Source organism: Microbispora sp. ZYX-F-249, from assembly GCF_039649665.1.
GTDB lineage: Bacteria > Actinomycetota > Actinomycetes > Streptosporangiales > Streptosporangiaceae > Microbispora > Microbispora maris.
On sequence record NZ_JBDJAW010000033.1, the window covers coordinates 1 to 56,993 of the forward strand.

General features: G+C 72.6%; 47 protein-coding genes and 2 pseudogenes. 27 read left to right on the top strand and 22 right to left on the bottom strand.

Annotated elements, in window-relative coordinates; translation table 11 throughout:
* Nucleotides 1-428 (top strand): hypothetical protein (locus AAH991_RS30085; RefSeq protein ID WP_428834051.1); only part of this gene is annotated, 428 nt, incomplete at its 5' end.
* Nucleotides 429-629: 201 nt separating this feature from the next.
* Here AAH991_RS30085 and AAH991_RS30090 read toward each other — a convergent pair.
* Nucleotides 630-1,793 (bottom strand): ROK family protein, encoded by a 1,164-nt coding sequence (locus AAH991_RS30090; protein WP_428834054.1) that lies wholly within the window; start codon nucleotides 1,791-1,793, stop codon nucleotides 630-632.
* Nucleotides 1,794-2,111: 318 nt separating this feature from the next.
* Between AAH991_RS30090 and AAH991_RS30095 the strand changes: the two genes are divergently transcribed.
* The 7 genes and pseudogenes from AAH991_RS30095 to AAH991_RS30125 all read left to right on the top strand — a co-directional run.
* Complete coding sequence (locus tag AAH991_RS30095; RefSeq protein WP_346229295.1) at nucleotides 2,112-3,557, top strand: sugar ABC transporter ATP-binding protein; 1,446 nt, start codon at nucleotides 2,112-2,114, stop codon at nucleotides 3,555-3,557.
* Nucleotides 3,554-4,552 carry an ABC transporter permease gene (locus AAH991_RS30100; RefSeq protein ID WP_346229296.1) on the top strand — a complete coding sequence of 333 codons (999 nt, stop codon included), beginning with the start codon at nucleotides 3,554-3,556 and terminating at the stop codon, nucleotides 4,550-4,552. The genes AAH991_RS30095 and AAH991_RS30100 overlap by 4 nt, the downstream gene beginning before the upstream one ends.
* Nucleotides 4,549-5,519 (top strand): annotated as a pseudogene (locus tag AAH991_RS30105) (ABC transporter permease). Before AAH991_RS30100 ends, AAH991_RS30105 begins: the two are co-directional and overlap by 4 nt.
* A complete protein-coding gene (locus AAH991_RS30110; protein WP_346229298.1) occupies nucleotides 5,477-6,709 on the top strand; it encodes an ABC transporter substrate-binding protein in 1,233 nt (410 codons plus the stop codon). Before AAH991_RS30105 ends, AAH991_RS30110 begins: the two are co-directional and overlap by 43 nt.
* The gene (locus tag AAH991_RS30115) at nucleotides 6,706-7,545 is read left to right on the top strand and encodes a sugar phosphate isomerase/epimerase family protein (protein ID WP_346229299.1); all 840 of its coding nucleotides are present in this window, start codon (nucleotides 6,706-6,708) and stop codon (nucleotides 7,543-7,545) included. The genes AAH991_RS30110 and AAH991_RS30115 overlap by 4 nt, the downstream gene beginning before the upstream one ends.
* 498 nt (nucleotides 7,546-8,043) lie before the next feature.
* Nucleotides 8,044-10,719 (top strand): glycoside hydrolase family 3 N-terminal domain-containing protein, encoded by a 2,676-nt coding sequence (locus AAH991_RS30120; protein WP_346229300.1) that lies wholly within the window; start codon nucleotides 8,044-8,046, stop codon nucleotides 10,717-10,719.
* A gap of 114 nt (nucleotides 10,720-10,833) precedes the next feature.
* Nucleotides 10,834-12,042, top strand: a pseudogene (locus tag AAH991_RS30125) (acyltransferase family protein); the annotation flags it as partial.
* Between the two features lie 54 nt (nucleotides 12,043-12,096).
* On the opposite strand, the gene AAH991_RS30130 reads toward AAH991_RS30125, so the two are convergent.
* Both AAH991_RS30130 and AAH991_RS30135 read right to left on the bottom strand, forming a co-directional pair.
* Entirely contained in the window at nucleotides 12,097-13,284 is a 1,188-nt protein-coding gene (locus AAH991_RS30130) for an MFS transporter (protein ID WP_428834052.1), read from the bottom strand.
* Nucleotides 13,285-13,304: 20 nt separating this feature from the next.
* The gene (locus AAH991_RS30135; RefSeq protein WP_346229302.1) at nucleotides 13,305-14,492 is read right to left on the bottom strand and encodes a monooxygenase; all 1,188 of its coding nucleotides are present in this window, start codon (nucleotides 14,490-14,492) and stop codon (nucleotides 13,305-13,307) included.
* Between the two features lie 245 nt (nucleotides 14,493-14,737).
* Here AAH991_RS30135 and AAH991_RS30140 point away from each other — a divergent pair, with 245 nt between their 5' ends.
* A complete protein-coding gene (locus AAH991_RS30140) occupies nucleotides 14,738-16,456 on the top strand; it encodes a DEAD/DEAH box helicase (protein WP_346229303.1) in 1,719 nt (572 codons plus the stop codon).
* A 105-nt stretch (nucleotides 16,457-16,561) separates the two neighbouring features.
* Here AAH991_RS30140 and AAH991_RS30145 read toward each other — a convergent pair whose 3' ends face one another.
* On the bottom strand, nucleotides 16,562-18,199 hold the full coding sequence (locus AAH991_RS30145; protein WP_346229304.1) for a GH39 family glycosyl hydrolase: 1,638 nt from the start codon (nucleotides 18,197-18,199) through the stop codon (nucleotides 16,562-16,564).
* Between the two features lie 220 nt (nucleotides 18,200-18,419).
* On the opposite strand from AAH991_RS30145, the gene AAH991_RS30150 reads away from it, so the two are divergent.
* The gene (locus tag AAH991_RS30150) at nucleotides 18,420-19,430 is read left to right on the top strand and encodes a LacI family DNA-binding transcriptional regulator (RefSeq protein ID WP_346229305.1); all 1,011 of its coding nucleotides are present in this window, start codon (nucleotides 18,420-18,422) and stop codon (nucleotides 19,428-19,430) included.
* Here the strand turns inward: AAH991_RS30150 and AAH991_RS30155 are convergent.
* Entirely contained in the window at nucleotides 19,390-21,291 is a 1,902-nt protein-coding gene (locus AAH991_RS30155) for a bifunctional copper resistance protein CopD/cytochrome c oxidase assembly protein (RefSeq protein ID WP_346229306.1), read from the bottom strand. The two genes, AAH991_RS30150 and AAH991_RS30155, sit on opposite strands and share 41 nt — an antisense overlap.
* An 858-nt stretch (nucleotides 21,292-22,149) precedes the next feature.
* On the opposite strand from AAH991_RS30155, the gene AAH991_RS30160 reads away from it, so the two are divergent.
* The 3 genes from AAH991_RS30160 to AAH991_RS30170 all read left to right on the top strand — a co-directional run bounded on the left by AAH991_RS30160 (nucleotide 22,150) and on the right by AAH991_RS30170 (nucleotide 25,509).
* Nucleotides 22,150-23,910, top strand: coding sequence for a glycoside hydrolase family 27 protein (locus tag AAH991_RS30160; protein ID WP_346229307.1), 1,761 nt, complete (start codon nucleotides 22,150-22,152; stop codon nucleotides 23,908-23,910).
* 168 nt (nucleotides 23,911-24,078) lie between these two features.
* The gene (locus AAH991_RS30165; RefSeq protein ID WP_346229308.1) at nucleotides 24,079-24,672 is read left to right on the top strand and encodes an MFS transporter; all 594 of its coding nucleotides are present in this window, start codon (nucleotides 24,079-24,081) and stop codon (nucleotides 24,670-24,672) included.
* A 102-nt stretch (nucleotides 24,673-24,774) separates the two neighbouring features.
* Nucleotides 24,775-25,509 carry a YcnI family copper-binding membrane protein gene (locus tag AAH991_RS30170; protein ID WP_346229309.1) on the top strand — a complete coding sequence of 245 codons (735 nt, stop codon included), beginning with the start codon at nucleotides 24,775-24,777 and terminating at the stop codon, nucleotides 25,507-25,509.
* 271 nt (nucleotides 25,510-25,780) lie between these two features.
* On the opposite strand, the gene AAH991_RS30175 is transcribed toward AAH991_RS30170, so the two are convergent.
* The 4 genes from AAH991_RS30175 to AAH991_RS30190 form a co-directional block, all read right to left on the bottom strand.
* Nucleotides 25,781-26,983: a Dyp-type peroxidase gene (locus AAH991_RS30175; RefSeq protein WP_346229310.1), complete on the bottom strand. Its 1,203-nt coding sequence runs from the start codon at nucleotides 26,981-26,983 to the stop codon at nucleotides 25,781-25,783.
* Complete coding sequence (locus AAH991_RS30180; protein ID WP_346229311.1) at nucleotides 26,976-27,515, bottom strand: copper chaperone PCu(A)C; 540 nt, start codon at nucleotides 27,513-27,515, stop codon at nucleotides 26,976-26,978. Before AAH991_RS30180 ends, AAH991_RS30175 begins: the two co-directional genes overlap by 8 nt.
* Before the next feature lie 165 nt (nucleotides 27,516-27,680).
* Nucleotides 27,681-28,238: an MFS transporter gene (locus AAH991_RS30185; protein ID WP_346229312.1), complete on the bottom strand. Its 558-nt coding sequence runs from the start codon at nucleotides 28,236-28,238 to the stop codon at nucleotides 27,681-27,683.
* A gap of 111 nt (nucleotides 28,239-28,349) precedes the next feature.
* Nucleotides 28,350-29,306, bottom strand: coding sequence for an AraC family transcriptional regulator (locus AAH991_RS30190; RefSeq protein WP_346229313.1), 957 nt, complete (start codon nucleotides 29,304-29,306; stop codon nucleotides 28,350-28,352).
* A gap of 100 nt (nucleotides 29,307-29,406) precedes the next feature.
* Here AAH991_RS30190 and AAH991_RS30195 point away from each other — a divergent pair, with 100 nt between their 5' ends.
* The 10 genes from AAH991_RS30195 to AAH991_RS30240 all read left to right on the top strand — a co-directional run bounded on the left by AAH991_RS30195 (nucleotide 29,407) and on the right by AAH991_RS30240 (nucleotide 40,371).
* A complete protein-coding gene (locus tag AAH991_RS30195; protein ID WP_346229314.1) occupies nucleotides 29,407-30,399 on the top strand; it encodes an SDR family NAD(P)-dependent oxidoreductase in 993 nt (330 codons plus the stop codon).
* A 97-nt stretch (nucleotides 30,400-30,496) separates the two neighbouring features.
* Entirely contained in the window at nucleotides 30,497-30,721 is a 225-nt protein-coding gene (locus tag AAH991_RS30200) for a hypothetical protein (protein WP_346229315.1), read from the top strand.
* Between the two features lie 85 nt (nucleotides 30,722-30,806).
* Nucleotides 30,807-31,811 (top strand): N-acetylglucosamine kinase, encoded by a 1,005-nt coding sequence (locus tag AAH991_RS30205; protein WP_346229316.1) that lies wholly within the window; start codon nucleotides 30,807-30,809, stop codon nucleotides 31,809-31,811.
* Between the two features lie 222 nt (nucleotides 31,812-32,033).
* A complete protein-coding gene (locus tag AAH991_RS30210; RefSeq protein WP_346229317.1) occupies nucleotides 32,034-33,503 on the top strand; it encodes a glycoside hydrolase family 3 N-terminal domain-containing protein in 1,470 nt (489 codons plus the stop codon).
* A 149-nt stretch (nucleotides 33,504-33,652) separates the two neighbouring features.
* Entirely contained in the window at nucleotides 33,653-35,473 is a 1,821-nt protein-coding gene (locus AAH991_RS30215) for an ABC transporter substrate-binding protein (protein WP_346229318.1), read from the top strand.
* A complete protein-coding gene (locus AAH991_RS30220; RefSeq protein WP_169988355.1) occupies nucleotides 35,470-36,504 on the top strand; it encodes an ABC transporter permease in 1,035 nt (344 codons plus the stop codon). The genes AAH991_RS30215 and AAH991_RS30220 overlap by 4 nt, the downstream gene beginning before the upstream one ends.
* Nucleotides 36,501-37,433, top strand: coding sequence for an ABC transporter permease (locus tag AAH991_RS30225; RefSeq protein ID WP_346229319.1), 933 nt, complete (start codon nucleotides 36,501-36,503; stop codon nucleotides 37,431-37,433). Before AAH991_RS30220 ends, AAH991_RS30225 begins: the two co-directional genes overlap by 4 nt.
* A gap of 6 nt (nucleotides 37,434-37,439) precedes the next feature.
* Nucleotides 37,440-38,468 carry an ABC transporter ATP-binding protein gene (locus AAH991_RS30230; RefSeq protein ID WP_346229320.1) on the top strand — a complete coding sequence of 343 codons (1,029 nt, stop codon included), beginning with the start codon at nucleotides 37,440-37,442 and terminating at the stop codon, nucleotides 38,466-38,468.
* Entirely contained in the window at nucleotides 38,465-39,484 is a 1,020-nt protein-coding gene (locus tag AAH991_RS30235) for an ABC transporter ATP-binding protein (protein WP_346229321.1), read from the top strand. The genes AAH991_RS30230 and AAH991_RS30235 overlap by 4 nt, the downstream gene beginning before the upstream one ends.
* Nucleotides 39,481-40,371, top strand: coding sequence for a GNAT family N-acetyltransferase (locus AAH991_RS30240; RefSeq protein ID WP_346229322.1), 891 nt, complete (start codon nucleotides 39,481-39,483; stop codon nucleotides 40,369-40,371). Before AAH991_RS30235 ends, AAH991_RS30240 begins: the two co-directional genes overlap by 4 nt.
* A 2-nt stretch (nucleotides 40,372-40,373) precedes the next feature.
* On the opposite strand, the gene AAH991_RS30245 is transcribed toward AAH991_RS30240, so the two are convergent.
* Nucleotides 40,374-41,480 carry an exo-beta-N-acetylmuramidase NamZ family protein gene (locus AAH991_RS30245; RefSeq protein WP_346229323.1) on the bottom strand — a complete coding sequence of 369 codons (1,107 nt, stop codon included), beginning with the start codon at nucleotides 41,478-41,480 and terminating at the stop codon, nucleotides 40,374-40,376.
* A 29-nt stretch (nucleotides 41,481-41,509) separates the two neighbouring features.
* Between AAH991_RS30245 and murQ the strand changes: the two genes are divergently transcribed.
* The 3 genes from murQ (at nucleotide 41,510) to AAH991_RS30260 (ending at nucleotide 44,400) form a co-directional block, all read left to right on the top strand.
* Nucleotides 41,510-42,412, top strand: coding sequence for an N-acetylmuramic acid 6-phosphate etherase (gene murQ, locus AAH991_RS30250; protein ID WP_346229324.1), 903 nt, complete (start codon nucleotides 41,510-41,512; stop codon nucleotides 42,410-42,412).
* 74 nt (nucleotides 42,413-42,486) lie between these two features.
* A complete protein-coding gene (locus AAH991_RS30255) occupies nucleotides 42,487-43,506 on the top strand; it encodes a serine hydrolase domain-containing protein (RefSeq protein WP_346229325.1) in 1,020 nt (339 codons plus the stop codon).
* A gap of 81 nt (nucleotides 43,507-43,587) precedes the next feature.
* Nucleotides 43,588-44,400: a DUF1206 domain-containing protein gene (locus AAH991_RS30260; protein WP_346229326.1), complete on the top strand. Its 813-nt coding sequence runs from the start codon at nucleotides 43,588-43,590 to the stop codon at nucleotides 44,398-44,400.
* 22 nt (nucleotides 44,401-44,422) lie between these two features.
* Here the strand turns inward: AAH991_RS30260 and AAH991_RS30265 are convergent, their stop codons facing one another.
* Nucleotides 44,423-45,010, bottom strand: coding sequence for a TetR/AcrR family transcriptional regulator (locus AAH991_RS30265; RefSeq protein ID WP_346229327.1), 588 nt, complete (start codon nucleotides 45,008-45,010; stop codon nucleotides 44,423-44,425).
* A gap of 144 nt (nucleotides 45,011-45,154) precedes the next feature.
* Here AAH991_RS30265 and AAH991_RS30270 point away from each other — a divergent pair, with 144 nt between their 5' ends.
* Nucleotides 45,155-46,099 carry an SDR family NAD(P)-dependent oxidoreductase gene (locus AAH991_RS30270; protein WP_346229328.1) on the top strand — a complete coding sequence of 315 codons (945 nt, stop codon included), beginning with the start codon at nucleotides 45,155-45,157 and terminating at the stop codon, nucleotides 46,097-46,099.
* Between the two features lie 114 nt (nucleotides 46,100-46,213).
* On the opposite strand, the gene AAH991_RS30275 is transcribed toward AAH991_RS30270, so the two are convergent.
* From AAH991_RS30275 to AAH991_RS30325, 11 genes are read right to left on the bottom strand one after another with little or no spacing between them, the layout of a single operon-like run.
* A complete protein-coding gene (locus AAH991_RS30275; protein ID WP_346229329.1) occupies nucleotides 46,214-47,662 on the bottom strand; it encodes an ABC transporter ATP-binding protein in 1,449 nt (482 codons plus the stop codon).
* The gene (locus AAH991_RS30280) at nucleotides 47,659-48,405 is read right to left on the bottom strand and encodes an ABC transporter permease (protein WP_346229330.1); all 747 of its coding nucleotides are present in this window, start codon (nucleotides 48,403-48,405) and stop codon (nucleotides 47,659-47,661) included. Before AAH991_RS30280 ends, AAH991_RS30275 begins: the two co-directional genes overlap by 4 nt.
* Complete coding sequence (locus tag AAH991_RS30285; protein WP_346229331.1) at nucleotides 48,402-49,313, bottom strand: ABC transporter permease; 912 nt, start codon at nucleotides 49,311-49,313, stop codon at nucleotides 48,402-48,404. Before AAH991_RS30285 ends, AAH991_RS30280 begins: the two co-directional genes overlap by 4 nt.
* Nucleotides 49,310-50,839: an ABC transporter substrate-binding protein gene (locus AAH991_RS30290; RefSeq protein ID WP_346229332.1), complete on the bottom strand. Its 1,530-nt coding sequence runs from the start codon at nucleotides 50,837-50,839 to the stop codon at nucleotides 49,310-49,312. Before AAH991_RS30290 ends, AAH991_RS30285 begins: the two co-directional genes overlap by 4 nt.
* Nucleotides 50,832-51,593 (bottom strand): class I SAM-dependent methyltransferase, encoded by a 762-nt coding sequence (locus tag AAH991_RS30295; RefSeq protein ID WP_346229333.1) that lies wholly within the window; start codon nucleotides 51,591-51,593, stop codon nucleotides 50,832-50,834. Before AAH991_RS30295 ends, AAH991_RS30290 begins: the two co-directional genes overlap by 8 nt.
* Nucleotides 51,590-52,732, bottom strand: a complete 1,143-nt coding sequence (locus AAH991_RS30300; protein ID WP_346229334.1) for an MFS transporter — start codon at nucleotides 52,730-52,732, stop codon at nucleotides 51,590-51,592. Before AAH991_RS30300 ends, AAH991_RS30295 begins: the two co-directional genes overlap by 4 nt.
* On the bottom strand, nucleotides 52,729-53,724 hold the full coding sequence (locus tag AAH991_RS30305; protein ID WP_346229335.1) for a dipeptide epimerase: 996 nt from the start codon (nucleotides 53,722-53,724) through the stop codon (nucleotides 52,729-52,731). Before AAH991_RS30305 ends, AAH991_RS30300 begins: the two co-directional genes overlap by 4 nt.
* Nucleotides 53,721-53,993, bottom strand: coding sequence for a hypothetical protein (locus tag AAH991_RS30310; RefSeq protein WP_346229336.1), 273 nt, complete (start codon nucleotides 53,991-53,993; stop codon nucleotides 53,721-53,723). Before AAH991_RS30310 ends, AAH991_RS30305 begins: the two co-directional genes overlap by 4 nt.
* Complete coding sequence (locus AAH991_RS30315) at nucleotides 53,993-54,763, bottom strand: PLP-dependent cysteine synthase family protein (RefSeq protein ID WP_346229337.1); 771 nt, start codon at nucleotides 54,761-54,763, stop codon at nucleotides 53,993-53,995. The genes AAH991_RS30310 and AAH991_RS30315 overlap by 1 nt, the downstream gene beginning before the upstream one ends.
* On the bottom strand, nucleotides 54,760-55,545 hold the full coding sequence (locus tag AAH991_RS30320; RefSeq protein ID WP_346229338.1) for a Rossmann-like domain-containing protein: 786 nt from the start codon (nucleotides 55,543-55,545) through the stop codon (nucleotides 54,760-54,762). Before AAH991_RS30320 ends, AAH991_RS30315 begins: the two co-directional genes overlap by 4 nt.
* Nucleotides 55,542-56,795, bottom strand: a complete 1,254-nt coding sequence (locus AAH991_RS30325; RefSeq protein ID WP_346229339.1) for an ATP-grasp domain-containing protein — start codon at nucleotides 56,793-56,795, stop codon at nucleotides 55,542-55,544. The genes AAH991_RS30320 and AAH991_RS30325 overlap by 4 nt, the downstream gene beginning before the upstream one ends.
* Between the last annotated feature and the right edge of the window lie 198 nt (nucleotides 56,796-56,993).

Genomic DNA, 56,993 nt, shown 5'->3' on the forward strand with positions numbered 1-56,993 from the left:
CGGACGCGGCCGCCCGTCAGTTCACCGGCACCCTGCCGACGGTCACGGTGACCGACACCCGCACGCCGGAGGAGATCCCCGCCGGCGAGTACTGGGCGGTCGTGGGCCAGGCCGGCCGGTTCGTCGCGGCCGACGACCCGGGCAAGACCATCGGCCCGGAGTTCCTGGGCTGGAAGCCGCGTCTGCTGAGCGACTCCTCCACCGGCGCGGTGTCGGCCGGTGAGCCGGTCTCCAGTGTCATCTCCGACGGCTCCGGAGCCCCCGAGGTGGGTCTGGAGGGCCAGGAGCTGCTGGTCTCGACCGCCGACTCCGCCGACGAGATCGGCACCTCGCAGGTCAACGCCGATCTGGCCCTGCGCACTCCGGTCGACGTCGCCGCCGGCGAATACCACTCCACCCTGACGCTTTCGCTGTTCAACCAGTCCTGAACCGGCGGCGGGATCAGAAAGGAAACGGGCCCCCCTTCGCCGAAGGGGTGGCCCGCCAACCGACTGGAGAGCTTTTCGGGGTGCGACATTTTCGAGGCACGCGTCGTGCTTGTAAAGGGCCTGAATAGAAGAACCTGCTTGAGAGGCTAGGAGCAGGTTCTGCGACGACCGGCGGATAGATATGCCGTGATTCGACAGAACTTACGCGGAAACTGACCGATCGATGGTCTCGGGAGCCAGGATGCGCTCGATGACCATGACAGCGGCGCCGGTGACGCCCGCCCGGTCACCGAGCTCGCTGGCACGGATGCCGAGACTCTGGGTGGCCAGTGGCAACGAGCGGCCGTAGATCATTTCGCGGACGCCTGCCAGAAGGTGATCGCCCGCTTCGACCAGGTCGCCGCCGATCACGATCAGCGTCGGGTTGAAGAAGTTGACGATCGAGGCGAGCGCGCTGCCGACCTCTCTGCCGCCCTGCCGGACAAGGCGGATGGCCAGGGGATTGCCTTCCCTGGTCAGGCGGACGACGTCCCGGCCATCGGCGACGTCGAGCCCCACGTCGCGGAGGCGGGCGACCAGAGCCGCGCCGCCGGCCACGGCCTCCAGGCAGCCGACGTAGCCGCAGCGGCATTGCACCTGGTCGATGGTGGGTATGCGAATGTGGCCGATATCCCCTGCGGCGCCCCGGGCGCCGCGATGCAGCCGGCGTCCGGCGATGATGCCACAGCCGATGCCGGTGCCCGCCTTGACGAAGATCAGATGCTCGACCTCGGGGCAGACGGCCCAGTGCTCGCCCAGCGTCATGATGTTCACGTCGTTGTCGACGAGCACCGGAGCGCCGAGCCGCTCGCCGAGCCAGTCGGGTACGGGGAAGCCGTCCCAGCCCGGCATGATCGGAGGGTTGACCGCCGTGCCGCTTTCGTGGTCCACAGGGCCGGGGAGGCCGACGCCGGCTCCGCATACGTCCGACGCAGTGTGACCGCACTCGGCGAGCAACTCGCGGAAGGTGTCGAGAACCCAGCTCAGCGTCGGCTCGGGTCCGCGGTCGATGGGCAGGTCGGCGGCACGTTCCGCCAGGACCGCGCCACCGAGGTCGCTGACGGCGATCCTGGCGTGGGTGACGCCGAGGTCGGCGGCGAGCACCACGCGGGCCTCACGGTTGAAGGAGAAGGCGGTGGCGGGCCTGCCGCCCGACGGAGTCGTCTCCTCGGCGGGCAGGATCAGGCGCTGGTGCAGCAGAGCGTCGATCCGCTGGGACACCGCGCTCCGTGACAGACCGGTGAGCTGGACCAGCTCGGCGCGGGTACGCGCCCGCCCGTCGCGCAGGATCGAGAGTAGTGCTCCCGCTCCGGTCCCACCGGGCATGCCCTGAGCCACTGGCACTCCTTCTGCTCGACGTTTCCTTATGTCTTACACTACGCCGCCTTTTGCTTGACCGAAGTCATAAGTCGTGTATACGCTCACGGCGATATGTAGCGGCACACCTAAAGTTCCGACAGCAGACCGGGTGCCGGTCGGGAGCGAGTTTATGAATTGTGTCAACGGCGTGCCCGAGCCGAGAATCCAGAGAGCCCAGCAGTACGGCATTGGCCGGGCACTTACTTACTTCGCCCCTATGGGTGACCGTGCCACGCGAATCCGCGCGGCCTTTCTCTCTTCCGTTCCCGCGGCGGAGTAGACCCGATGCTGACCATGACGGGCATCGGCAAGAGCTTCTTCGGCGTGCGGGTGTTATCCGGCGTGGACCTCGCGGTCGCGGCGGGCGAGGTCCACGCGATCGTGGGGGAGAACGGAGCGGGCAAGTCCACGCTCATGAAGATCCTCGCCGGAGTGCACGCGCACGACGAGGGAACGATCGAGATCGACGGCCGGCGCGTAGCGTTCGGCCATCCGCTGGACGCCCAGCGCGCCGGCGTGGCGATCATCTACCAGGAGTTCAACCTGCTGCCCGAGCGGACCGTGTCCGAGAACGTCTTCCTCGGCAGGGAACCGATACGGCGCGGCCTGGTCGACCGGACCGCGATGGACACCGCGACCGCCCGGCTGCTCGCCGAACTGGGTGAGGACTCCTTCGGCCCCCGACAGCTGGTCAAGCGCCTGTCGGTCGCTCAGCAGCAGGTCGTGGAGATCGTCAAGGCGCTGTCGCTCAATGCCCGGATCGTCGTGATGGACGAACCCACCGCCGCGCTCGCCGAGCACGAGGTCGAGCTGCTCTACCGGCTGGTGCGGCGATTGCAGGAGCGAGGCATCGCCGTGCTCTACATCTCTCACCGGCTGCGCGAGGTGTTCGACCTCAGCGATCACGTGACGGTCATCAAGGACGGCAAGCTGGTCACCACGGTCGCCACCGAGGACGTCACCTCCGAGGATCTGGTCCGCCTCATGGTCGGGCGCGATCTGAGCGGTTACTTCCCGCCACGCTCCACCTCGATCGGGGAGACGCGGCTCCAGGTCACCGGCGGCGGCAACGACCGGCTGCACGACATCGACCTGAAGCTGAACGCGGGAGAGATCGTCGGCGTCGCCGGGCTGCAGGGGTCCGGCCGGTCGGAGCTGGCCAAGGCCCTGTTCGGCGCCGAGCCGTTCACCCGGGGCGAGATGACGCCGGTGCGCCCGCACTCGGTCCGTGCGGGCATCCGGGCCGGAGTCGGCCTGGTGACCGAGGACCGCAAGAGCGAGGGCCTGGCCCTGCGCCAGTCGGTGCGCGACAACGCCCTTCTCGTGACCCGCGCGATGGGCCGCGGTGCTCGCCGCAGCGGGGTGCGGGAAATGCTGGAACGTGTACGGCTCAAGCCGCCCCGGGAGGAGCAGGAGGTTCGCTATCTGTCCGGCGGCAACCAGCAGAAGGTCGTGCTCGCCAAGTGGATGACCGTCGCACCGAAAGTGCTCCTGTTCGACGAGCCCACCCGTGGGGTCGACGTGGGCGCCAAGGCGGCCATCCACGACCTGATGCGCGAGCTGGCCGAAGACGGCGTCGCGATCATGATGATCTCCTCCGAGCTGCCCGAGCTGATCGGCATGAGCGACCGCATCGTCGTGCTCCGGGAGGGCCGCATCGTGGGCACCCTTCCCGCGGGCTCCTCAGAGGAGGCCATCATGAGCCTGGCCGCGGGCGAGGTGTCCCCATGACCCAAAACGTGCTTGCCGATCGCAGGGCCAGGTTCGCCGCGTTGGTGAACCCGACGAGTGTCGTCTTCCTGGCACTGGCCGCCGTGATCCTCGTGGGCTGGACGCTGGTCGCCGTGGACGGTGGTCAGTTCCTCACCATGGAGACCGTCGTCGGGGTGCAGCAGCGCTCGGCGGCGCTCGGGATCGTCGCGGTAGGGCAGACGCTGGCCATCCTGGCGGGATCCCTCGACCTGTCGGTCGCCTATCTGATCAGCCTCACCTCGCTGGTCGCGGCGGTGACCATGGCGGGCCAGGACTCCAACATCGTGCTCGCGGTCGGCGCCGTCGTGGGAGTGAGCGCACTGGTCGGGCTGGTCAACGGCTTGATGATCAGCAAGTTGCGCGTGCACGCGTTCATCGCCACGCTCGGCATCGCACTGGTCATCAAGGGCATCCTGAGCGACCTCTACGACGGCCCGGCCGGCCGGGTGCCGGAGTCCTTCCAGCACCTCGGCTACGACCGGTTGGGCCCCGTGCCCGTCTCGGCGTTGCTCTGGGCCGCGGTCGCACTCGTCGCCTGGTTCCTGCTCAGACGGACCAAATACGGCTATCGGGTGTACGCCGTCGGGGGTGACATCGAGGTCGCCAGGTTGTCCGGGATCCGCACCGACCGGGTGATCATCATCACGCACGTGCTGTGCTCGCTCTGCGCCGGCATCGCGGGACTGCTGCTGGCCAGCAGGCTCGGCGCCGGAGCCCCGACCGTGGGCACCGACGGTGGATACGACCTCGAGTCCATCGCCGCCGTCGTCCTCGGCGGCACCGCGCTGGCCGGGGGGAGAGGCGGAGTCGCGGGCACCGTGGGCGGCGTGCTGTTGCTCGCCGTCCTGGACAGCGTGTTCAACCAGCTGGAAGTGAACTCCTTCTTCAAGGACGTCGTGCGGGGCGTGGTGATCGTCGTCGCCGTTGCCGTCTACGCCCGGCGTACGGGCCTGGCCGGAAGGAGGCGGACGTGAAACGCGCGCTGCCGATTCTCGCGGTGCTGGCGGTGCTGCTGGCCGCCATCGCGATCGTCAACCCGTTCTTCCTCGAGCCCGCCGGGTTCCTGTCCTTCGTCAGGCGCGCCGCGCCCCTGGTCATCCTCGCCGCAGGGCAGTATCTGGTGATCGTCTCCGGCGAGTTCGACCTGTCGGTCGGATCGCTGGTCACCGTCGAGGTGGTCGTCGCCGCCCGCTTGATCGACGGGGACGACGCGGCGACCTGGCCGGTGCTGGCCCTGCTGATCGTTCTCGGCCTGTTCGTCGGCCTGGTCAACGGTGCGGTGACGACCCTCCTCCGCGTGCCGTCGTTCATCACCACGCTCGGCATGATGCTCGTGCTGTCCGGCGCGGTCTTCCTGTGGACGGGGGGCGCACCGCGCGGCGCGCTCTCCCAAGCCTTCCGCATGTTCGGCAGGCAGACCGGGTGGGCCGTGATTATCCTCGTGGTCGTCGCCGTCGCGGCCGTGCTGCTGATGCGGGCGAACTTCGGCAGGACACTCATCGCCGTCGGGGACAACGAGCGCGCGGCCGCCCTGTCCGGCGTACGGGTCACCAGGGTGAGGATCATCGCCTTCGCCCTGTCCGGCGTGTCCGCCGCAGTGGCCGGAATCCTGCTCGGCGGGTTCGCCGGAGTGTCCGCCCAGGTCGGCCAGGGACTGGAGTTCCAAGCGATCACCGCGGTCGTCCTGGGCGGCGTCGTCCTCGGCGGCGGTCGCGGCACGGTCGTCGCCGCGATGGCCGGAGCGTTCACCCTGGAGGCCTTGTTCGCCCTGCTCAACCTGTACGGCGTGTCCGGGGCGCTGAAGTTCACTGTGCAGGGCGTCGTCCTCATCGCGGCCGTAGCGGCCGGAGCCATCCGTCTTCCCTTCCTCGATGCCCTGAAAGTAAAAGGAGACGCCCATGCCGCCTCATAGACCGCTCATCCTCGCCGTTGCGGCTCTGACGGTGCTCGCCGTCGGCGGCTGCACCAGCGACAAGCCCAGCACCACCACGGCCGCCGACACTGCCGCCGACACGGCGCCGACCGCGGCCGATTCGACGGCGCCGGCCTCGGGGACCGGCGAGCAGTCCAAGTTCTTCGTCCAGGCGGACTATGACGCTCAGCTCGCGATGCGCTCGCAGACGGCGGAGGGACCGGCGGACAAGCCTTGGGAGCAGGCCATCGCGCCCCAGATGGTGTCCACCGCCGAGTACAAGAAGAAGGATGGACCATACCACCTGTGCTTCTCCAACGCGGCGGTCGACAACCCCTGGCGGCAGGTCGGCTGGAAGACCATGCAGGCCGAGGTGGCGTTGCACAAGGAGATTTCCGAGTTCACCGCCCTCGACGCCGAGGGCAAGGACGACAAGCAGATCTCCGACATCGCCGAGCTGCAGGCCAAGGGGTGCGACGCGTTGATCGTCTCGCCCAACACCACGGCGACGCTCACTCCGGCGGTCAAGGGCGCCTGCGGGAAGGTCCCGGTCATCGTCTTCGACCGGGGCGTGGAGACCGACTGCCCGGTGACGTTCATCAAGCCGATCGGCGGCTACGCGTTCGGTGCCGACGCGGCCGAGTTCCTCGTGGAGAAGGTGCCGGCCGGCGGGAAGATCCTGGCGCTGCGCATCAGCCCCGGAGTGGATGTGCTGGAGACCCGCTGGTCGGCGGCGAAGGTCGCCTTCGACTCCAGCGGCCTCCAGGTCGTCGGTGTGGAGTTCACCGATGGCGACGCGGCCAAGGCCAAGGGCATCGTCAACGACTACATCCAGCGGCACGGCAAGCTCGACGGCGTCTGGATGGACTCGGGAGCCACATCCGTGGCCGTCGCCGAGGCGTTCGAGGACGCCGGCATGCCCGTCCCGCCGATGACCGGTGAAGACCAGCAGGACTTCCTGCGTAAGTGGAAGGACGACGGCCTGACCGCCGTCGCTCCCACGTACCCCACCTACCAGTGGCGCACACCGATCATCGCCGCCTTGAAGATCCTCAAGGGTGAGGAGGTGCCGAAGGTGTGGAACCTTCCGCAGCCCAAGATCACATCGGAGAACCTCGACCGGTACCTGCAGCCGAACATGCCGCCGCTGCACTACGCGCTGTGCGGCTGTGAGGGGATGCCGGGATTCCCCGAGAAGTGGGGCGGTAAGAAGGGATGACCGCGTTCCCTCTCGGAGTGAACACCTGGGTGTGGGTGTCGCCGCTGACGGACGGCGACCTCGCGTCCCTGGTGCCCCGGGTCGCGGCCTGGGGGTTCGACGTGATCGAGCTGCCGGTGGAGCGGCCCGGCGACTGGGATCCTCACAAGGCCGCGGCACTGCTGGCCGAACACGGGCTGAAGGCATCGGTGGTGCTGGTCATGCCGCCGGGGCGGGAGCTCGTGGCGGCCACGGCCGGGGTCGTCGAGGAGACGCAGGACTACCTGCGGCACTGCGTGGACGTGGCGGTGGCCGTGGGCTCCCCGGTGATCGGCGGACCCGCCTACGCCTCCGTCGGCAGGACCTGGCGGATGTCGTCCGGCGAGCGCCGGGCGATCTGCACCGAGCTCCGGAACAACCTGGAACCCGTGGTCGACTACGCCGGCGAGCGCGGTGTGGCGATCGCGGTCGAGCCGCTCAACCGCTACGAGACCAGTGTGCTCAACACCGTTGAGCAGGCTCTCGACGCATTGCCCGACGGATGCGGCCTGGCGCTCGACGTCTATCACATGAACATCGAGGAGAAGGATCCGGCGCAAGCCGTACGTGCCGCGGCGGGCCGGATCGCGCATGTGCAGGTCTGCGGAACGGATCGGGGGACACCAGGCGCCGACCGCTTCGACTGGCCCGCCTTCACCGGGGCCCTGCGTGAAGCGGGCTATGCGGGCCCCCTCGTCATCGAATCCTTCACCGCTCACAACCAGACGATCGCCACCGCGGCCTCCATCTGGCGGCCGCTCGCACCGAGCCAGGACTCCCTCGCCGTGGACGGTCTGGCCTTCCTCAGGTCGCTGTAGCCGGCGGCCCGCGGTTCCCCGCCATGGCGGGGAACCGCGGGAGCGCCCGGCGAGATCACGATCTACAGGTGTGCCGTCAGCAGGCCGTCATGCTGGGCCGTCACGCTCGCGGCGCGGGAGTTCGGCCGCCTCGACGCGGTCGTGCTCAACGCCTGCATCGGCGGCGCCCGCGCTGCGCGCGGCGGGAGGAGGCGCGACAGTCGTCACCGCCTCCGTCGCGGGCTCGCGTGCCGCTGCAGCGGTTCGCCGAGCCCCGGGAGCAGGCCGAGGCCGTCCGGTTATGGCTGGTCTCCCTCGCGGCGGCCGGCGTAGAGTCCGGGTCGTGCCGACTCGCGGTTGTGATCGACAAAGCTGACCACGCTCCATGCCGTCCGCTCTGTCCGACCCGCCGGGATTGGAGAGCGCTCTCTTGACCGATGGGCCGTACGGGGTGACGATCTGCGCAACACGCCCGTACCACCCGAACTGGTCCTCGTGGCCCATCGAGAACGGACGTTCATGCGCAGAGTCATCACCCGATCGCCCCGGCGCGTCCTCGCGGCCCTGGCCGGCCTCGCCCTGCTGCCGGGCGCCGTCGCGGCGGCGACCCCCGGCGAGCCGCACGGGAAGCCGCCGGGAAAGTCACCGGGCACGCCCCCGGCCCGGCCGGTGGTAGGCACGCCGGACATGGACCACGGCTGCGCCCGGATCGACAAGCGCCTGCCCACGTTGCCCGACTGGCCGGCGGTCAGGAGTGAGATCAAGCGGAACCCGGCCGACGAGAAGCGCATCGCGAGGATCGTCGCGGGGATGACCCTGGCCGAGAAAGTGGGCCAGATGACCCAGCCGGAGATCGCCGCGATCACCCCCGAGGAGGTCGGCCGGTACGGCATCGGCTCGGTGCTCAACGGCGGCGGGTCCTGGCCGGGCCGGGACAAGCACGCCTCCCCGCAGGACTGGCTGGCCCTCGCCGACGCCTACTGGCAGGCGTCGGTGAGCACCCGCACCAAGATCCCGGTGATCTGGGGCATCGACGCCGTCCACGGCAACAACAACGTCTACGGCGCGACGCTCTTCCCGCACAACATCGGCCTGGGCGCCGCGCACGACCCCTGCCTGCTGCGCGACATCGGCGCCGCCACCGCCGCGCAGGTCCGGGCGACCGGGCAGGACTGGGCCTTCGCGCCGACCCTCGCCGTCGTCAGGGACGACCGATGGGGCCGCACGTACGAGGGCTTCTCCGAGGACCCGCGCATCACCCGCGCATACGGCTACGAGGTCGTACGCGGCCTGCAGGGCGGCGACTCCCGAGGACTGGGCCGCCGGGGCGTCATCGCCACGGCCAAGCACTTCATCGGCGACGGCGGCACGCTCAAGGGGCAGGACCAGGGGGTCAACCCCTCGTCCGAGGCCGAAATGATCAACATTCACGGCCAGGGTTACTACGGCGCGCTCGCCGCCGGAGCGCAGACCGTCATGGCGTCCTTCAACAGCTGGACCAACGAGGATCTCGGCATCACCGAGGGCAAGGCGCACGGCAGCAGGAAGCTGCTCACCGAGGTGCTGAAGCAGAAGATGGGCTTCGACGGCGTCGTCGTCTCCGACTGGAACGGCATCGGCCAGGTCGCCGGCTGCACCAACGCGAGCTGCGCCCGGGCGATCAACGCCGGGATCGACGTCGTCATGGTGCCGAACGACTGGAAGGCGTTCATCTCCACCACCGTCGCCCAGGTCGAGGCGGGGGAGATCCCGATGTCCCGCATCGACGACGCGGTGACGCGCATCCTCCGGGTGAAGCTGCGCGCGGGCCTGTTCGAGGCGCCCAAGCCCTCCGCGCGACCCGGTGCGGGCGCGCAGAAGGCCCTCCAGGCGCGGGCGCTGGCCAGGAAGGCCGTGCGGGAGTCGCAGGTCCTGCTGAAGAACAACCGCAAGATCCTCCCGCTCTCCCCCCGGTCCAAGGTGCTGGTGGTGGGCAAGAGCGCCGACAGCATGGCGAACCAGACCGGCGGCTGGAGCCTCACCTGGCAGGGGACCGGCAACGCCAACGCCGACTTCCCGAACGGCACGACCATCCTCGGCGGGCTGCGGGAGGTCCTCGGCGCCGGCAACGTGACCTTCAGCGAGACCGCCGACGGCGTGGACCCGAAGGCGTACGACGCGGTGATCGCAGTGATCGGTGAGACGCCGTACGCCGAGGGCGTGGGCGACCTCGGGCGTCGCTCGCTGGAGGCCGCCAAGCTCTACCCCGGCGACCTCGCGGTGCTCGACAAGGTCTCCGGCAAGGGCGCGCCGGTCGTCACCGTGTACGTCACCGGCCGTCCGCTGCACGTGAACAAGGAGCTCAACCGCTCCGACGCGTTCGTGGTCGCCTGGCTGCCCGGCACCGAGGGCGGCGGCGTGGCCGACCTGCTGGTCAGGAGCCGCGAGAGCGGTCCCGGCTACACGGGCGAACTGTCGTACTCGTGGCCGGGAAGCGCCTGTCAGACGCCGCTGAATCCCGGGCAGGAGGGTTACGACCCGCTCTTCCCCGCCGGGTACGGCCTGCGCTACGGCCAGACCGGGTCGGTCGGCACGCTCGACGAGACCTCGCCCGAGTTCGGTTGTGGCGGCACGGGCGGCGGCGGCACCGCGACCGAGGACCTGGAGATCTACAACCGGCAGGACGTCGCGCCGTACAAGAGCCTGATCGGCTCGGCCGAGAACTGGAGCGGCACGGAGATCGGCGCGGACGGCGAGGCGGCGCACGCGGAGATCGCCGTCGTCCCGGCGGACGTTGACGTCCAGGGCGACGGGCTGAAGGTGACCTGGAACGGCACCGGGGCGGCGCAGATCTACATGCAGGACCCGGCGGGAGGCGGCGACCTGCGCGGCTACCTGAACGCCGACGCCGCGCTCGTCTTCGACACGATCGTCCATCAGCCGCCCGCGGCCCGCACGGTCGTCAGCGCGCACTGCGTCTACCCGTGCTTGGCCGAGGTCGTGGCGACGTCGCTGTTCCAGCGGCTGCCCGTGGGCGCCAAGGCGACCGTCAAGATCCCGGTGTCCTGCTTCGCGCCCAACCTGGACTTCGAGAACGTCAACACGCCGTTCCTCGTGTACACGGACGGCGCGTTCTCCGCGTCGTTCGCGAACATCCGGTGGGTGCCGGGCGCGGGCAAGGACGCCGACGCGCGCGACTGCGCGGACCTGACGTAGCGGTAGGACAGGAAGCGCTCATCGGGGGCGGCCCGCCGTCCCGATGAGCGCTCCCACCGCTCCGGACGAGCGGACACTCACGATTCTCCAAGGCTGACACACTAGCCTGACCGGATGTCCGTCGATGTTGTGGAAAAGCGCCGGAGCGAAGCCGGGCAGGAGGCCGCGCCCGCGGGCCCCCGGCCGCCGGCCCCGGCGCCGCGGCAGGGATGGCTGGACGCGCTGCGCGGCATGGCCGCGCTCGTCGTGGTGTTCGAGCACTGCCTGGACGCGTTGTTCCCCGAGGTCCGCGCGGGCGTGGGCCCGTGGTTCAACTTCGGCCAGTACGGCGTGCTGGTGTTCTTCCTCGTCAGCGGATACGTGGTGCCGGTCTCGCTGGAACGGCGCGGCAGTGTCGGCGGGTTCTGGATCAACCGGGTTTTCCGCCTGTATCCGCTGTGGTTCGTCGCGGCGGCGGCCGGGACGGTGTTCGCCGCCCGGGGCGTGTACTCCCCGTTGCCGCGTCAGCTGGGGGACGACCCGGGCATCGCGGTCCTGGCGCACCTGACGATGCTGCAGGACCTCCTCCAGGTGCCCGGCGTCGTCAACGTGTTCTGGACACTGTCGTACGAGATGGTCTTCTACCTGCTCGTGACGGCGATGTTCGTGGCCGGGGTGCACCGCGCGAGCACGACCGGCATGCTCGCCTTCGCCGTGGCGGCCGTCACCGTGGGCGGCCTGCTTCCGGCGGGCGCGCTGTCGCGCGGCGCCGGCACCGCCCAGATCGTGGTGATCACGGCGGTGGTGCTGCTCGCGGCGGCCGCGTCGCTCGTGGCCGGCGGGCGGGCGCGCGTGTGCGGCACCGCCGTCGCGGCCGTGCTGGCGCTCGCGCTGCTCGGCGCCAACAGCCGGATCGGGGCCTGGCAGAGTCTCGCCGTCGTCGCCACGATGTTCGCCGGCACCGTGCTCTACCGCCTCGACCGGGGACAACTGCGCTGGAGGACGAGCGGGTGGGCGCTGGCCTGCGTGCCGGTCGCCTCCGTGGGCGCCGCATGGGCCTTCGGCCCGGGCTGGGGCATGCCGGGCGACCAGGCGCTGGCGTTCACCCGGGGCTGGTCCACCGCCGTCGCCGCGGCGTGGGCGACCTTCCTGGCCGCCCGTCTCCTGCGGCGCCGCCCGATGCCCCGCGCCCTCGTGTGGCTCGGTCTGATCAGTTACTCCGTCTACCTGCTGCATCCGCTCGCCGTGCAGGTGCTCCGGCGGCTGACCATGGACCCGGGCCGGTTCGCCCTCGCCGAACGCCTGGCCATGGCCGCCCTGCTGCTGGCGGTGGTGCTCGCCTGCTCCGCGCTGACCCACCGGTTCGTCGAACGCCCTGCCCAGGCCCTGGGCCGCCGGCTACTGGCCGCTGTGCGGAGCCGGCCGGATGTCCCGGCGCGCCTGCCCGGCCGAGGGCGCGAGCCTGCCCGCGCCCAGCAGGACCGCCAGCAGCAGGACGGTGACCAGCGCGAACGAGGCGGGCAGACCGGTCAGCGAGGCGATCCCGCCGATCGCGCTCGGCGCGACGAAGCCCGACGCGTAGCTGACCGTGGCCGCCCCCGCGACGCCTTCGCTCGGTGAGGGCGCGGCGTTGCCGGCCGCCGCGAACACCAGCGGGATGACCACCGCGATCCCCACACCGATCAGCATGAACCCGGCGGTCGCCGGCACCGGGGTGCGGGAGACCACGACGAGCAGCCCGCCGAGCGACGCCAGCGCCGCGCCGCCGCGCACGGTCGCCACCGGTCCCAGCCGCCGCACCGCCGCGTCCCCGCACAGCCGCCCCGCCGCCATCATGCAGGCGAAGGCGGTGTACGCCGCGGCGCCCACCGCCGGGGACGCGCCGGCGACCTGGCGGAGATAGACCGCGCACCAGTCCTGGGCGGCGGCCTCGCCGAACACCGCGCAGAAGCCCACCAGCCCGATGAGCAGCACTCCGCGCGGCGGCAGCACGAAGTGGGGCGGGGCGGGCTCGTCGTCGGCCGCCCGCACGTCGAGCAGCGGCGGCCCCACGGCCAGGGCCGCGAGGAACAGCACGACCGCCGCCCCGGCCAGATGGAGCCGGGCGTCGACGTCCGCGCTCGCGGCCAGCGTGCCCACCGCGCCGCCCGCCAGCGTGCCCACGCTCCACATCCCGTGCAGCCCGGACATGATCGACCGGCCGAGCCGCTGCTCGACCTCCACCCCCTGGGCGTTCATCGCGACGTCGGCCATGCCGGCCACCGCGCCGTACAGCAGGAGCGCCGCGCACAGCGAGGGGAGATCCGGGGCCAGCGGGGGCAGGACGAGGACCAGGCACCACAGGCCGATCGACACGCGGGTGACGGCCCGCCCGCCGAAGCGGTGCGTGATGCGGCCCGCGGTCGGCATCGCGAGGACGGAGCCGGCCGCGGGCGCGAGCAGGGCGAGACCGAGGGCGCCGGGCCCGGCCCCGACGTGGTCCTGGATCCAGGGGATGCGGGAGGCGAAGCCGCCGGTGACCGCCCCGTGCAGGGCGAAGACGGCCGACACCGCGAACCTGGCCCGTCTCAGCTCCCGAAGATCCACGATCACACGTTATGCCGCGTTCACGCCTTCGGCGACCACACCAGCAGCCCCAGGCACATCTCGTCGCTGGTGCCCTCGCCCCAGACCACGTACCGGGGCGCCTGCCCGCGCAGCGCGGGCAGCATGGCGCGCAGCCCCGCGTCGTGCGTGCAGGTCACCCGGAGCGTGTCGCCCGCCTTGACCTCCAGCGGCCGGGCCAGCGGGCGGATCGCCTGGTCGTCGAAGTTGTACGCGGGGATGTCGAGGATGGTCTTCGCGTCCGGGGCGCCGGGGTTGAGGTCGACCTTGATGGAGCGGCCGAGCAGGTGCATGTGCCCGGCGGTGGCGTACAGCGTCGCGTCCCTTCTCACGGGCATGTCGCAGTGCTGCGTCGGGCCGGGCTGCGGGGGCCGGCCCTGCCCGCACATCCGGGTCAGGCCGTCGACCATCTGGCGCGCCTGCTCGCCGAACCGGTGGGCCACGTTCTCGACGGCCGCCTCACGGTCGCACAACGGCCCCGACTCCTCGGCCGTGCAGGGCAGTTCGATCGGCCCGGTGATCAGCCCCGTCTCCAGAGGGGCCAGGCCGCTCCCGCCGTCGGCGAGCCGGAGCCGGATGCCGGACCTGTCCGTGCCGGCGCCGCCCAGCAGGTTGTAGTGGATCTGCAGCACCATCTGGCTGCCCGCGGGGAGGGGGTAGCCGACCTTCTGCCGCAGCAGCGTCTCGTCGACCCCGGGAGCCCAGGAACCGACCCACGCGCCGTTCTCGATCCCGGAGTCGCCGAAGCAGGTCCAGCCCTCGCCCGGCGTCGCGGCGTCCGCCTTGCGCGCCGTCTCCGCCTCCTTGGGCCCGACCCGGAAGACGATCGCGTGGTGCACGATGTCGGTGTTCTGCGGCAGGAACTGGCTGCCGGTCAGGAACGCGGACCCGGTGAGCCCGGGGTCGACCAGGAAGCAGCGGTATTCGTCGGTGCCGCCCGAGGGCGCCGAGGGCCGGTAGGGCTGCGGGAGCGTCAGCGTCATGAACCGCTCGCCCGGCCGCAGCGGCGCCGCCGCCGCGGCCGGCTCGGCCGTGCCGTGACCGGCGTGACCGCTGTGCGCGGCGGGTGCGGTGGAGGCGCCGGGGGTGGCCCCGGGCGCCGCGTCGCCGCACGACGCGACGAGAAGGGTGGCGGCGAGCGCGACGGCGGCGCCGCCCGCCCACCGGGTGAACCGTGCCTTTCCTTGCATGGATCGCCTCCTGGCTGTCGGGGGACCCTTCCAGGCTTCCTTGCCGGGGCGGTCACGTCGACCGACTTCGGATGTAAACCTCTCCTACGACCTCGGCAGTAGGGGCATCCGCCGCAAGGGCCAGAGGGAGGAGCGCGCCGAGTGCCGGAGGCGGCGTTCGGGGTAAGGGCGGAAAGACCGTAAGGTCGTCCAGTGCACAGTCGCCCCGCCAGGAGCGAAACCAGCAGCAGGACCAGGAGCAGGACATGGCCGTGAACGAGATCGACGAGGGACCCGGATTCGCCGATTTGGCACTGATTCCCGAGCTCCTCAAGGCCCTGTCCGGCCTCGGCTACGAGGAGCCCACGCCGATCCAGCGGGAGGCGATCCCGCCGTTGCTGGAGGGCCGTGACCTGCTCGGCCAGGCCGCGACCGGCACGGGCAAGACGGCCGCGTTCGCCCTGCCCATGCTCCAGCGGCTGCACGGCGCCCATCCGCTGGGCATGGAGGACGGCGAACGCGGCGAGCCCGGCGGGCTCGTGCTCGTGCCGACCCGTGAGCTGGCCGTCCAGGTCTCGGAGGCCATGCACCGCTACGGCCGCGACCTCGGCACGCGGGTGCTGCCCATCTACGGCGGCCAGCCGATCGGGCGGCAGTTGCGGGCGCTGGAGCGCGGTGTGGACGTCGTCGTCGCCACGCCGGGACGGGCGCTCGACCACATCGGCAGGGGCACCCTGCCGCTGAAGGGCCTGCGGATGATCGTCCTCGACGAGGCCGACGAGATGCTCGACATGGGCTTCGCCGACGACATCGAGGCGATCCTCCAGGAGACCCCGGAGGACCGGCAGACCGTGCTGTTCTCCGCGACCATGCCGCCGCGCATCGACGGGATCGCCCGCCGCCACCTGCGCACGCCGGTGCGGATCAGGATCGAGCGGGAGGCGCCCGCCGCCGGCGAGGCGCCGCTCATCCGGCAGAGCGCCTACATCGTGTCCCGGGCCTACAAGCCGGCCGCGCTGGGCCGGGTGCTCGACGTGGAGGCCCCCACCGCGGCGATCGTCTTCTGCCGCACCCGGGAGGAGGTCGACCAGCTCACCGAGACCATGAACGGCCGGGGTTACCGCGCCGAGGCCCTGCACGGCGGCATGGGGCAGGAGCAGCGCGACCGGGTCATGAGCCGGCTGCGCAGCGGGACCGCCGACCTGCTCGTCGCGACCGACGTGGCCGCCCGCGGCCTCGACATCGAGCAGCTCACCCACGTCATCAACTACGACGTCCCGTCCGCCCCCGAGTCGTACGTGCATCGCATCGGCCGGGTGGGCCGGGCCGGGCGCGAGGGCGTCGCGATCACGCTCGCCGAGCCGCGTGAGCACCGCATGCTCAAGACCATCGAGCGCGTCACCCGCAGCAGGATCGCGGTCGAGAAGGTGCCGACGGTCGCCGACCTGCGCGCCCGGCGCCTGGAGCTGACCCGGGCCGCGCTGCAGGAGAGCCTGATGGAGGACGGCGACCTCGACCGCTTCCGCGTGGTGGTCGAGACGCTCGCCGACGAGTTCGACCTGGTCGCCATCGCGCTCGCGGCGGTCAAGCTCGCCCACGAGTCCACCGGCGCCGCCGCCGACGAGGAGGAGATCCCCGAGGTCGCGCCGCGCGCCCAGCGGCCCGAGCGCGGGCCGCGCGACGACAGGCACGGCCGCGACGACCGGCGCGGGCGGCGCGGCGGCGGCGCGATGAGCCGCGTCTTCGTCGGCGCGGGCCGCAGCGCGGGCGTGCGCCCCCAGGACATCGTCGGCGCGATCACCGGGGAGACCCGGGTCAGCGGGCGTGAGATCGGGGCGATCGAGATCGCCGACCGGTTCACCCTGGTCGAGATCCCGGACGGCGCCGTGGACGAGGTGGTGTCGGCGCTGCGCCGCACCACGATCAAGGGCAAGAAGCCGATCGTGCGCAGGGACCGCGACGACGCCCCGCGCGGCCGTCGCTGACCCTACTCGAAGGGCGCCGTCCGGCCCGGGCGACGGCCGTCCGCACCGGACGGCCGTCCTCGGGCGTCGCGCGTTCTCCGGCGCCGCGCCGGCGCGGATGCGCGGTCAGGCCGACTGCCGCAACGACATCACCGCCCACGGCGCGAGTTCGACGTCGAGGTCGAGCACACCGGTGCCGGGCACGGTCAGCGTGAACCTGAGGAGCGAGTCGGCCACCGCGCGCAGGTGCGCGCTCTCGGCCCGGGACGGGTTGAGGGGAGACCCGAGCCGATACCAGGCCTCGGCGGCGTTCCCGTGCTCCCAGTCCACGATCTCGACGAGGAACGCGGTGCCCGGCTCCAGCCCGCCGATCGAGTGGCGGATCCTCCGGCTCGGCCCCACCTCGGCCAGCGCGCGTGCCGCCGCGTACGAGCTCTGCGCCCGGACACCCCGCAGGGCCATGTCCTCGGGGTAGTTGAAGAACACCGCCGACACGGCCGAGGTCCGGCTGTCCCGGGTCACGACCCCGGTCGGCGTCGCGAGGAGCAGCCGGTCGCCGAGCCGCGCGAGCATCGTGAACGCGTGGAAGGCGGGCTTGTGGACGCCCCACTCGTTCACCAGGCCGAACCCGCCGTGGAACGGGCCGATTCCGGCGCCGCCCTCCTCGAACACGTCGGTGAAGGTCCAGTAGGAGATCGAGTCGGCGAGGGTGGCGCACCGCAGGTACGCCCGGGTGATGTAGGCCGCCGCGGACGGCGTGTCGTGGACGAAGTCGCGGGATGACGGCGACGTCGACCACTCCGTGATGTGGATCTCCGCTTCGGGATAGGCGCTGTTCTCGACGAGCTCGCGGAGCAGGGTGAGGTCGTCGAACGTCGCGTCGGCGTACCGGGTGATCTGCACCGCCTCGCCGTCGGCGGCGAAGGCGAAGTCGGTGGGGTAGGTGTGGGTCGAGACGAAGTCGACCGGGAGGTCGCGCTTGGCGCACCAGGTGAGGAAGTCCTCGATCCAGACCGGGCGCCAGTCGAGCGCGTCCACGTCGGCCGCGGCGGCCGTCGCGTGGGTCGCGGAGCGGTCCTCGACCTCGCCGCTGTAGCGGTCGTCGGGCACGAAGACGCTCGTCGCGGGCCCGCCCACCTTCAACGCGGGGTCGATCCTCTTGATCGCCGTCACGGTCTGCTCGTACAGCTCGAAGTACTCGGTCTTCGTCCCGGTCCAGAAGTGGGGAACCAGGTTCGGCTCGTTCCACACCTCGAACCGCCACTCCCGCACCTCGTCGAGGCCGTACCGGTCGATCCAGTGCCCGACCGTCCTCGTGACCAGCTCGACCCAGCGCGCCATGTCCTTGGGCGGGCTGCAGTGGGCGCCCCACCAGAACACGGTCTCGGTCTCCGTCGCCAGCTCGCGCGGCATGAAGCCGAGCTCGACGAACGGACGGACACCGTGGTCGAGGATGAAGTCGAACACCTTGTCCACGTAGCTGAACGTGTACACGGGCGAGGCGAGGGGTGCGTCAGGGCCGAAACCACCGCCGTAGCTCTCCCGGTACACGAACATGTCGTCGTGGAAGACGCCGTGGAAACGGACGTACCGGAACCCGCACGCGGCCACGGCCTCGGCGAACTGCTGCTGCCAGTCCGCACGCAGCGCCTCGTTCGCCCGCCCGGCGCCGACGCACCTGGCCCAGACGTGCGGGAACGGACTCTCGTCGCACGGTTCTCCGTCGATCCGCAACCGGTGGCCGGACACGCCGTCACTCGTCATGATCTCACTTCCGGCTTCGCAGGCATGCTGCTCCGAAAAACTTTCGCAACTGATTCGATGTGCTCAGGACGCTAAGAGCGTACGTGCGCAGTGTCAACGGGTGGGCGTGGGCGAATGCCGCGGAGCGGGCGGCGAAAAATCGCCCATGGTAAATTCGAAACAATTTCGAAACCCGGAAGGAGCCCTGATGGTGCGGCGAGGTCGTTCCGAGCGAGCCACCTTGGCGGATGTCGCCCGACTGGCCGGCGTCTCGCCGACGACCGCGTCGAAGGTCCTCAACGGGCGCAGCGACGTGGGGCCGAACACGCGCGAGCGCGTCCTCGCGGTCATGGCCGAGATCGGCTACAAGCCGACCGCGGCGCGGCACGAGCGGGCACGGGACCGGGCCCTCGTCACCATGCTCGACTTCGTGGAGTCCCGTTACGCCGGGACGGTGCTCAAGGGGATACTCGTGGCCGCGACCTCCGCGCGGGCCGAGCTCCTCCTCCGCCTGCCCCCCGGCGAGCCGATCAGCACGAGCCGTACGGCGGCCCGTGGATGGATGGAGGAGCAGAAGGAGTCCGGCGTCGCCGGTCTCGTCGCGCTCGCCGTCGCCGTGCCCGACGCGGTGCTCCTCGCCGCGGAGGATCTCGAGGTGCCCGTCGTGTCGATCGACCCGATCGACACGACCGAATCACGCGTCGTCAGCATCGGCTCCACCAACTGGGCGGGCGGTCGCTCGGCGACCGAGCACGTCATCCAGCTCGGCCATCGCAGGATCGCCTGGATCGGCGGCCCGCCGGGCTCCGCCCCCTCGGTGGAACGCTTCCACGGGTACCAGGCCGCACTCGACTCGGCCGGCCTCACACCGGACCGCGCGCTGATCCGCCACGAGGCGTTCTCCGTCGAGGCGGGCCTGCGGCACGGCCGTGACATCCTCGCGCTCGCCGAGCGGCCGACCGCGATCGTCGCCGGCAACGACGAGATCGCCGTCGGCGTCCTCGCCGCGGCCAAGGAACTGCACATCACGGTCCCGGGGGAGCTGTCGGTCACCGGGTTCGACGACACCCCGCAGACCGAGTGGACCACACCCCGGCTCACCTCCGTCCGGCAGCCTCTCGTCGGCATGGGCCGGATGGCCGTCGAGACCGTCCTCGGCATGGCGGACGGCGTCCAGCCCGCCTCCCGGCACCTCCAGCTGGCGACGACCCTCAGCGTCCGCGACTCGACGGGCCCCGTCCCGTCTGCCTGATCCGCCCGGGCCCGGACACCGCGCCGGCCCGCGCCGCGCGCTGCCGGACGAGCAGCAGCGCGAGCAGGCCCGCGAGGACGGCGACGGTCGCGCCCGTGCCGAGCAACGCCCCCAGCTGCTGGTCGGCCGCGCGATCCGGCGCCCACGGCAGTTCCAGCGCCGCGTACCATTCCGGCGCCTGCGGCGGCCCCGCGAGCACCGCCAGCCCCGTCCACGCGCGTACGGCGATCGCCCCCGTGAGTATCCAGGCGCGGACCTGCGGCCGGATCGCGTGCGGAAGCGGGTCCACACCGGCCGCCACCGTGAGGAAGAGCACGGCGGTGACCGTCACCACCGCCTGCGCGGCCAGCCGCAGGGCGAGGCTCGGCTGAGCGTGGCCGAACAGGCCCGTCAGGTACAGCACCGGGTACGGCAGCGCGTACAGCGCCAGGACGGTCACCGGGTGGGACAGCGCACGGCCGGCCGGGCCGGCGAAGGGCTCGGACCCCGGGTGAGCGCGCCGCCACAGTGTCACCGGGGCTCCGAAGACGAGCAGGACGGGCCCCACGGCGCCGAGCAGCGCGTACTGCGCCGCGTGCGCGGAGAACACCGCGGGCGCGTAGGCCGCCACCCCTCCCGACGTGGCGTAGCCGAGCACGACCAGGCCGGCGACCCAGGACGCGGTGCGTCCGGCCGGCCATCTCTCGCCGTCGCCCGGCGACGCGGCGCGCGACAGCCGCCGCACGCCGGCCAGGTACGCGGCGAGGGCCGCGGCCAGCAGGAGCAGCGCGATCGGGTCGGGCCGCACCTCGGTGGCGAGCGTGCCCGGCGTGAGCGCGGGCAGGGCGTATCCCAGCGCGTCGTGCTGGTGCGCGGCCGCCTCCGTGGGCGGCGGGGGCGTGCGGCCCAGCGCCACGGCCAGGCCCAGGGTGCCGGCCATCACCGCGATCTCGCCGCAGGCGAGGCGGAGGAACGGCGCGCGGGCCACGCCGGACTCCATCGCCCCGATGGTCCTGCGCCGGTGCCGCCACCCGAACCAGCAGAGCACGGCCAGCGCGGCGACCTTGGCCAGCACGAGCAGGCCGTACCTCGACTGCCACAGCAGGGGCAGCGAGCCGAGCCTGACCCAGGCGTTGAGCGCGCCGGACGTCCCGACGGCGGCGAAGCAGCCCAGCGCGAGCGTGCTGAAGCGGCGCACGGCGACGGTGAGCCCGGGCGCGGCGCGCAGGTGCGCCACGAGGGCGTACAGGCCGCCGACCCACAGCGCGACGGCCGCGACGTGCGCCATCAGGCTGAGGACGGCGAGGTTGTGGTCGGCGGCCGAGGCCGAGTGGCCCACGTACGCCGGGGGCAGCACCGCGAGCACCGCCACCGCGAGCAGCGCGGGCCGCACCAGTGCGGACCGGTGCCGGGGCCCGTGCGGCAGGAGCGACCCGGCGGCGACCATCAGGGCCGCGACCGTCACCGTCAGGAACGCCTGTCCCTGCGGGATGTAGAAGAGGAAGGCGGACAGCGCGCCGGAGCGCAGCGCGTCGCCCGGGGGCAGCCCGAGGAAGTCCGACAGCGTCAGGACCTCGGTGACCGCCGCGCTCGCCGCCCAGCCGAGCGCCCAGGCCCCGGCCGACCGCATGACGGCCCTGCCGCTCGCGGGGGCGAGGACGACGGCGGCCAGCAGGACCCCGACCGTGGCGACGGCGCAGGCGTCGTGCACGAGGCGCACGACCGGCAGACCCCACGTGGTCAGGGCGCCGGGGGAGGGCAGCCCCTGGATCGCCGGTCGCGGCCTGCCGCCGCCGAACCACAGGGCGAGCGCCAGTACGGCGAACGCCGTCGCGGCGACGGCGGGATCGACCACGCGGCGGTGGCGCGGGGGGTGTGTCATCGTCGGAGTCCTCGGCTCGGCACCGTTGATCGGTGCGAGTATGACCCAAATGCTCCTTTCGGTGTGCGGCCGGGTGCGAGCATCGGCCGCCGCCCCCGCATCCGGGCGACGTTCAGGGTCACGTCTCGGGTGCTCTCGTTCCTCTCGTCAGGTGTGAGCCCGTAGGGGAGAAGCCCGGGTGACGGGCGCGGTCTCGCGGGGTCGGATGCGAGACACCGCGCTGATCGGGACAAGGGCCGGTCTTCCTCGGTGCGTCCGGACACGGATTGTTAGCGCTAACAAATCGACTGCAGGGGTGCTCCTCTCCCTGAGGGGACCGAAGGCGCTGATGTAGCGGAGCAAATACGACGCGGCGAGTGTCGTCAAGGGACCCCGGCCGGGACCGCCGCGGCGCCTGCGCCGCGCCGGGCGCTCAGCTGCTGTCATCGGGGCGGGATCGCCCGTCTCGTCGCCGGCGGAGCCCTCTGAAGGTTTCATCGGCCGGAGCGCGGGTGAGGGCCCGATTCACCGGGTCCGGGAGTCGTGCGACGCGGGGCGTCCGCGCGAATCGATTCGCCAATGGTCTTGACACTGCTCGCGGAGATTTCCACACTGAGTGCGCGTTCGGCTTCCTCCTGCCGGGGTCGGTGATGAGCGGCAGGGGCCGGCGGCGACGCCGGTCGCGTCAGGCGTTCCGCCGCACACTGCATCTCCCGGGTGCCTCCGGCCTCCTCCTCGTACAACCGGTCGGCCTCGTACAACCGGTCGGCCCATGCCGGCTCGGGCTCGGACGGGCGGTTTCGCCGCCGCTTCCTTCTTCGAGACCGGCCGCGCCGGGCACCCCACCAGCGTGAGCATCCCCACCAGAAGGAGAAACGCATGCGATTAGGCGGATCCGCCCGGCGACGGTCCTCCTGGCACACCCCGGACGGCCGTTCCGCCCGCGTCCGGCGGCTACGACGGCTGGTCGTCGCCGTGCACCTCGCGATCGCGACGATGGTGCCCGCGGGGTGGGCGGCAGCGGACGGCGCTGCGGCCACCACGGCGGGAACGGCCGCAGCGGCCGCCGCGGCCGTGGCGACGGTGACCACTCCACCGATGGGCTGGGCGTCGTGGAACACCTTCGCGGCCCAGATCAACTACAACGTGATCAAAGCCCAGGTGGACGCGATGGTGTCCTCGGGGATGAAGGACGCCGGCTATGAGTACGTCAACATCGACGAGGGCTGGTGGCAGGGGACGCGCGACGCGTCCGGCAACATCACGGTCGACCAGTCCGAGTGGCCGGGCGGGATGAAGGCGATCGCCGACTACATCCACAGCAAAGGGCTGAAGGCGGGCATCTACACCGACGCCGGGCGCAACGGCTGCGGCTACTACTACCCGACCGGCCGCCCGGCCGCGCCGAACAGCGGCAGCGAGGGCCACTACGACCAGGACTTCCTGCAGTTCTCCCGGTGGGGCTTCGACTTCGTGAAGGTCGACTGGTGCGGCGGCCAGGCCGAGGGGCTCGACTCCCGCAGCACCTACCAGGCGATCAGCGCCGCCATCGACCGCGCCACCGCGCAGACCGGGCGTCCGATGGTGCTGTCGGTGTGCAACTGGGGGGCCCAGAATCCCTGGGACTGGGCGCCGGGCTTGTCCACCATGTGGCGCACCAGCGGCGACATCATCTACTGGGGACAGACCGCGTCGATGGACCGGGTGCTCGCCAACTTCGACTCCGCCCAGCACCCGAACGCCCAGAGCCCCGGGCACTACAACGACCCCGACATGCTCATCGTCGGCATGAACGGTTTCTCGGCCGCGCAGAACCGCACGCACATGGGCCTGTGGGCCATCTCCGGGGCGCCGCTGCTGGCAGGCAACAACCTCGCCACGATGAGCGCCGAGACCAGGGCGATCCTGACCAACCGGGAGGTGCTCGCGGTGGACCAGGACCCGCTCGGACGACAGGGCGTGAAGGTCGCCGAAGACCAGAGCGGACGCCAGGTCTACGGCAAGGTGCTGTCCGGCACGGGCCGGCGGGCGGTGCTCCTGCTCAACCGGACCACCTCCTCCGCGTCCATCACCGCCCGCTGGTCGGACCTCGGCCTGAGCGGGGCCGCCGCCGTACGGAACCTGTGGACCGGGACCGACATCGGGACCTTCGACGGCGGCTACACCACGACCGTCCCCGCCCGCGAGGCGGTCCTGCTGACCGTCACCGGGAGCGGCGCCACTCCGACCGCCGGCCCGTCGCCCACCCCCACCGGGAGTGGCGCGATCAAGGGTGTGGGGTCGGGCCGGTGCCTCGACGTCGCGGGCGTCTCGCAGGCCAACGGCGCCCAGGTGCAGCTCTGGGACTGCAACGGCCAGGCCAACCAGCGCTGGACGCCGACCGCCTCGGGCGAGCTGCGCGTCTACGGCACGAAGTGCCTCGACGTGTACAACCGCGGCACCGCCGACGGCAGCAACGTGATCATCTGGGACTGCAACGGCCAGAACAACCAGCAGTGGCGCCTCAACGCCGACGGCACCATCACCGCCGTGGGCGCGGGCAAGTGCCTGGACGCCTACAACAACGGCACCGCCAACGGCACCAAGCTCGTCGTCTGGACCTGCAACGGCCAGGCCAACCAGCGCTGGACCCGCCTCTGACCTCTCACCGCATGCCTGCGCCGGGACGGCGCTGTCCGTCCCGGCGCCGGCCGCGCTCCTCACGGGCGTGCTCGTGGTCGCGGCCGTCGCGGCGGGCTTCTCGCGGTGTGCGGAAGATCGCAGGCGGGACCGGCCGAGATCGCCCGCGTGTGAGACAATCCCCGCGACATGCGCGCCTCACTCTCCTTCCGGCTCGCGCGGTCGGCCGCCTTCTCGGCCGTCTGCGTGCTCCTCGCCGTCGGCGCGCACCGGTTCGCCGGGGGAGGCGGGCCGACGCCGGCCGCGCTCCTCACGGGCGTGCTCGTGGTCTCGGCGGGCGCGGCCGTCGCCGCGGGCCGGGAGCGATCACCCCAGGCGATCGTCGGGCTGCTGCTCGGCGCTCAGGCATTCCTGCACTTCCTCCTCGATGTCACGGCCTCCGCCGCCGATGCGGGGCATGCCACGTGGCACGGCGGTCTGAGCGCACAGACCGGAATGCTCACCGCCCACCTCACCGCGGCGCTGCTGACCGGCTGGTGGCTGGCGCGCGGCGAGGAGGCCCTGTGGTCCGTGCTGCGGGGGATCGGCGCCGGGGCGGGGCGCTGCCTGCGGGCGGTGGCCGCGCTCTTGGCCGCGCTCTCGGCACCGCTGGACGCGGATCTCGCGGCCGCCCGGCGTCCTCGCCGGCGCCCGGCGGCCGGTGCCGGGCGCCCCCCGCGCAGCGCGGGCGTGCTCCGGCACGCGGTCGTCCGCCGCGGGCCTCCGGTTCTTCCCGTCTTCTGAGCTTCACGCGCGGGCGGCGCGTATCTCCCAGGGGATCGGTCTGTCCCCTTCTGGGCCACGCTCGCGCGCCTCCGTACCATCGCAGACGACTGGAGAACCCCCATGACCTCGTACGTCCGCCGTGCGGCCGCCGTCACCGCCGGTGCCCTCGCGCTCACCCTCGGCCTCGCCGTTCCCGCCCTCGCCCACGTGACCGTCAACCCCGGCAGCGCAGTCCAGGGCAGCTGGACCAAGATCGCCTTCCGGGTCCCCAACGAGCGCGACAACGCCTCGACCACCAAGGTGGAGGTCGAGTTCCCCACCGACCACCCGCTGCCGTTCGTCTCAGTCCGCCCGGTCCCCGGCTGGGACGTCAAGCTCACCCGCGGCAAGCTGCCCAAGCCCGTCGTGTCGGACTCGGGCGACACGATCACCGAGTCGGTGCTGAAGATCACCTGGTCCGGCGGGAAGATCGAGTCCGGCCAGTTCCAGGAGTTCGAGGCGTCGGTCGGCCCGCTGCCGAAGAACGTGGACGCGCTCGCGTTCCCCACCGTGCAGACCTACTCCAACGACGAGGTGGTCAAGTGGGCGGACGCGCCGAAGGCCGACGGGTCCGAGCCCGAACATCCCGCGCCGACACTGAAGCTCGTCGCCGCCGAGGAGGGGGAGGACGACCATGACGGCGCCGCCTCCGCCTCGCCTGCCGCCGCCCCCACGGTCGCGGCGGCCGCCGCGGACGATGACGACGACGAGGGCGGAAACACCACCCCGGCCCTGGTGCTCGGCGGCATCGGCCTCGTCGCCGGCCTGGTCGGGGCCGGCGCGGGCATCACGGCCCTGCGCCGCTCCCGCGGCTGACCGGCGCGGTCCCTGCATGGAGCCCCCTTGCCGGTCACACGGCCCGGAAGGGGGCTCCCCCGTCGTGGTGCGACGGCGGCGGCGCCGGTCAGGCCACGCCTCCGGTGGCGCGCTCGTTCTGACCAGTGACCCAGCGGCCATCCCGACCGACGCAGAACGCCACCGACGCCGGCCGCATCGGACGGCTGCCCGAGCCGGCCGGGCGGGTCATAGCGACGATCATCTGCAGGGCCTCGGCCGAGTCGGCGCCGCGCAGCAGGCCGCGCGACGGTCAGGTCAGGAGGGTCTCTCCGATCCAGCCGTCCGGGGAGCATCCGGGCGGTACGGCGAAGACGGCCGACCCGATGGGGGTCGTCCACTGGTTCAGCAGATCCATCTCCGCCAGCCGCGCCTGGATCGGGACGAACTGCCGTGCCACGTCGGCCTGGTAGGACGCGAACAGCAGGCCCGCGTCCGGTCGTCCCTCCGGGCTCAGGCCGTCCTCGTAGTTGTAGGCCCGTCGCAGGACGCGCATGCCCGGGTCGGCCGTCCGAGCGCGACGGATGTGCGCGAACTCGGAGATCACCGGCAGGCCCGACGGGCCGAGCGCGGCGAAGTCGGGCTCGTCGGTCTCGGCCCGGCCGGTCAGCGGCGCACCGTCGTCCAGCCGCCGCCCGACGCTGAACTCCTTGGCCGCACGGTCCGCGGCGTCCCACTTCTCCAGGTCCATCCGGATGCGGCGCAGCACCAGCGTGGTGCCGCCGCGCAGCCACCCGTCGCGCACCCACACGGCCCGCTCGAAGTCCGCCGACCCCGGGCGGGGGTTGACGGTGCCGTCGAGCTGGCCCATCAGGTTGCGCTGGGTGGTGCCCGGTGCCCGGACCTGCGGGCTCTGCCGGAAGCCGTGCTGTGTCCACCGTACGGTCGCGAAGGAACGGGCGTCCCTGACGAGCACGCGCAGCGCGTGCGCCAGCGTTACGCGGTCGTCCGCACACACCTGCACCAGCAGGTCGCCGCCGCTCCATCGGGGCTGCAGGGCGTCGACCTTGAAGGCAGGCAGCGGCCGTGGCGCCAGGTGCCCGGCCCCCGCCGCCTCGAACAGCCCGGCGCCGAACCCGAAGGTGACGGTGAGCCGCGCGGGCAGCAGCGCCAGTTCGGCGTCGGTGTCGGCGAGGGCGGGCTCGCCCCGGGTGAGCCGTCGCGCGTCGTCGGTCAGCAGCCGCATCAGGCGTGTCAGCGCCACGCGACCGGTTTGCGGCCGCAGGTCGAACCCGGCGAACACCGCGAACGTCTGCGGAGAGGTCGCGACGCCCGCCTGGTGGACGCCGTGGAAGGGTTCGACGGCGTCACCGCCGGGGAGGGGCGCGGACCCGGCCGCCGCGCGTCCGGCCACGTCAGGTACGGCGCAGGCCGCCGCGGCGGCGGCGACGGCTCCTCCCGCGAGCAGGCCGCGCCGGGTCAGCCGCCGTCCCGCTCGGAACTCGCGCTCACTCATGGGGCGCGTAGGACTCGTTGGCACCGGCGAAGTCCTTGGCCACTGCGGTGAAGGACACCGTCCTGCCGTCCTTCAGGGTGAGCGTGAAGGGCACCTCGGCCCCGGGCTCGACGGCCGTGCGGACGTCCATGAGCATGATGTGGTCGCCGCCGGGCCGGAGCACGTGCCGCCCGCCGGCGGGGATCACGAACCCGCCCTGCTTGCGGCGCATGGTCGTGGCTCCGGCGTCTCCGGCGACCTCGTGCAGTTCCACGGACGGGGAGACGGGGGTGCTCGCCCCGACGACGGTGACCGCCTCGCGGCTGGTGTTGACGAGCGTGCCGAAAGCGGCGCTCATGCCGGAGCGGGCCGTCTTCACCCACGGATCGGCGATCGACAGCGGAGCGGCGGCCGTCGTTGCGGACACGGAGGCGGGGGCCTGCGCCGCGGCCGGGGAAGCGGCGGTGGTGCCGGCCGGACCGGCGCAGGCGGCCGCGGCGAGTAGGGCGGCGAGCGCCGCCGGGAGGACTCGGTGAACGGTCGTGCTGGTCATGCGGAAGCCTTCTCTCGGTCGTCCGGCGGACATGCGGGCGCGTCCCGTGGGCCGGCCAGGGCTCGGCTGAGGAACGGGACATGCGCGCGGGCATGCTCCGCCGGGAAAGATCATGATCACGTCCCGGGCCGTACGCGGCCGGGGAACGGGGTGAGGAGCGTCGTCTCAGACGGACGGCTGGAGAAGGCGGGGCGGGCCGCGCCGGGTGACGCTGTGACGCGGCGCGACGGAGCGGGGGAGACGCGGCTCGTCCGGATGCGGCGACGCCAGGGTCGTGAACACGGGCGGCGCCGGATCGGCCGCGATCCGCGTCAGGCGCACGGCCAGCCGCCGCAGCAGCGCCCACAGGGCGGCCTCGCCCCTGGCGAGCCACAACGACGTCAGGGCCACCGCCCAGCCGTGGGCGATGAGCATCCCCACGCCGGGTCCGGCGTGCGCGTGCCCGGCCAGGACGTGCCTGATCGCGCCGTCCGCGGCCGACGGGGACGACACGGCGAACAGCACGTGCAACGCGGCCTGCAGGGCCGCGAGCAGGGGCAGGATCGTACGCAGTGTCCGTTCCCCGCCGGACAGGGGCAGCGCGACGGCGAACACCGCGGGCAGCCCCAGCGCGAGCGCGCCGGGGGCCGCCTCGCCGCCGCTGAACAGGTGCGCCAGCACGCCCAGACCGAGGCATACCGCGCTGAAGGCGGCGGCTCGGGCGAGACGGAGAGGCGATGTCACCGGCATGGCCCTGCCAATATCGCATGCCCGGCGCCCGGTCCCCGTTCCGGGACACCGTGTCGCGCGCGGGATGCCCGGCCCATGGACCGCCCCGCCCGCAGGCGACGCGGTTCAGCCGGCCCGCGACGCCTGGCCCGGGGACGGCTCGGGGAGCAGGGCGCCCGCGCTTCGCCGACGATACTCACGCGGCGAGCTGCCGGTGATCCGCTTGAACGCGCTGCTGAGGGCGCTTTCCGAGCCGTAGCCGACGGCGTGGGCGATCGTGGCGAGTGTGTCGCCGCCGTCGCGCAGGCGCCGGGAGGCGAGCTCGATCCGCCACCGGGTGAGGTAGTCCAGGGGGCCGAGACCGACCGTGTCCTTGAACCGCGCGGCGAGGGTGGACCGGGACACCGCGCCGGTCCTGGCCAGCTCCGCGACGGTCCACGGGTGGGCGGGCCGCGCGTGCATGGACCGTAGTGCCGCCGCGACCACGGGGTCGGCGAGACCGGCGAGCCAGCCCGACACCGCGCGGGGCTCCCGCGCCAGGTGCAGACGCAGGACGTGGATGAGCATGACCACGGCGAGATGCTCGGCCGCGAGCGTCGAGCCGATGGCACACCCCCGCAGCTCGGTGTCGATCTGGTCGAGGGCCCACCGCACCGCGCTCGCCTCGCCGGTTTCGGCGGGCACGTGGATGACCGGCGGCAGCCCGTCGAGCAGGAGCGAGCGTGCCCGGTCGCCGAACGAGAAGCGGCCGCCGACGAGGAGCGTGTCCGCGCCGTCGCCGACGTGGGGGAGGCCGTCCCCCGCCGCCGTCCACAACGGCCCGGCGTCGACCGGGACGGCAAGCGGGTCGCTGAAGAGCGTGAAGACGAGCGGGCGCGTGAGCAGAAAACAGTCGCCCTGGGCCAGGGAGATCGGCGCGTCGAGGCCCTCGACGCCCAGGAAGCACCGGCCGCGCAGGACGGCGTTGAACTTCACGCCGTCCGGCGGCTCGAAACGCACCGCCCAGCTGCCGCCCGCCGACATGCCCGTGGACAGGTGCGCCCTGGTGCCCAGCAGCGCGAGCACGTCTTCGAGCGGATCCATCGGCTTTCTCCCGCGACGATCGGGTGACAGTGGACGATCGATAAAGTATGCCGGACTTTCCCCTATAGATGGTCCGAATCCGGCGCTCTAGCGTGGCGGCATGAACAGCGAACAGACTCGTCTCACCACTCCGTTCCACTCCCACGCCACCGCCGCCGAGGTCGTCGAAGGGGTGGATCTGTCCGGGCGGCGCGTCGTCGTCACCGGCGGCGCCTCCGGCATCGGTGCGGAAACCGTCCGCGTTCTGGCCGGGGCCGGGGCGGAGGTCACCATCGCCACCCGCGACCCGGCCACGGCGGCGCCGATCGTCGCGAGCCTCGCCGGCGGGCCGGGAACCGTCCGGTCCGCCGCGCTCGACCTGGCCGATCTGTCGTCGGTCGCGGCGTTCGTACGGGACTGGCGTGGCCCGCTCGACGTGCTGGTCGCCAACGCCGGGGTCATGGCGCTCCCGGTGCGCCGGGTTACCGCTCAAGGTTGGGAGATGCAGCTCGCGACGAACTATCTCGGACATTTCGCCCTCGCCGTGGGTCTGTACGGCAATCTGCGGGCGGCGGGCCGGGCGCGGATCGTCGTCGTCAGCTCCGGCGCCCATGCCGGGACGCCGTTCGACTTCGACGACCCGCAGTTCGAGCGCCGGCCGTACCACCCGTGGACGGCCTACGGGCAGTCCAAGACGGCGGACGTCCTGCTGGCGGTGGGGGCACGGCGGTGGGCGGCCGACGGAATCACGGCGAACGCGCTCAACCCCGGCTGGATATTGACGAACCTCCAGCGTCACATGAACGAAGCGACCATGCGCGAGATGGGCGCGATCGACGAGAACGGCGAGATCATTCCCCAGCCCTACCTCAAGACTGCCGCCCAGGGCGCGGCGGCGTCCGTGCTGCTGGCGGCATCGCCACTGGTGGAAGGTGTGACCGGCCGCTACTTCGAGGACAACCGGGAGGCCCCGCCCGCCGCCCCCGGGATCCCCGGCGGAGTGGCGGCCCATGCGCTCGACAGGGACGCGGCGGACCGCCTGTGGGACTACGGAAGCGCCGCGCTCGGCCGCGCGCGGTTCGCCGGCCGGCTGAAGGAGCCCACGGCGGAGTAGGGCCGCCCGGCGTGCGGCGGGAGGTTCACGAGCGCATAGGAATTGGGCCCTTTGGGCACTTCAAGAGGTATCGGGGGCGTGTTCGATGGGGGGAACCATGGCTGTATCGGCGGACCTGGCGAAGCTGCTCGACCGCGAGTACGAGGACAAGACCTTGGACGAACTCCTCAAGGCGCCGGTGGACGCGCTGGCCGGGGTGAGCGCGGAGGACGCGGAACTGCTGAAGAAGGCCTTCCATATCAAGACCGTCGGAGACCTCGGCCGCAACAAGTTCTTCCGGGCGGCCACGGCGCTCGTCGATCTCACCGACAGCAGGAAATAATCGGGTCTCCCGCCTTACCGGCGGCCGTTGTAGAAGATTTCCATCGCCTTATAGGTTGATGGAAAGTGCCTACAAGGGAGCGGCCGTGGGGGCTCTGTTCGTCGGCGTGGACGGGGGAGGCACCAGTACGCGCTGCGTCGTGGTCACGGAATCGGGCGAGATCGCCGGGCGTGGACGGGCCGGCGGCGCCAACGCGATCTCGGTCCCCGATCCGGCGGCCAATCTGCGTTCCGCGCTGCTCGGCGCACTGGAGGGCCTCGACCGCGCGCTGATCGCGGGCGGCGTGTTCGGCCTTGCCGGGGCGGCCCGCGCGGCGGAGCCGGCGGAGCGGGCCTGGCGGGAGGCAGGGCTCGCCGGGCGGCCGGCGGTGGTCGCGGACGTGCTCGTCGCCTTCACCGGCGCCACCGAGGAGCCGGACGGTGCGGTCCTGGTGGCCGGCACCGGTGCGATCGGCGCGCGGGTCCGCGACCGCCGGATCGTGCGGCGGGCCGACGGCCTCGGCTGGCTCCTGGGCGACGAGGGCTCGGGCGTGTGGCTGGGCCGCCGGGCCGCCGCCGCGGCGTTGAACGCGATCGACGGCCGGGGCGAGCCCACCGTGCTGGTCGCCCGGGTGGCCGAGGCCGTCCTGGGCGCCGGGGCGGCCGGCGAGGACGACGGGCCCGCGCTCGCCCAGGCCCTGGTCGGGGCGGTGTACGCGCGGGTCGCCGAGCTCGGTCCCGCCTGGCTCGGCACGCTCGCGCCCGTGGTGGACGCCGCGGCCCGCGAGGGCGACGAGGTGGCCCGCGGCGTCGTCGCCGAGGCGGCCCGCAGGCTGTGCCGTACGGCACGGGTCGTCACCGGGGGTGCCGCCCGCGACAGGGGAGCACGGGCGGCGGGAGACGGAGGGCCGCTGGTGCTCGCGGGGTCGCTGCTGACCGAGCCGACCGAGCTCGCCCACCTGGTCAGGGCCGAGCTGGGCAGGCGAGCCAGGCTGGTGCGCGCCCGGGACGCCGCGGCGGGCGCCGCCGCGCTCGCGGTGCGGGCGGCCCTGCCCGGCGACCCGCGCGCCGCCGAGGCGCACCGCGCGCTGATCCGGCAGGGGGGCGCATGAGCGAGCGGAGCGGGCGCATCGGCAGGCACTGTGCGAGCGGAGCGGGCGAGCCGGTGCGCACTGTGCGAGCGGAGCGCGCGCATGGGCAGGCACTGCGAGCGGAGCGCACGCATCGGCAGGCACTGTGCGAGCGGAGCGCGCGCATCGGCAGGCCCTGTCCGCGAGGGGCTGTCCCGCGCCTCCGGCACGACCTGACGCCGAGCCGCCGGGCGAGGAGGCGGCATGAGTGAGGGCGAGCTGGGCCGGATGGCGATGGCGGTGCTCCAGCCCGGGTTCGAGGGTACGGAGCCGCCCGCGTGGCTGCGGCGGGCGCTCGCGGACGGCCTCGGCGGCGTGATCCTGTTCGCCCGCAACGTCGCCGGCCTGGAGGGGACGGCCGCGCTGGCGGCGAAGCTGCGCCGGGAGCGGCCGGACGTGGTCGTCGCCGTGGACGAGGAGGGCGGCTCGGTCACCCGGCTGGAGGCCGCCGGCGGCAGCTCGTGGCCGGGCAACATGGCGCTGGGCGTCGCCGGCGACGAGGAGCTGACCCGCCGGGTGGCGCGGCAGATCGGCCGGATGGTCGCCGCCGCCGGCGTCACCCTCGACTACGCCCCCGTGGTGGACGTCAACGCCGACCCCCGCAACCCCGTCATCGGCGTGCGTTCCTTCGGCTCCGACCCCGAGGAGGTCGGCCGCCACGGCGCCGCCTGGATCGAGGGGCTGCAGAGCGCCGGGGTGGCCGCCTGCGCCAAGCACTTCCCGGGCCACGGCGACACCGTGACCGACTCCCATCTGGCGCTGCCCGCCGTACGGGCCTCCCGTGAGGTGATAGAACGGCGCGACCTGCCGCCGTTCCGGGCCGCCATCGCGGCCGGGGTGCGCGCCGTGATGTGCGGGCACCTGCTCGTCCCCGCCGTCGACGCGCTCCCCGCGACGCTGAGCCGGGCCGTGCTGACCGGCCTGCTGCGGGAGGAAATGGGGTTCGAGGGGCTCGTGGTGACCGACGCGATCGAGATGCGGGCGGTCGCCGCCCTCCACCCGCCCGGCGAGATCGCGGTCCGCGCGCTGGCCGCCGGGGCCGACGCGATCTGCGTCGGGGTGTCCTCGGCCAGGGGGGAGAGCGTGTACGCGCTGCGCGACGCGATCATCGGCGCGGTCCGCGAGGGCCGGCTGGCGGAGGAGCGCCTGGCCGAGGCGGCGGGCCGGGTGCGGGACCTGGCCGCGTGGTACGACGCGCAGGCGGAGGCCAGGAAGGCGGTGGCCCGCGACGCCGACGAGGGCCTCGGCCTGGCGGCGGCGATGGCGGCGCTGCGCGCGACCCCCGCGGAGCCGCCGGAGCCGCTCACCCGGGCGCCGCTGGTGGTGCACCTGGCGGCGCGCCCCAGCCAGGCGGTCGGCCGCGCCACCCCTCTCACCCTGGGGGAGGCGCTCGGCGAGCTCCTGCCCGGGACGGTGACGGCCCAGATGCACGACGACGGGCGGCTGCCGGATCTGCGCGACACCGGGCGTCCTCTCGTGATCGCCGTCCACGACGCCGTACGGCACGCCTGGATGCGGCGGCTCCTGGAGGAGGCGCTGCGGGCCCGCCCGGACGCGATCGTGGTGGAGACGGGGGTGCCGGGGCCGCCCGCCGGGCGGGTGTACCTCGCCACCCACGGCGCCTCCACGGCCTCCGCGCGGGCGGCGGCCCGCTGGCTCGCCGGAGGCGTCTGACGCGTCGGCGGACCCCTCGCGCGGGACGTATTCCCAGGTAGCAGGCGTGGGTAAAAATTAACTCCATCGAGGTGTGTGTCCGTGGAAAAAATTGACGGCGTCGCGAGAGCGCCCGTATTGTCCAGGCAATCGGGAACCAGGAGCAGCCCATGAAGCGACTCGCGGCGATCGTGGCTCTGGCGTCGATCGTCACAGCCACCGCCTGCGGCACTACCGGTACGACGGACAGCGCCCAACAGGGCGGCGGCGTGTACACGACGATCGACGGCAGCAAGCAGATCAACGCCAGCGCGCCGATCAACCCGTTCAACCCCGTCGGATCGGTCTTCTCGGGATACAACGGCATGGCGCTGGCGTGGCCCAAGAACGACCCCACCGATCCCAACCAGTTCTACCCGGCCATCGCCAGGAGCTGGAGCATGTCCCCGGACCGGTCGGAGGTCGTCATCCACCTGCAGCCGGACGCCAGGTGGTCCGACGGCAAGCCGGTGACCAGCGAGGACGTGCGCGTCTCGATCGGTCTCGCCTACACCCAGGGCGGCACGGCGTACGCGCTCGACCCGAAGGCGGCGGGCGCCGCCGCCGACATCCAGGTCGTCGACCCCAAGACGATCCGGGTGACCCAGGGCGCCAACCGCAGTTCGACGTTCCTCGCCAACCTGCTGTCGACCGTGGTCGTGCCCGCGCACGTCTTCGGGAAGCTGCTGCCGGCCGACTTCTGGCAGACGCTCAAGGTCGCCCAGCACGGCCAGGGCGCGGCGGCGGAGAAGGCGAAGAACCAGATCACCGGGCTGGCGGAGAAGGTCATCGCCTTCGACCCCGGCCACGACGTGTCGGCCGGGCCGTTCGTGCTCGAGCGGGTCAACCCGGGCGCGGCGCTGCTCAAGCGCAACCCCTACTTCTACGCCCGGCAGAACATCGCGCCGGCAAAGGTGAAGATCCTGAACTACACCGGCAACGAGCAGATCTGGAACTACCTGATCGCCGGCCGGCTGGACAACGCCCCCTTCACCTCCGTGCCCACCGCCGTCATGGACCGGATCCGCGACGCGCGGGGCAGCAAGGTGGTCAAGGGCTACTCGCCGGTGGCGGTCTCCCTCGCGTTCAACCAGTCGCACAAGCCGTACGACAACGTGCACGTGCGGCGGGCGCTGGCCTACCTCATCGACCGCGCCCAGGTCACGAAGATCGCCTCGCCGGAGGGCGGCACGCCCGCCGCCACCACCTCGGGCATCCACGCCAAGGCGGCCCGGGCCTGGCTCGGCGACGCGTTCGACACCCTGGAGCAGTACCGGGTCGACCCCGCAAAGGCCGACGCCGAGCTCAAGGCGGCGGGCATGACCAAGCGGGGCGGCCGGTGGGCCATGCCGGACGGCAGCCCGTGGAAGGTCCGCATCCACGTGCCCGCGTCGTTCTCCGACTGGGTCGCCGCGGGCAAGTCGATCAGCAGCCAGCTCAGCGACCACGGCATCGACGCGGCCGTGGTCACCGCGGCCGACTACACGCTCTATCTTGGAGAGCTGGCCGACGGCAAGTACGACCTCGGGTTCTGGCTGATCGGCCTCGGCCCCTCGCCGTACAACATCTTCCAGCGGCTGTTCGGACAGGCGAACGGCTGGCAGATGTTCGGCGGCCGCCTGCGGCACGTCGCGCCGGGCACCGAGGGCAACTGGATGGGCGGGCCGGAGAAGGTCGACGCCGGCGCCGCCGGCACGGTCGACCCGGGCGACCTGACCAGCAGGCTGAACTTCGCGTCCCAGGACGAGCAGAAGCGCATCGTCGGCGTCCTGGCCAAGGTCGCCAACGAGCAGCTTCCCGTCGTCCAGCTGTGGGACTACGTGAACACCCAGTTCGTGAACACCTCCCGGTACACGGCGTTCCCGCCCGACGACGACGAGTCCCTGCGGCTGTCGTCCGGCGTGTGGATGCAGCTCGGGATGATCAGGAAAGCGGAGAAGGGGCAGGCATGACGCACGCGGTCCCGGGGCGTCCCCGGGTGGGCGCCATCGCCAGGAAGGTCGGCGGCCATCTGGTCCGCGGCCTGGCGATGATCTGGGTCGTCGCCACGATCAGCTTCGTCATCATCCGGGAGATCCCCGGCAACCCCGTGCTGGGGCAGTACGAGAGCCTGATCCAGAAGGGCATGTCGCCCGAGCAGGCCGAGCGGGCCACGGCCGTCCTGTACGGCTTCCTGCCCACCGGCAACCTGTGGGAGCAGTACGTCGGCTACATGGGCTCGCTGCTCCACCTCGACCTCGGTCGTTCGCTCAGCACGCCCGGCGTGGAGGTGACCACGCTCATCGGCCACGCGGCCCGGTGGACCGTGCTGCCGGTGCTCGCCGGCACGCTGCTGAGCTTCCTGCTCGGCGTCACCATGGGCGTCTACGCCGCGATCAAGCGGTCCGGCAAGCTCGGCGACATGCTCGCGCTGTCCGGCTCGCTGCTGCACGGCGTGCCCGTGTACGTCATCGGCCTGCTGCTCACCGCGATCTTCGCCACGCTGTGGCCGATCATGCCGTCGGGCGGGCCGGTGGACGTCGAGTTCGTCCCCGGCTTCAACGCCGGCTACATCGGCTCGCTGGTCCACCACGCCGTGCTGCCGGTCGTCACGTACACGCTGGCCAGCTACGGCGGGTGGATCCTCGCCATGAAGTCCAACGTGGTCGCCGTGCTCGGCGACGACTTCATCCTCGCGGCCGAGCTGCGCGGCCTGCGGCGCGGCTTCGTGTTCCGCTACCTGGCGCGCAACGCGATCCTGCCGCTGTTCACGATCCTCGCTCTGTCGATCGGCATGCTGTTCGGCGGCTCGATCTTCATCGAGCAGATCTTCAACTACCCGGGCCTCGGCCTGCTGCTCGTCAACAGCATCAGCAGCCGCGACTACGCCCTGATGGGCGGGACGTTCCTGGTGATCACGGTGGGCATCGTCGTCGCCAACATCGCCGCCGACCTGCTGTACACGGTGATCGACCCGCGGGTCAGGAGCGGAGGCGCGGCATGACCGTCATCGTCAGCCCCGAAGGGGCGATGCGGCCCGAGGCCGGGCCGCCCGGGACCACGCGGGCCACGCTGCGGCGCAACTTCTGGCGCGGGGTGTGGCGCGTGCTGCGGCGCAAGCCCAGCCGAATGGCGGGTGTGGTCATCGTCGCCGCGTTCGCGCTCATGGGCGTGGCCGGGCCGCTGCTCTACCCCGCCCAGCTGCCGCGCGACGACGACGCGCTGTACGCGCCGCCCAGCCTGGCGCACCCCTTCGGCACCGACTTCGAGGGCACCGACGTGCTCGCGCTGGTCGTCACCGGCGCGCGCTACGTGCTGCTGACCGGCCTGGCCACGGCCGTCATCACGGTCGCGCTCGGCACGCTCATCGGGCTGGTCGCGGGCTTCCACCGCGGCCGCTGGGACACGCTGCTCATGCGGCTGACCGACATGAACCTCGCGATCCCCGGCCTGCCGCTGCTGCTCGTGCTGTCCACCGTGTGGAAGTTCGAGAGCCCGCTGGAGATGGGCCTGGTGCTCGGGGTGCTCGGCTGGGGCGGCATCGCCCGCGCCGTGCGGTCGCAGACGCTGTCGATGCGCGAGCGCGGCTTCATCGAGGCGGCCCGCGGCCTCGGCCTGCCGACGCGGCACATCATCGGCCGCGAACTGCTGCCGAGCATGGCGCCGTACATCGCGATGAACATGCTCATCGCCGTCACCGGCGCGGTGTACGCCCAGGTGGGCCTGTTCTTCCTCGGCGTGCTGCCGTTCGAGTCGAACAACTGGGGCGTGATGCTGAACCTCGCGGTCTTCAACGGCGGGGCGCTCACCACCCCGGCCGCGCTGCCGTACCTGCTGGCCCCGCTGATCGCGATCCTGCTGCTCACCCTGGGCATCGTGCTGATCGTGGACGCGATGGACGAGATCTTCAACCCCCGGCTGCGGGAGGAGTAGCCCCCAATGACCGCCAACACGGCCGCACGTGACACCGAGGCGCCGGGGGTCCGGATCCGGGACCTCACGGTCGTCTACAAGACCCCCGCGGGCGAACTGCCCGCCGTGCGCGGAGTCGACCTCACCCTCGCGCCCGGCACGATCACGGGCGTGGTCGGCGAGTCGGGCTCGGGCAAGTCCACGCTCGCGCTGTCGCTGCTCAACGCCGTTCAGCCGCCGGGCAGGATCGCGGCGGGCAGCGTCGAGATCGGCGGCCTCGGCGATGTGCTGCGCCTGAAGGGCGAGGACCTGCGCCGCGCCCGCGGCCGCCAGGTCGGGTACGTCTTCCAGGCGGCGCAGAACTCGCTGAACCCGCTGAAGACCATCGGCAAGCAGCTGCTCGACCTCGGCCGCTCCCACGACGTGGAGGACCTGCGGGAGCTGGTGCGCGACGCCAAGGACCTGCTGGCCCGCATGGGCATGGACGGCGCCCGGGTGCTCGACTCCTACCAGCACGAGCTGTCGGGCGGCATGCGCCAGCGGGTCGGCATCATGCTCGCGCTCGTCCTGAACGCCAAAGTCGTCGTTCTGGACGAGCCGACCACCGCCCTCGACATGATCACGCAGGCCACGATCCTGCGGATCATCCGGGAGGTCCACGAGGAGCGCGCGCTCACCACGCTGGTGATCACGCACGACGTGGGCGCCGTCGCCGAGGTCGCCGACAGCCTCGCCGTCATGTACGGCGGACGCGTGGTCGAGCACGGCCCGGTGACCGAGGTGCTCGGCGACGCCCGGCACCCGTACACGCAGGGGCTGATCAGGGCGATCCCGCGCCTGACGGGCGACCTGTCGCTGGCCCGGGCGCTGCCCGGCCGCCCGCCGACGCTCGGGACGCTGCCCAGGCAGGGCTGTGTGTTCCGCGAGCGCTGCGAGCGGCGCATGGAGGTGTGCGAGACCGACGAGCCGATGTCCGTCAACCGGGACGGCCGCACCGTCGCCTGCCACGCCACCGACCGCCACCTCACGCTGGTCAAGCGGAAGGAGTTCGTGTGATCACGGGAACCGGGATCACCAAGATCTTCAAGCAGCGCGGCGGGGTGCTCGGCGCCCGCGAGGTGCCCGCGCTGCGCGGCGTGGACTTCGCCATCGCCAAGGGCGGGGCCGTCTCGTTCATCGGCGAGTCGGGCAGCGGCAAGACCACCCTCGGCCGGATCATCGCCGGGCTGGAGACCCACGACGCCGGCGAGATCGTGATCGACGGCGTGCCGATGTCGTCGCTGAGCCACCGCGCGCGGCAGCCGTACTTCCGGCGGGTCCAGCTCATCCACCAGGACCCCTACTCCGCGCTCAACCCCACCCGGACGATCCACCAGACGCTGGAGGCGCCGCTGCGGCTGCGCGCCAAGCAGACGGGCCGCCTGAGGTCGTGGGTCGACGGGCGGGCCGAAGAACTGCTGGCGATGGTCGGCATCGACCCCGGCTACGTGCTCCCGCGCTACCCCCACCAGCTGTCGGGCGGCATGCGCCAGCGCGTGGTGATCGCCCGCGCGCTCACCATGGACCCCGAGGTCCTCGTCGCCGACGAGGCCGTCTCGATGATCGACGTGTCGCTGCGCCTGGGCATCCTCGCGCTGCTGAAGGACCTGCGCGAGCGGCTCGGCGTGGGCGTGCTGTTCATCACCCACGACATCGCCACCGCCCGCTACATCGGCGACGACGGCGAGCTGTACGTGCTCTACCGCGGCCAGGTCGTCGAGCGGGGCGCCACCGAGAAGATCATCGCCGACCCGGTCCACCCGTACACGCAGTCGCTGCTGTCGGCGATCCCGGTGCTGCACGGCCTGGAACGGCCGGGCGCGGAGCGGGTGGTGCCGCGGGAGATGCAGCGGGAGGGGCTGCCCGACGGCGGGTGCCTGTTCGCGCGGCGCTGCCCGTTCAGCACGGAGCGCTGCGAGAGCGAGATGCCCGTGCTGGGCCGCGACGGCGGGCCCGGAGCGGAGACTGAGCAGGAGTACGCCTGCTTCCATCCCGAGCGGCGCAGCGTGATCCCGGTGGGGGTGGGGGAGTGACGGACATCGTCCCCGTCGCCGTCGACGACCGCGTGGCGGACGTCGCGGCCGCCGCTCTCTGGGCGGACGCCGCGGACGCCCCGCTGCTCGTCCGGCGGCTCGCCGCCCCGCCGCCGGAGCGCGAGTGGACCGTCCTGTCCACTCCCGGCCGTGAGGGCGTCGTGTTCGCCTCGATCGGCGCGGACGGCGCGGGCCACGTCACCGGCCACGTCGACCTGGTCGCCGTGGACCCCGCCGCGCAGGGCCGGGGGATCGGGCGGGCGCTGGTCGGCGCGGCCGAGGAGTGGATGCGGGCGCACGGCGCCGCCGAGTCGAGGTTCGCCGGCAACCCGCCCTGCTACGCCTGGCCCGGCATCGACGTGCGCTACACCCCGGCGGCCTGCCTCGCCGAGCGCCTGGGATACGAGCGGTACCGCGTCGCCTGGAACATGACGGCCGTCCTGCCGGCCCGCTACGACGAGGCCGAGCACGAGGCCGACCTGGCGAGGCTCGCCGCCGCCGGGGTCACGGTCGCGGCGGCCGCCGCCGACCGCGCGAGGATCGCCGACTTCGTGCGCGAGCAGTGGAACGACAAGTGGGCCTGGGAGGCCGAGCAGGCGACCGGTCTCCACTATGCCTTCCGCGACGGGGCCTTCCGCGACGGGGAGATCCTCGGCTTCGCCGCCTGGGGTGCCCGGCCGCTGTGGTTCGGGCCGATGGGCACGGCCGAGGCCGCACGCGGGCTCGGCGTGGGCCGGGTGCTGCTGCGCCGCTGCCTCGCCGAGCAGGCCGCCGCGGGGCAGACGTCCACGCAGATCGGCTGGGTCGGCCCGCTCCGCTTCTACTCCCGGGCGGTGGGCGCCCGCGCCGAGCGGGTCTTCTGGCTCTACCGCCGCCCGCTGGGCTGATGTCAGCCGTACAGCAGATCGCCGTGGGGCGGGCCCGGCGGGGGGCACAGCTCCCGGGGGTCGCGGCCCGCCTCCAGGTGCTCGCGCAGCGACGCCGAGCCCCACAGCAGGTCGAGGAACGGCTCGCAGGCGAAGTCACCCGGATAGAGGGCGCGCAGCGCGTGCAGGACGGACACGCCCGTGCGCACCGGCAGGAAGGCCCGCCGATCGGTCACGTGCAGCTGCGCGCCGCGCACCACGACGCCCGCGTGCCTGCCGAACGTCGGGGTGAACCACGTGTCGCGGAAGCGCACGCCGGGCAGGCCGAGACCGTTCAGCGCCGCGGCGAACCGGCCGTCCGCGTACGGCGCGCCGACCAGCTCGAACGGCCGGGTCGTGCCGCGGCCCTCGGCGGCGTTCACGCCCTCCAGCAGCCCGGTGCCCGGATAGACCAGGGCGGTGTCGAGGGTCGGCATGTTGGCCGACGGCATCACCCAGGGCAGCCCGGTGCGGTCGAAATGCCACTCCCTGCGCCAGCCCTCCATCGGCACGACCTCCAGCTCGGCGCCGAGCTCGCGGCTGACGGTCGACGCGATCTCGCCCGGCGTGAGGCCGTGCCGTACGGGCAGGGCGGCGCGGCCGACGAAACTCGCGAACGCCGGGTCGAGCAGCGGGCCCTCGGCCACATCGCCGCCGATCGGGTTGGGCCGGTCGAGCACGGTGAACCGCAGCCCGAGCCGGGCCGCAGAGCCCATCAGGTCGTACATCGTCCAGACGTAGGTGTAGAAACGCGTGCCCACGTCGCACACGTCGAAGACGATCGCCTCCACCCCGGACGACGCGACCAGCGCGTCCAGGTCCGCGCCCGACCGCTGGTAGGTGTCGAGCACGGGCAGGCCGGTGACCGGGTCGACGGTGTCGCCCTCGCCGCCGCCCGCCTGGGCCGTGCCGCGCAGGCCGTGCTCGGGGCTGAACAGCGTGGTCACGGGCACTCCGGCGGCCAGCAGGGCCGGTGCGGCGGCGGTCAGATCGGGCAGGACTCCGGTGGGGTTGGTGACGAGGCCCACCCGCTCCCAGCCGGCCTTCGGCGCGCCCACCAGCAGCTCAAGCCCTGTACGCACGCGATCCATAAGCACTCCGAAGCCGAGGAACCACGACCATGACGCATTCACTCGCCGCTCTCGCCACCGAACAGAGCGATCCCCGCTTCAGCGCCATCGACACGTTGCCGACGGAGGAGATCGCGCGGCTCATGAACGCCGCCGACGCCGCCGTCCCCGCCGCGGTGGGCCGGGCCGTCCCGGCGATCTCCGCGGCCGTCGACGCGATCGCGGCGCGGATGGCCGACGGGGGCAGGCTCCTCTACGTCGGCGCGGGCACCTCCGGGCGGCTCGCGGTGCTCGACGCCTCCGAGTGCCCGCCGACCTTCGGCACGCACCCCGACCTGGTCCAGGGCATCATCGCGGGCGGCGAGGCCGCGCTGGTGCGGTCCGTCGAGGGCGCCGAGGACGACGCCGAGGCGGGCGCCGCCGTGATCCGCGGCAAGCACGTCGGCCCGCTCGACTCCGTCGTGGGCATCTCCGCCAGCGGGCGCGCGCCGTACGTCGTCGCGGCGGTCGAGCAGGCCCGGCGGCTCGGCGCGCTGACCGTGGGCCTGGCCTGCAACACCGGCACCCCGCTCGCGCGGGCGGCCGACCACGCCGTCGAGGTCATCGTGGGACCCGAGGTGGTCACCGGCTCGACGCGGCTGAAGGCCGGCACGGCCCAGAAGCTGGTCCTCAACATGATCTCCACGATCACGATGATCAGGTCGGGCCGGACGTACGGGAACTTCATGGTCGACGTCGTGGCCAGCAACTCCAAGCTGGTCGACCGGGCGGCCCGCATCGTCTCCGACATCACCGGCACGCAGGTGCCGCGGGCCCGGGAGGTCCTGGAGAACGCCGGGCGGGACGTGAAGACGGCCGTCGTGATGATCGAGCGCGGCGTGGGCGCCGACGACGCCCGGGCGCTGCTCGCGGCGCACGGCAACCGCCTCGGCCCGGCGCTGCACAGTGCTTGATGACACGGTGCTTGATGACACGGTGCTTGATGACACGGTGCTTGATGACACGGCGCCTGACGGGACCTGAGCACATGATTGAGGACGTCCTGCGGGCCGCGGTGCCCGAGGTCGCCTCGGCGGCGGTCGCGCTGATCGCGGTCGACGGCCGCACGGTCGCCGGGGCCGCCGTGGGGGAGGCCGTGCGGTACGCCGATCCGTCCGGGGGGCTGCTGCCGGAGCGGCCGCCCGTGTCGGTGGACGCGCTGTTCGACATCGCCTCCCTGACCAAGATGTTCACCGCCGCGGTGCTGGTCTCGCTGGCGCAGGAGGGCGCGCTCGGCCTCGACGAGCCGGTGGCCGCCCGGCTGCCCCGGTTCTACGGGCACCGGCCCGGGATCACCGTCCGGCACCTGCTGACGCATTCGGCGGGCCTGCCCGCGAGCCGCCGGGTGGAGAAGGAACCGGAGGAGACCCGCTGGGACCTCGTGCTGTCCACCCCGGTTGAGGGGCCGCCGGGCACGCACCTGTACTCGGACGTCGGCATGATCACGGCCGGGCGGGTGGCGGAGGCCGCCGGCGGGGCGCCGCTGGACGTGCTCGTACGCGAGCGGGTCACCCGGCCGCTCGGCCTCGGCGCCACGACGTACGGGCCGGTCGATCGGGGCCGCGCCGTGGCCACGGAGTTCAAGCGCGGCACGTGCGTCAGGGGACAGGTGCACGACGAGACCGCCCACGCGCTGGGCGGCGTGACCGGGCACGCGGGGCTGTTCTCCACCGCCGCCGACCTCGTGCGCTTCGGCGAGGCGCTGCGCACCGGCGGCGGCCCGATCCTGTCTCCCGAATGGACCGCCGAGATGCTGCGCGACCAGGGGGTCCCGGGCGCCGCGTTCCGCCAGGGGCTCGGGGTGCGGATCGGCGATCCCGCCATCGTGGGGCCGCTCACGGACGCGTTCGGCCACTCGGGCTTCACCGGCACGTCGCTGGTCGTCGACCCCGCCCGCCGGCTGACCGTCGTGCTGCTCACCAACAACGTGCACCCCCTCCGGGGGCGGCCCGGCATCCGCGACCTGCGGCACGCCGTCGCGGCGGAGGCGCTGCGCCTGGCCGGCTGATGTTTGATCGTCCTCGTCCGGGTCAGTAGGGAGAACGTTCGGCAGGCAGACCGATCCGTCCCCCCAAGGAGAGGAGCCGTGATGACGACCGCGCATCAGGCGGGCCGGCGGCTGGAAGGCACGGCCCGGAGAGCGGCCGACCATCCTGTCCTGGAGAAGCTCGCCAAGGTCGGGTTCGCCGCCCGGGGCGTCCTGTACGCGATCATCGGCCTGGTCGCCCTCCACATCGCCTTCGGCGGGGGAGGGGAGGCCGACAAGAGCAGCGCGATCCACATCGTGCGCGAATCGCCCCTGGGCGACACCCTCCTGTGGATCATGGCCGTCGGCTTGGCCGCGCTGGCGATCTGGCAGGTCTCCGAGGCCGTCTGGGGCCGTCCCGAGGTCAAGGACCGCGTGGAGTCCGTGTCCAGGGCCGTCGTCTACGCGGCCCTCGTGTTCTCGATGGTGGCCCTGCTCACCCGGAACAAGCCCGCCTCCTCGTCCGACAGCCAGTCGCAGGACGTCACCAAGGCGCTGTTCGAGCTGCCGGGCGGCCAGTTCCTGGTCGGCCTGCTGGCGCTCGGCGTGATCGCCCTCGGCGTCTACTGGATCTACGAGGGCTGGACCGAGAAGTTCATGAAGGACATGCACGTGACCGAGCCCCGCGCCCGCGGCGTCGTGGTCAAGCTCGGCAAGGCCGGCTACATCGCCCGCGGCGTGATCGCGCTGGCCGCCGGCGTCCTGATCGGCAAGGCCGCACTCACCTACGACCCCGACAAGGCGGCCGGCATCGACGGCGCGCTCAAGGCGCTCGCCGACACCCCGGCCGGTCCCTGGCTGCTCGTCGTGGTCGCGCTCGGCCTGGTGCTGTTCGCCGTCTACTGCTTTGCCGAGGCGCGCTGGCACCGCGTCTGAGTGAATCCGCCGGGGCGACGTCTCAGGCCGTCGCCCCGGCTTCCGCGTGTCGCAGGCCGTCCATGAGCAGGTCGAGCAGCCGCCCGGCCTGCTCGCGTCTGTCCGGCTCCACAGTGGCCAGGCAGATGCCGTTCATCCCCACCAGCAGGTCCTCGGCTGTCACGTCCCCCCGCAGGATCCCGGCCTCGACCCCTGCCCCGAGCAGCGTGCCGATCGCGCCGATCAGCAGGTCGCGACTGTTCTCGTACGGGTTCGCGCCCGCGGCGATGACGACCCGCAACGCGTCGGCCATGCCGCGCTTGGTCGCGAGGTAGCCGGCCGCCCGGTCCATCCAGGCGCGCAGCGCCACGTCGGGCGGCATCTCCTTCAGCAGCTCGGTCGCGACGTCGCACAGCTTCACCAGCTCGTTGCGGTAGGCCGCCTCGATCAACGCCTCCCTCGTGGGGAAGTGGCGGTAGAGCGTCCCGATGCCGACGCCCGCCTCCTTCGCGATCGCGTCGAGCGTGACGTCCGGCCCGTCGTGTGAGAACGCCCGTACGGCGACGTCGAGCAGTCGCTCGCGGTTGCGCCGGGCGTCAGCGCGCAACGGCTTGGGTCCGGGGGTGGACACGGCTCCTCCACGCAGGTGCGGGTTGCTAACCGGAGGATTCTCCGGTTAGAGTCGTCGACGTACCGGAGGATCCTCCGGTTTCCTCATTGTAGCGGCCGGGGTCGTCGCGGATCCCCGCGCCGCCGTACGGGACGGGGACGGGACATGAGTCAGACCACGCGCATCACCACGCCGTTCGGCGGGCAGTCCACCGCGGCCGAGGTCCTGGAAGGGGTCGACCTGAGCGGCCGTCGTGCGGTCGTCACCGGCGGGGCGTCGGGGATCGGCGTCGAGACCGCCCGGGCGCTGGCCGCCGCCGGGGCGGAGGTGACGATCGCGGTCCGCGACCTCGACGCGGGCAAGCGGACGGCCGGGGACATCGCCGCGACCACCGGAGGAGCACCCGTCCGCGTGGCGCCGCTGGACCTCGCCGACCGGGCTTCCGTCGCGTCGTTCGCCGCCGGCTGGGAGGGCCCGCTGCACATGCTGGTCAACAACGCCGGGGTGATGGCGTGCCCCGAGACCCGGACGCCGGAGGGGTGGGAGCTGCAGTTCGCCACCAACCACCTCGGCCACTTCGCGCTCGCCGTCGCGCTGCACCCCGCGCTCGCGGCGGCCGGCGGCGCCCGCGTCGTGTCGGTCAGCTCCAGCGCCCACCTGTACTCGCCGGTCGTCTTCGACGACATCCACTTCCGGGAGCGCCCGTACGACCCGATCCTCGCGTACGGGCAGTCGAAGACGGCCAATGTGCTGTTCGCGGTCGAGGCCGCCAGGCGCTGGGCCGGCGACGGCGTCGCGGTCAACGCGCTGATGCCCGGGGGCATCCCGACCAATCTCCAGCGGCACCTGGAGCCGGGTTACCTCGAGCGCCGCCGGGCGTCGGGGGACTCGGGCGGAGTGACGTGGAAGAACACCGAGCAGGGTGCCGCCACCTCCGTGCTGCTCGCCGCGTCGCCGCTGGTGGAGGGCGTGACCGGACGGTACTTCGAGGACAACCAGGAGGCGGAGATCGGCGAGCCGGGCGGTCGCCGGGGCGTCGCGGCCTACGCGCTCGACCCGGAGGCGGCCACCCTGCTCTGGCAGGTGTCGGCAGACCTGCTCGACCTGTGATTCCACCACGATCCGCCCGGGGAGAGACCCCGCCGTGCCTGGCAGCCTCGGCGGCACCTGACCGCACGGCGGCACCCGGCCGCGCCAGGACGGACCCCGCTGACCGCCGTGCTGTCACAGGGCATGGGAGGAGCCGCCGGTGAGGGCGCGGGTGACGGGGTGGGACGGGTGGCGGAGCACCCGATCGGCCGGACCGTGCTCGACGAGCCGCCCTTCGTGGACGACCGCGACCCGGTCGGCGATCCGCGCGGCCACGGGAAGGTCGTGACTGATGACGATCAGGGTCAGGCCGAGGCCGGTGAGCAGGTCGAGGACCTCCGACTGGGTGACGGGATCCAGGCCGGAGGTGATCTCGTCGCAGATCAGCACGTCGGGGTGGGCGAGCAGGGCGCGGGCCAGGGCGGCGCGCTGGAGTTCGCCCCCGGACAACGCGCCGGGGCGTCGTCGCGCGGTGTCGTGGTCCAGCCCGAGTGAGGCCAGGGTCGCGAGGGCTTCCGCGCGGGCGGCGGGGGCGGCCAGCTCGCGCAGCCGCACCGCGGTCCTGGCGACTTGGTCGACCACGGAACGCCAGGGAACGAACGAGGCCCGGGCGTCCTGAAAAACGTATTGCACGCGGGCGAAGTCGGCGCGGCCGCGCCGGCGGGGGGACCTCGGGAGTGGACGGCCGGCCAGCCGTACGCTCCCGGATGTCCAGGGGTGCAGACCGGCGACGCAGCGGGCGAGAGTGGTCTTCCCGCTGCCCGAGCGGCCGGCGACGACCAGTCGCTCGCCGAGGGCGACGTCGAAGGTCACATCGCGCAGGACCTCCGTGCTCAGGCCCGCGATTTCCAGGAGCGGGCGTGGTTTCATGCGGGTCCGCGCCGTGCGGGGTTGCGCGGTGACCAGTGCCCTGACGTACACGTCGCGTGGGGCGTCCAGCACCGCGGGGCCGGACTCCACGACCCGGCCGTGCCTGAGCACGACGACATGGTCGGCCAGCTCCCGCACCAGGTCGAGATCGTGGCTGAGCAGGACGACGGCGACGCCGAGACTGGACAGCTCGGCGGCGACCTCGGCCCGGGTGACGGCGTCCTGGCCGGTGGTGGGTTCGTCGGCGACGATCACGGATGGGCCGGCCAGCAGCGCCTGTGCCAGGACGAGCCGCTGCTGCTGTCCCCCTGACAGCTGGTGAGGGAAACGGCGCAGGAAATCGCGGTCGCCGGGGAGCCGCGCCCTGCGCAGCGCGTCGCCGACGCTGCCGCTGTGCCGCGCCGCGATCTGCCGGAGCACGGTCCCGATGCGCAGCACCGGGTTGAGCACCGCGGAGGGGTGCTGGGGGATGTAGGCGATGGTCCCGGGCGGCGGGGGCCTGCCCGGGGCGACCTTGTGCCCGGCGACGGTGATACGGCCGGTGACACGGGCACCCGCGGGATGCTCCCCGAGCAGCGCGAGTGCGGTGGTCGTCTTGCCGCTGCCGGACGCGCCGACCAGGGCCAGTGTCTTCCCTGCGGGCAGGGTGAAGCCGACCCCGTTCACCAGGGTCCGGTCTCCGACGGAGACCACCAGCCCGTTCACTTCGATCACGATGCCGCCTTCTGAGCACGGTCCACTGTGAGGTTCAGCCCGACGGCGAGCATCACGATCAGTAGTGCGGGGGTGAGGACCGCCCACGGGTTGAGGAAGAGCCCGCCCCGGTTCCGGTCGACCATCACCGCCCAGTCGGCGGCGTCCGGCGGCGCCCCCACGCCGAGGAAGCTCGCGGCGGCGACGAGGTACAGCGACCCGGTGAGCCGGGTGCCCGCGTCGGTGGCGAGCACCCGGGCCATGGAGGGCACGACGAATCCGGCGGTGATCCGCCACCGGCTCTCGCCCTGCAGCCGCAAGGCCTCCACGGCGGGCCTGGCGCTAATCTCCAGTGCGCAGGCGCGTACCAGGCGGGCGACGTCGGGCAGGTGGACCAGCATGACGATCCAGGCGAGCGCCCCGTCGGGAGCCAGCGCCGCCACCACCAGGAGCAGCAGCAGGGAGGGCACCGCCAGGAGCACATCGAGCGGCCGCATAAGGATCTCGTCGGCCATCCGGGGGGCTCTTGCCGCGGTCAGACCCCACACCGTGCCCAGCAGGTAGGCCCCGGCGGTGGCGAACCCGGCCGTCAGCACCAGGGATCGCCCGCCCAGGAGTACCTGGTGCCACACGTCGCGTCCGGCGAAGTCGGTGCCGAGCAGCCCCAGGGCCGTGAAGGAGGCGCCGTGGACCGTCGAGTCCGGAACCGACCACGGGCCCGCGAGGGCGACGGCCAGGGGCACGGCGAGCAGGAGAAACCTCATGCGCGGGGCGCCAGCCGGAAGGCCGCGACGTCGGCGAGCAGGTTCACCGATACGGTCGTGGCGGCGAACAGGAGCGCGAGTCCCTGGAGCACGGGAAGATCGCGCCGGCCGACCGCGTCGGCCAGGACGGTGCCCAGCCCCGGGACCACGAAGACGGCCTCCACGACGATGACGCCGCCGAGCAGCCAGTCGACGGTGCGGGCCAGGTGCTGTACGGCGGGGATGAGCGCATTGGGCAGCGCGTGCGCGAGCCGGTTGAGTCCGAGGCGCCGTGCGTGCCCGACGTACGGCGTGGCCAGCGCGTCGAGCATCGCGGAGCGGACCAGCCGCCCGGTCGAGCAGACGGGCCGCACCAGCAGCACCGTCACCGGCAGCACCAGGGCGGCGGGGGTGAGCCCGCCGAGCCCGGTCGGCGGCAGCCACGCCAGCGCGACGCCGAAGACCGCCACCAGCACGATGGCGAGCGCGAACTCCGGGACCGCGTAGAGCGCCGTGCTCGCCGCGGTCAGTGCCCGATCCGCCCGGCTCCCCTCGCGAAGCGCGGCGGCCACCCCGAACAGGATCGACAGCGGGACCAGGAGCAGCAGAGTGATCCCGGCCAGCACCGCGGTGGGGCCGAGCGCGTCCATCATGATCTCGCTCACCGGTCGGCCGGAGACGAGCGAGGCGCCGAAGTCGCCCCGTATGGCGGTGGCGGCCCACGCGGCGAGGCGTTCGGTGAGGGGGCGGTCCAGGCCGAGCCCGGCGCGGATCTGCTCGATCCGCGCCGGATCCGGTTGGTCGCCCGCCAGCACCACCGCGGCGTCGCCCGGCAGCGCCTCTGCCATGAGGAACACCAGGCAGGCGACCCCGGCGACCTGCAGGACGCCCACGGCCAGCCGCCGCCCCACATAGCGGGCCAGGTTCACGCCAAGCTCACCTTGTCGAACCGGGCCCAGTCCAGGGTGTTGGCGGGCGCCGCCCGGACTCCGCTGACCTTCGGCGAGGTCGCCACGATCCAGTCGGCGAAGCCCCACACCAGCAGGCCGCCCTCGGCGTGGAGCGTTTGCTGCATCTTCAGGTAGGCGGCCTCCCGATCGGCGGGGTTCCGCGCCGAGACGGCCGTCTCGTAGAGCGCGTCGAACTCCGGCCGCGCCCATCTGGTGGAGTTGGTCGTCGAGGTCGACAGCAGCCGCTGCGCGATGTGGGTCTCGATCGGCATGGCCCCGGAGCGGAAGCTGACGATGGACCCCTTGGTGAGGATGTCCGACCAGTAGGTGTCCTTGCTCGCGGTGACGATCTCGGCCTTCAGTCCGGCGGCGCGCAGCTGGCCGGCGAAGACCGTGGCCGCCTCGACGAAGCCGGCCGCGGCGGCGGAAGTGGTCAGCTCGACGGGGAGCCCTTCCGCGCCGGCCTTCCTGATCAGCGCCTTGGCCCTGTCGAGGTCGGGGGTGCGCTGGGGGATGCTGCCGGCGTAGTGCAGGTAGCCCTTGCCGAACAGGTCGTTGCCGAGCTGTCCGGCACCGGGCAGGACGGTGTCGACCAACTGCTGCCGGTCGGTGAGCAGGAACAGGGCCTCTCGCAGGTCCCGGTCGTCGAACGGGGGGCGGTCCACCTTCATGGCGAACGCCTGCATCGCGCTGTTGGGGGCGCGGACGACCGTGACTCGTCCCTCGTACTGGCGCGCGGAGGCCGGGCTGAGGTCGTGCGCGTACTCGACCTGCCCCCCCAGCAGCGCGTTGATTCGCGCGGACTCCTCATTGGCGATGAGGAACTCCAGCTCCTCGATGGACGGCGCGCCGTCCCAGTAGTCCGGGTTGCGCTTGAGCAGCACGGAGCTGCCCGGCTTCCAGGACACGAAGGAGAACGGGCCCGAGCCCACCGGCCTGGCGAAGTCCGTGGTGCCCTCGGGCACGATGTAGGCGCCGAAGGCGGCCAGGACGTTGGAAAACTCGGCGAACGGCCGCTTGAGCCGGAACTCGATCGCCCGTTCCCCGGCCGCCCGGCTGTTCGGCAGGTCGATGAGCGCCAGGCTGGACTTGGCGCGGAAGGTCCCGTGGGGATCGGTGATCCGGGCGTAGCTGGCCAGGACGTCCTGGGCGCGCACCGGCCGCCCGTCGTGGAAGCGCGCCTGCCGCAGGGTGATCCGCCAGACGGTGAAGTCCGCGTTCGGCTCCCACGTCTCGGCCAGGCGCGGCCGCGGGGAGACGTCCGGGCCGAGATCGGCGAGCTTGTCGTAGAGGGCCTTGGCGCGTGCGGCCTCGTTGAACAGGTTGGCGAGGTGCGGATCCAGCACTTCGGTGGCGCCGCCGCCGGCGAACACGGCCCGCAGTCTTCCACCGGAGCCGCCGGCGTCCCCGGAGGAGGTGGCGGTGGTGCCGGTGCCGCACCCGGCGAGCAGGGCGGCTCCGGCGGTCAGTCCGAGGAAGCCGCGTCGGCTGAGATGGTCACGCATGGTGGGGGTCCTTCGGTAGTCGGGCGACGACATGGAGCCGGTCGGCGGACAGAGGCGGGCCGTCGTGCGGCTCCGCCCGTGGCCCTGGCTGGTCGAACAGGTCGAGAACCTCGAACCCGGCGACGGCCAGGAAGTAGGTGAGCTCCTGCGGGAAGAGCAGCCGCCATGCCGAGTGCTGCTCCAGCGGGCCGCCGCCGGGCCAGCTCCACGTGCGGCGCCGCCGCAACAGCTGGGCGCCGTGGTCGATCCACAGCTCGGTGCGGGAGGTGTAGGTGACGCCCGCACGAGTCACCGTGCGGGTGAACGGAACCGGAACCGGGTGGGTGAGGAAGTGGGCGCCGCCGCGCATCTCGGCGATCAGCAGCCCGCCGGGACGCAGGTGCTCGCGGCAGCGACGCAGAAACGCGGCGAGGTCGGCGTTGGTGTGGCAGTACAGCATGGCGCTGTCCAGGCACGTCACCACACTGAAGCGGCGGCCGAGCGCGAAGTCGCGCATGTCGGCGCGGATGAAGGTCACCCGCGAATGGCGGTCGCGCGCGTAGGCCAGCATCGCCTCGGACACGTCGATGCCGGTGACGTCGTAGCCGAGGACGGCCAGGCGGCCGGCGTCGCGGCCCGTGCCGCAGCCGACGTCGAGGAGGCTCCGCCCGCCGTCGAAGCGCCGCACCTGGTCGTCCACGAAACGAGCCGCTCTGCGCTCCGGGTCGGGAAACTGCGCCTCGTACAGGGCGGGATTGTCGGTCAGGAAGTTCACGTGGGCACCGCCGTCCGCCGTTCCTGGACGAGCACGGCCGCCGCGCAGAGCAGGCCGATCACCGAGCACACGGCGGCTCCGGCCGTGCCCGCCCAGCCGATCAGCGCGGTGCTCGCGGCGGCGACCGCTCCGGACACGAGATAGAACACGCCGAAGTAGGTGCCGGACAGGGAATCGCCGCCGAATCGGCCGATCCGCTCGTACACGAACGGCTGCGCCATCATCACGCCGACGGCCAGCGCCAGCACCGCCACCAGGACCGGGACGACCCCGGGCAGCAGCGCGAGGGGGAGGAACCCGCTTCCCATCACGGCCAGGCCCAGCGCCATCGCCCGGTCCCGGCTCGTCGCCTCCCGCAGCCACGTGGTGATCCGCACCTGGAAGAGCAGGCTCACCACCGTGGAGACCAGGAACAGCAGCGCCACCGAGCCCGCCGTGCCGGTCGCCCGCTGCGCGGCCAGGGGCAGCACCAGGTAGAGCTGGTTCTCCAAGGCGAACATGCCGCTGAGGGCGAAGGTGAAGGCGAGGAAACGCCGGTCGGTCAGGCAGCGCCGCCAGTCGCCCAGCACGGAGGAACCGCTGCGCGGCACCTCCCTCGCGGGCAGCGCGAGTACCTGCGCGACGGTCAGCACCGCGAAGACCGCCGCGGCGGCGAGCGCGGCGGCCCGGAAGTCCACCAGCAGCAGCGCGCCGCCCAGCACCGGCCCGCACAGCGCTCCCGCCTGGGCGAACACGTTGAACAGCGCGAAGGCCCTGACCTTGTCGGACGCCGCCACGGCGACGTACGCCCGGACGGCCGGGTTGAACAGTGCGCCGGCCAGCCCGCTGAGCACGGCGGCCGACAGCAGCAACGGCACCGCGTCGCCGAACGCGAACAGGGCGAATCCGGTGGTGCGCAACGCGCAGCCCAGAATGATCACCGGCCGCGCGCCGAGGCGGTCGGCGGCTGAGCCGCCGATGAGGAACAGGCCCTGCTGACTGAGGTTGCGCGCCCCGAGGATGACGCCGGTCACCGCGGCGGACAGGCCCAGGTCTCCGGTGAGGTGACCGGCCAGATAGGGAACCAGCAGGTAGAAGCCGATGTTGACGCCGAACTGGTTGACCAGTAACAGCCGCACCGGCCAGGAGAGCTCTCTCACGCCGGGCGCACCCCCAGTCCGGGCTCACCGCTCAGCCGCAGCACGCCGTCGTGCCCGCCGATACCGGTCCACGGGTCCTCGGCGAGCAGCAGGTGCCCGTCCAGATCGACCCAGCGGGCCGAGTGCGCCAGGTGTACGGCGGGCGCGATGCCCAGGCTGCTGGCCACCTGGCAGCCGAGCATGACCTGAAGACTGTGGTCGCGGGCGAACCCGACGATCCGCCGCGCGGCCGTCAGGCCACCGCATTCGGCGAGCTTGACGTTGACGCCGTGCACGGCGCCCGGCAGGTTGCGCACGTCTTCCAACGTCCGCGCGTCCTCGTCGGCGATCACGGGGATAGCCGAACGCGCCGCCACCCAGGCCAGGGCGTCCGGGGCTCCGGGGGCGACCGGCTGCTCGACGGCCTCGATCCCCAGCGGCGCGACCCGATCGAGGATCCGCACCGCCTCGTCCGCCGTCCACGCCCCGTTGGGGTCCAGGAGCAGCCGGGCTCCCGGCGCGGCACGGCGGATCTCGCGGACACGCGCGACGTCGTCCCCGCCGCCCAGCTTGATTTTGATCAGCCGGAAGCCGCGGTCGAGAACCGGAACGGAGTCCTGGCCGATGCCCACGGTGAAGGCGGTCGCGGTGTCGGACCACCCATGACCGAAGAGCGCGTGAACCGGCAGGCCGCGCCGCTTCCCGACCAGGTCGTGCAGGGCCGCGTCCACCGCGGCGAGCACACCGGGGGCTTCGGCCACAGGGCCGGGCACGGCCGCCAGCGCCGCCTCGGGGCCGGGCAGCTCCTCCAGCGCCGGACGCAGCCGCCGGAGCAGGCTCGTGATCCGCTCGACGTCGAGCCGGTGGTAGACGCTGGTCACCGCCTCCCCGTGGCCGCGCAGCCCTTCGTGGGCCACGGTGAGCTGGACGGCGTCCCGGCCGGCCATCACCGAGCGGGAGATCCGCAGCGGTTCGCGCAGTGCCAGCGGCGTCACGGTCCAGGTAAGTTTCACGCCGGGACCTCCGCGAGCAGGGGGTCGGCCAGCGTTCGGCAGCGGGCCCAGCCGGACACCTCGACGGCGCCGGGATGCGCGATCTCCACGGGCCCGTCCTCGGGCCGCCCCAGCAGACCGCGGGCCCGGCAGTACTCGTCGTCGAAGATCGATCCGAGGTAACGGTCCGGCCCGTCCGGGAAGATCGCGACCACCACGGCCCCGGGCTCCCGGCGCGCCGTCCACGCGGCGACCCGGGCGACCGCGCCGGTGCTCCACCCTCCGGTCACTACGACCCTCGTGCCAGCCTGCGGCAGGCGTCGACGGCCTCGACCGGGCCCAGCCAGTGCACCTCGTCGAACAGGTCGTAGTCCACGTTGCGCGGGTGGATGCTGCTGCCCAGCCCGCGCATGAGCCTGGGACGCGCCGGCTGGCCGAATACGGCCGAGCCCACCGTGTCCACCCCGATCAGACGCAGGCCCGGCCAGTAACGGCGCAGGCCGCGGAACACCCCGGCGCTGTGACCGCCGGTGCCCACGCTGCACACCAGCGCGTCGGCGTGGGTCAGCCGCTCGGCCAGCTCCCGTGCCAGCGAGGCGTACCCGGCAGGGTTGTCGGGGTTGTTGTACTGGTCGGGCCAGTACGCGCCCGGAAGCCGCTCCAGCAGATCGCGCAGCCGGTTCAGCCGGGCCTGCTGCCAACCACCTCGCGGGTGCGGGCGGTCCACGACTTCCAGACGCACGCCGTACGCGCGCAACAGGGTGCGCATCACCGGTTCGAGCTCGGCGTCGACCACCAGAATCACCGGATGCCCGAGGCACTGGCCGGCGAAAGCCAACCCGATCCCGAGCGTCCCGCTGGTGGACTCCACGACGGGGGCGCCGGGTCGGAGTTCGCCGCGGGCGCGGGCGGCGGTGAGCATGGAGACGGCGGCGCGGGCCTTCATCCCGCCGACACCGAAGCCTTCCAGCTTCGCCCAGAATCCGCCGTGCGGGTGGGGAAGCGGGACGGTGATCCGGGCCAGGGGCGTACGTCCGACCAGGGACAGCAGCTCGTTCATGCCCGCTCCCGATAGCGGAACAGGACGGTGTCGCCGCCGTCGAGCCAGAAGAAGGGGTACGGCTCCGCCGACACCGCCGTCACCCCCCAGCCCAGGAAGTGCGGCAGGATCGCGCTGCCCGTCTGAGCGAACATCACCAGCGGCTTGCGGTGTGCGCGGGCGTGCTCCAGCAGGGTCTCGAAGCTCCCGTTGCCGAGGGTCATCCCCGAGGCGAGCACGGCGTCGCAGGCGGCGAGTGCACGGGCCGCATCGGCGGTCACCGGCTCACCCCACTCGGTGGAGCCGCCCTTCAGATCGCACGGTACGTAGCGGACGCCCCGTTCCCGTAAGCGATGCAGTACCGAGTTGACCACGCCCACCACGAGGACCCGATCCGTCCCGGCGGGCAGTAGGTCCACCACGGCCGCCGCCCGGGCCAGGGACTTCTCCAGCGACGTTCCCGCCGCCACGGTGACCCGCTCCCCCCAGTGAGGGCGGGCCGACATCAGGTAGGCGTCGAGCGTGGCCACCCGGACCGCCGGCACCGGGTGGAGCAGCAGGTCGGCGACGGCGACGCCGGCGCACTCCTCGACGATCTCGTCCGCGACGTCGCCGGGCTCGACCGCGCAGGAGCCGACGGCCCGGCCGACCCGCAGGCTGACCACATGGTTGCGATAGCCACGCCTGCGGGAATCGTGCCGTGCGCCCTGCCGGGTGGTGAAGGCGGTGGTGACCCGCTCCCGCACGGGATCGGGACCCAGTTCGCCGGCGAGTGCCCGTTTGATGATCGATGTCAGGTTCATCGCTCGTACTCGACCTTCAGAGCCGAGACCAGCTCCTGCGCCCGCGCTCCGGCGCCGCTGCCGAGGGTGTCGGTCACCATGACGTGACCGAGGTACTGGTTGTTGCTCGTGGGCTCACCCGTCCGGTGCCCGGCCGGCTTGACGGACCAGTCGACGACGTCCGCGGCGGCGGCGAGCACGCCGGTGCCGTGGACGGCGGTGATCCGGCCGGCGTGTCCGGGCAGCAGGAAGGCGATGGCGGCGCTGCGCACCCCCGTGTCGGCGAAAGTCAGGTCGGGTTGCTGGCCGGCGGCCAGGCGGGCGTGAACCATCGGCAGGTCGACGCCCGTGACCCGGCGGACCAGCTCGGTGATCTGGTTGCCGGCGGGGCGCGGGTTGACCTCGATCAGCGCCGGGCCGTCCGGGGTGAGCCGCAGCTCCGTATGGGCCACGCCCCGGTCCAGGCCCAGCGCCCGCACCGCTGACACCGCGGCCTCCTTCGCCTTCCTTGCCAGGTCGGCGTCCAGGACGGCGGGGAACATGTGGCCGCTCTCGACGAACCACGGCTCCCCCGTCAGGCTCTTGCCGGTCACCCCCACCACATGGACGTCACCGTCAACGCTGACCGTCTCGACACTGACCTCCGGCCCGGCGAGCAGCTCCTCCAGCAGCACGACCGGCACCCGGCGCTGACCTCGCGCGTTCACGGGAAACTCCTCAAGAGCGAGGAAGGCCGTGCGCAGCTCGGCCTGGTCGCGCACTTTCCGCACGTACATGCCGGCGCACAGGTCGACCGGCTTGACCACCAGTGGGTAACCGACACCGTTCGCGGCCTCCGCGGCCTGTTCCCAGGAGGAGGCCGGCGCGTACCGCGGGCCCGGCACCCCCGCGTCCCCGAGGGCGGCGCGGGCGAGGTCCTTGCGGCAGGCCCGCCGTACGGCGTCCGGTGAGGGACCGGGCAGGCCCAGGTGTGCCGCGACCTCCGCCACGGCCGGCAGGTAGTAGTCGCATGAGGACAGGACCCCGTCGAAGCCGAGCGCGTCGTGTAATCGCTCCACGTGGGACAGGAGTGCGGGGAGGTCGTTGGTCTCCGTGGTCAGCACGTTGTCGGCGGCCAGTAGCGGATGCGATCGGGCGCTGGGCGCGGCACGCAGGTAGTGGTGCAGGTCACGGGTGAGGAACGTGAACCTGTGCCCCGCGTCGCGGATGGCGCGGGGCAGCAGTGTGCTCATCGCCCCGACCCAGCTCTCGATCACCAACAGATGAGCCATATCGTCTCCTTGAGTTTTGATAATGATTATCGTTTTCTATCTCGGGACGCAACAGGAGAGGGGAAGATCGCCTCACAGACGGCGATGGCGGGAACGGGCGCGGCGAACGCGGCCGCCGGATCGGCCGCCGGCCCGGCCTTCTCCATCGCGGGTTCGCCAGGACCGACCGGATCAGGTCGTCGCCGGCGACCAGCCAGC

Excerpts from the sequence above, each read along its gene's own strand:
- AAH991_RS30090 (WP_428834054.1), bottom strand. The coding sequence starts at position 1,793 with ATGCCCGGTGGGACCGGAGCGGGAGCACTACTCTCGATCCTGCGCGAC.
- AAH991_RS30095 (WP_346229295.1), top strand. The coding sequence starts at position 2,112 with ATGCTGACCATGACGGGCATCGGCAAGAGCTTCTTCGGCGTGCGGGTG.
- AAH991_RS30100 (WP_346229296.1), top strand. The coding sequence starts at position 3,554 with ATGACCCAAAACGTGCTTGCCGATCGCAGGGCCAGGTTCGCCGCGTTG.
- AAH991_RS30110 (WP_346229298.1), top strand. The coding sequence starts at position 5,477 with ATGCCGCCTCATAGACCGCTCATCCTCGCCGTTGCGGCTCTGACGGTG.
- AAH991_RS30115 (WP_346229299.1), top strand. The coding sequence starts at position 6,706 with ATGACCGCGTTCCCTCTCGGAGTGAACACCTGGGTGTGGGTGTCGCCG.
- AAH991_RS30120 (WP_346229300.1), top strand. The coding sequence starts at position 8,044 with ATGCGCAGAGTCATCACCCGATCGCCCCGGCGCGTCCTCGCGGCCCTG.
- AAH991_RS30135 (WP_346229302.1), bottom strand. The coding sequence starts at position 14,492 with ATGCAAGGAAAGGCACGGTTCACCCGGTGGGCGGGCGGCGCCGCCGTC.
- AAH991_RS30140 (WP_346229303.1), top strand. The coding sequence starts at position 14,738 with ATGGCCGTGAACGAGATCGACGAGGGACCCGGATTCGCCGATTTGGCA.
- AAH991_RS30145 (WP_346229304.1), bottom strand. The coding sequence starts at position 18,199 with ATGACGAGTGACGGCGTGTCCGGCCACCGGTTGCGGATCGACGGAGAA.
- AAH991_RS30155 (WP_346229306.1), bottom strand. The coding sequence starts at position 21,291 with ATGACACACCCCCCGCGCCACCGCCGCGTGGTCGATCCCGCCGTCGCC.
- AAH991_RS30160 (WP_346229307.1), top strand. The coding sequence starts at position 22,150 with ATGCGATTAGGCGGATCCGCCCGGCGACGGTCCTCCTGGCACACCCCG.
- AAH991_RS30165 (WP_346229308.1), top strand. The coding sequence starts at position 24,079 with ATGCGCGCCTCACTCTCCTTCCGGCTCGCGCGGTCGGCCGCCTTCTCG.
- AAH991_RS30170 (WP_346229309.1), top strand. The coding sequence starts at position 24,775 with ATGACCTCGTACGTCCGCCGTGCGGCCGCCGTCACCGCCGGTGCCCTC.
- AAH991_RS30175 (WP_346229310.1), bottom strand. The coding sequence starts at position 26,983 with ATGAGTGAGCGCGAGTTCCGAGCGGGACGGCGGCTGACCCGGCGCGGC.
- AAH991_RS30180 (WP_346229311.1), bottom strand. The coding sequence starts at position 27,515 with ATGACCAGCACGACCGTTCACCGAGTCCTCCCGGCGGCGCTCGCCGCC.
- AAH991_RS30190 (WP_346229313.1), bottom strand. The coding sequence starts at position 29,306 with ATGGATCCGCTCGAAGACGTGCTCGCGCTGCTGGGCACCAGGGCGCAC.
- AAH991_RS30195 (WP_346229314.1), top strand. The coding sequence starts at position 29,407 with ATGAACAGCGAACAGACTCGTCTCACCACTCCGTTCCACTCCCACGCC.
- AAH991_RS30200 (WP_346229315.1), top strand. The coding sequence starts at position 30,497 with ATGGCTGTATCGGCGGACCTGGCGAAGCTGCTCGACCGCGAGTACGAG.
- AAH991_RS30210 (WP_346229317.1), top strand. The coding sequence starts at position 32,034 with ATGAGTGAGGGCGAGCTGGGCCGGATGGCGATGGCGGTGCTCCAGCCC.
- AAH991_RS30215 (WP_346229318.1), top strand. The coding sequence starts at position 33,653 with ATGAAGCGACTCGCGGCGATCGTGGCTCTGGCGTCGATCGTCACAGCC.
- AAH991_RS30220 (WP_169988355.1), top strand. The coding sequence starts at position 35,470 with ATGACGCACGCGGTCCCGGGGCGTCCCCGGGTGGGCGCCATCGCCAGG.
- AAH991_RS30225 (WP_346229319.1), top strand. The coding sequence starts at position 36,501 with ATGACCGTCATCGTCAGCCCCGAAGGGGCGATGCGGCCCGAGGCCGGG.
- AAH991_RS30230 (WP_346229320.1), top strand. The coding sequence starts at position 37,440 with ATGACCGCCAACACGGCCGCACGTGACACCGAGGCGCCGGGGGTCCGG.
- AAH991_RS30245 (WP_346229323.1), bottom strand. The coding sequence starts at position 41,480 with ATGGATCGCGTGCGTACAGGGCTTGAGCTGCTGGTGGGCGCGCCGAAG.
- murQ (WP_346229324.1), top strand. The coding sequence starts at position 41,510 with ATGACGCATTCACTCGCCGCTCTCGCCACCGAACAGAGCGATCCCCGC.
- AAH991_RS30255 (WP_346229325.1), top strand. The coding sequence starts at position 42,487 with ATGATTGAGGACGTCCTGCGGGCCGCGGTGCCCGAGGTCGCCTCGGCG.
- AAH991_RS30260 (WP_346229326.1), top strand. The coding sequence starts at position 43,588 with ATGACGACCGCGCATCAGGCGGGCCGGCGGCTGGAAGGCACGGCCCGG.
- AAH991_RS30270 (WP_346229328.1), top strand. The coding sequence starts at position 45,155 with ATGAGTCAGACCACGCGCATCACCACGCCGTTCGGCGGGCAGTCCACC.
- AAH991_RS30280 (WP_346229330.1), bottom strand. The coding sequence starts at position 48,405 with ATGAGGTTTCTCCTGCTCGCCGTGCCCCTGGCCGTCGCCCTCGCGGGC.
- AAH991_RS30290 (WP_346229332.1), bottom strand. The coding sequence starts at position 50,839 with ATGCGTGACCATCTCAGCCGACGCGGCTTCCTCGGACTGACCGCCGGA.
- AAH991_RS30315 (WP_346229337.1), bottom strand. The coding sequence starts at position 54,763 with ATGAACGAGCTGCTGTCCCTGGTCGGACGTACGCCCCTGGCCCGGATC.
- AAH991_RS30320 (WP_346229338.1), bottom strand. The coding sequence starts at position 55,545 with ATGAACCTGACATCGATCATCAAACGGGCACTCGCCGGCGAACTGGGT.
- AAH991_RS30325 (WP_346229339.1), bottom strand. The coding sequence starts at position 56,795 with ATGGCTCATCTGTTGGTGATCGAGAGCTGGGTCGGGGCGATGAGCACA.